Source organism: Streptomyces sp. NPDC028314, from assembly GCF_055565795.1.
Genome location: NZ_JBVHTP010000019.1, coordinates 57,672 through 112,546 on the forward strand (window position 1 = coordinate 57,672; position 54,875 = coordinate 112,546).

Here is a 54,875-nt window from a genome sequence, read left to right on the forward strand (position 1 = left end):
ACCGAGTTCAAGATCGGCAAGGACCGCCGGATGAAGGTGGACCTCGACTCCAAGAAGCTGTCGGTCACCGAGGACGGCCAGGCCGTCAAGACCGTCCCGGTCTCGGCGGGCACCCCGGGCACCCAGAAGGCCTCGTGGTCCGGGACGATGGTGCTGATGGCGAAGGAGGGCACCATCCGGATGGACTCCCGGACGGTGGGCCTGGGCGACTCCTACGACAAGATGGTCGACTACTCGATGCGGCTGACCTGGTCGGGCATGTACGCCCACGCCGCTCCCTGGAACAGCGGCAACTTCGGCCGCGCCAACTCCAGTTCCGGCTGCGTGGGCATGAGCGACTCCAACGCCGCCGAGGTCTACGAGCGGGTGCAGGTCGGCGATCCCTTCGAGGTCGTCGGCAGCGGGTCCAAGGGCAAGGCCGACATCGGCAACGGCTACGGCGAGTGGAACCTGTCCTGGGACGAGTGGAAGGCCAAGAGCGCGCTGACCGGCGCGGCGCAGAACGGCTGACCCCCGTCGACTCCCCTGCTCCGCCCGTGTGTTGAACTTTGGTCAATCGTTACCCGTACGTAACTTACTCACGGGTTACCTTGGGTAAGCCCCTCCCGTTACCGTCGGGTCACTTTGACATCGGCGCACGCGAGGAGCGATTGATGGTCCGCACCACCAGCACCGCAGCGACCGTGGCGGCCCTGCTCGCGGCAGCCGCCCTGGGCCTGGCCCCCCACCAGGCCCAGGCGGCGCCCGCGACCCCCGCACCCGCGGCCGTCTCGGGCGCCGACGCCTCGTCGCAGCTGCGGTTCCACGACATCCCCGGCTCGGGCGGCATCACCCTCAAGGGCAACGTCTTCACCCCGGCGGGAGCGGAGCCCGGCCGGAAGTACCCGCTGATCGTGCTGCCCACCAGCTGGGGCGTGCCGCAGATCGAATACATCGCGCAGGCGAAGAAGCTCGCCGACTCCGGCTACGTCGTGGTCAGTTACACCTCGCGCGGCTTCTGGCTCTCCGGCGGCCAGATCGAGACGGCCGGGCCTGCCGACACCGCCGACGTGTCCGCCGTCATCGACTGGGCGCTCGCCGGGACCCCCGCCGACCCCGAGCACATCGGCCTCGGCGGGGTCTCCTACGGCGCCGGCATCAGCCTGCTGGCCTCGGCCACGGACCCGCGCATCAAGGCCGTGGTCGCGCTCAGCGGCTGGGCCGACCTCATCGAGTCCATCTACTCCGGCCGCACCCAGCACCTCCAGGCCGCCGGGATGCTCGGCGCCGCGGGCTACCTCACCGGCCGCCCGGGCCCCGAACTCCAGCAGCTCCTCGCCGACTTCCTCGGCTCCCGGCTCGACCGGGAGCAGCAGATGATCGACTGGGGCAAGAAGCGCTCTCCCGCCGAGCAGCTGGACCGGATCAACGCGAACGGCGCCGCGATCATGCTCGGCAACGCGTGGGGGGACACCATCTTCCCGCCGAACCAGTACGCGAAGTTCTTCGAGCGGCTGACCGGACCCAAGCGCCTGGAGTTCCGCCCCGGCGACCACGCCACCGCCGAGGGCACCGGCCTGCTGGGACTGCCCAACGACACCTGGACCAACGCCCACCGCTGGTTCGACCGCTACCTCAAGGGCGAGCGCAACGGCGTCGACACCGAGGCCCCGGTGCAGATCAAGTCCCGCAGCGACGAGGGGTACGAGGGCTACGCCGACTGGAAGTCGGTCGGTGCCGGCGGCACCGAGAAGCTGGCCCTCCCCGACAGCGAGCACCTCTTCGCCAATGTCGATTCCGGCGCCAACGGGGGCGTCCTCCTCCTCTCCAGCGCCCTCGACCAGTTCCTCAAGACGCCCCCGACCGCCTCGATCCCCCTCCTCCCCCGCGCCTTCGCCGCCGTGTGGCAGTCGCAGCGCTACGACGAGGCCCGCAGGGTCCGCGGCACGGTCAGGCTGCACACCACCGTCACGCCCACCAGGTCGGACGGCACCTTCGTCGCGTACCTCTACGACGTGGGCCCGCTCGGCATCGGCAAGCTGGTCAGCAACGCCCCGTACACCTTCCGCGGCAAGACCCCGAACCAGGCCTTCGGAGTGGACCTCGACCTCTTCTCCACCGCTTACGACGTTCCCGCCGGGCACCGGCTCGCCCTGGTGATCGACACCGTCGACCCGCTCTACATCGAGCACAACCCCACCGGCGCGCAGCTGACCTTCTCCTCGCCGGGCACCGATCCCTCGTACGTCTCGGTGCCGCTGCGCGAGCAGTGACCGCGGCTGCCGCCGGACGGGTTGGCCCTTCGGAGCTGCCGGGCGGGGGCTATCTGAGCCCGCCCGGCAGCACCGTTCCCGGTTCGGCCGGGGCGATCTCCACCGCCTCGGTCTTCGGACTGCGTCTTTGGCGTCTGGCCGCGAGGGTGGCGCACCAGGACAGCAGCATGCACATCCCGATGTAGATCGGGGAGATGATCATCACGACCGGGATGAACGGCAGATCGTAGTCCAGGTTCGAGGCGATCAGCTTCCCCGCGTGCAGGAACTCCTCGTAGGTGATCAGGAAGCCGAGCGAGGTGTCCTTCAGTGCCACCACGAGCTGGCTGATGATCGTCGGCAGCATCGCCCGGACCGCCTGCGGCGCCAGGACGTACGTCATCACCTGCGTCTTGCGCATGCCCAGGGCGTACGCGGCTTCGCGCTGGCCCTTCTCCACCGCGTTGACGCCCGTACGGAAGACCTCGGCGAGCACCGAGCCGTTGTACAGGGTCAGCCCCGCCACCAGGGCGGGCAGCGGCTGGACCTTCAGCGCCACGAAGATGAAGAAGATCATGACCAGCACCGGCATGGCCCGGAAGAACTCCACGCACAGCGTGGCCAGCCAGCGCAGCGGCCGGTGGACGGAGAGCCGGCCGGCGGCGAGCACCGCGCCGAGCACGAGCGAGAGGACCGAGGCGTACGCGAAGGCCTTCAGGGTGTTCCCGAGGCCCCTGAGCAGCAGTTCCTGGATGCCCTTGTACTCGAACGGGCGCCACTTGGCCGCGGTGAACTGGTGGGTGTCGAAGAGCAGGTAGAGCAGCCAGGCCAGCAGTCCGAGGATCACTGCCGTCGAGGCGATCCCGTAGAAGAAGTGCCGGCGCCGGGCCCGGGGCCCGGGGAGGTCGTAGAGGGCGGTGGACTGCAAGTCCCCGTGGAGCGCGTGTGCGGTCATCGGGCGACTCCGTAGCGCTTTTCGAGCACGTTGAAGAGCGCGCTGATGGACAGGGTGATGATCAGGTAGCCGACGGCGATCCAGACGAAGGTCCAGACGATGCTGTAGCCGAGCTCGTTGAGGGTCTTGTACGTGCCCAGCAGCTCGTTGACGCTGAAGGCCCCGGCGATCGCCGAGTTCTTGGCGAGGGCGATCAGCGTGGAGCCGATGGGCGGGATGACGGAGCGGAAGGCCTGCGGCAGCACCACCGTGCCGAGCGTCTGGCTGAAGGACATGCCCAGGCTCCGGGCCGCCTCGCCCTGCCCCTTGGGCACGGTGTTGATGCCCGAGCGCAGCACCTCGCAGATGAAGGCGGAGGTGTAGCAGCCGAGCGCCAGGACGGCGAAGAGCTGGAAGGGCAGGACCAGGCCGAAGCGGGGCAGGCCCAGCAGTACGGCGAAGAAGAGCAGGGTGAGCGGGGTGTTGCGCAGCACGGTGACCCAGACCGTGCCGAACACCCGGAAGGAGCCGACGGGGGCGACCCGGAAGGAGGCCATCAGGAAGCCCAGGACCAGGGCGAGGAGGGAGGCGTAGACGGTGAGCTCCACGGTCCCGAGGAAGCCCTTGCCGTAGGTCGAGAAGTTCGCGGTGAGTACGTCCATGGCGGTGCGCTCTCCCCTCAGTTCGCCGGGTAGCGGTCGATGGGCGGCGGCGTCGGGGCGGGCACGCCGGACAGGCCGAGCGTGGCCTCGTAGGCCTTCTTCCAGTTGCCGTTCTTCTCGTTCGCCTCCAGCGCGTCGTCGAGCGCGAAGCGCAGGGCGTTGTCGCTGCGCGGCACTCCGATGCCGTAGGGCTCCTTGGAGAAGGGCTTGCCGACGACCTTCAGCTCCTCGGGGACCTTGGCCGCGTAGCCGAGGAGGATCGAGTCGTCGGTGGAGACGGCGTCGACCTGGAAGGTGAGCAGGTTGTCCACGCAGACCGAGTAGGTGTCGTAGGCGACCAGCACGGCCTCGGGGAACTCCTTCTGGAGGCGCTGGTACGGGGTGGAGCCGGCGGCCGAGCAGACCTTCTTCCCGGCGAGGTCCTCGGGGCCTTTGATGTCCTTCTCGTCCTTGCGTACGAGCAGGGACTGGCCGGCCATGAAGTAGGGGCCGGCGAAGCCCACCTGCTTCTTGCGGTTGTCGTTGATCGTGTAGGTGCCGACGTAGTAGTCGATCTGGCCGTTCTGCAGCGCCGTCTCGCGGTTGGCGGAGGCGATCGTCTTGAACTCGATCGTCTTGGGGTCGAAGCCGAGCGAGGCGGACATCATCTTGGCGATCTCGATGTCGAAGCCGGAGTAGGTGCCGCGGGCGGGGTCCTTCTCCCCCATGTACGGCTGGTCCTCCTTGGCGCCGACGACGAGGTGGCCGCGCTTCTTGGCCTTGGTCCAGGTGCGCGAGTCGGGCAGGGTGAACCCGGTGGCGACCTTGTAGGTGGGCAGGTCCTCCGGCTGGGGCCCCTTGACCGGGGGGCTGCCGGACTTGCCGCAGCCGGTCGCGGCGGCGAGCAGGGCGAGGGCCAGGACGTACGCGGGCAGACGGGAACGGCGCGAGAGCTTCACAGGCTGGCCCCTCAGTGCTTGAGGATCTTGGAGAGGAAGTCCCGGGCCCGGTCGCTCTCGGGAGCGGTGAAGAACTCCTCCGGCGTGCGGTCCTCGATGATCTTCCCGTCGGCCATGAACACCACGCGGTTGGCGGCGGAGCGGGCGAAGCCCATCTCATGGGTGACCACGACCATGGTCATGCCCTCGGCGGCCAGCTGCTGCATGACCTCCAGCACCTCGTTGATCATCTCCGGGTCGAGCGCGGAGGTGGGCTCGTCGAAGAGGAGTGCCTTCGGGCTCATGGCCAGGGCGCGGGCGATGGCCACCCGCTGCTGCTGTCCGCCGGAGAGCTGGGCGGGGTACTTCTCGGCCTGGTCGGCGAGACCGACCCGCTCCAGCAGTACGCGGGAGCGCTTGTCGGCCTCGTCCTTCTTGCGCTTCCTGACCTTGGTCTGCGCGAGCGAGACGTTGGCGAGGACGGTCTTGTGCGCGAAGAGGTTGAAGGACTGGAAGACCATGCCGACCTCGGCGCGCAGTTCGGCGAGTTCCTTGCCCTCGTCGGGCAGCGGCTTCCCGTCCAGGAGGATCGTGCCCGACTCGATGGTCTCCAGCCGGTTGACGGCCCGGCACAGGGTCGATTTCCCGGATCCGGAGGGGCCGATGATCACCACCACCTCCCCGCGGCCGACGGTGAGGTTGATGTCTTGCAGGACGTGCAGGTTCCCGAAGTGCTTGTTGACGTCCCGCAGCTCGATCAACGGATCGACGGCCATACGCTGCCCTGCCCACTTGTCGGTGTGTCGAGGTCAGCGCAAACTATCCAGCCCCGGAAGGGCACTTCCCCTCGACACGCCTAAATGCGACATAAAGGGACTGGAGATCAGCCCTCCGAGGCTTCGGCGTACGCCTGGGACAGCTCCGGCGAGCCGGTCATCGCCCACGACACCCCCGACTCGACCACGTTCAGCTCCCGGCCCGAGGCGAGCCGGATCACCGGCTGGCCGTTCGGCCACACCTGCCAGCCGGCTCCCGGCATGGTCCGGATGATCACGGTCCCGAGGTAGAAGCCGGCGTCGTTGCCCAGCCACGGCACGGCCACGGGGTCCCGCCGCCAGCGCGGCATCAGCTGGTCGAGCGCCTCCAAGGAAGCCGGGCTCTCGTCGAGTTCGAGCCCGGCCGACCGCGCCTGGACGCGCAGCATCTCGCATTCCGAGAACATCTCCGCGACACCTTCGGGATCATCCGCGAGGGCGGCGGCGAGTCCCGCACCCTGTTCCGTTTCGTGCCGGTTCAGCCAGTTGGCCAGGAAAGGGATGTTCATACGGACCAGCCTGGCACCAAGGTCCCCGGCTGGCCACAGGGCGCGCAGAGATCAAACCTCCAGGTCGACGACGACCGGGGCGTGGTCGGACGCGCCCTTGCCCTTGCGCTCCTCGCGGTCGACGTACGCGTCGGTGACGGCCTTGACGAAGGGGGCGTTCCCGTACACGAGGTCGATGCGCATGCCCTTGTTCTTCGGGAAGGCGAGCATCCGGTAGTCCCAGAACGTGTACGGACGGTCGTACTTGAGCGCGCGGGGGAAGACATCGGACAGCCCGGCCTCGCGCAGCGCCTCCAGGGCGGCCCGCTCGGCGGGAGTGACGTGGGTCAGGCCCGCGAAGACCGCCGGGTCGTACACGTCCTCGTCGGTCGGCGCCACGTTGAAGTCGCCGAGCACCGCGAACGGGCGCGGGCCCGCCGCGTCTTCGGCCACGGCCGCGCCCAGGGCGCGGAACCAGTCCAGCTTGTAGCCGTAGTGGTCGTGCTCGACCTCGCGGCCGTTCGGCACGTAGACCGACCAGACGCGCACCCCGCCGCAGGTGGCGGAGATGGCGCGGGGCTCCTGGACGCCCTCGTAGTCGGGCCCGCCGGGCAGGCCCGTCACCACGTCTTCGAGGCCGACCCTGGAGATCAGGGCCACGCCGTTCCACCGGCCGGTGGCATTGACCGCGGCCTCGTAGCCGAGCTCGCGGAGCTCCGCGAACGGGAACTGCTCCGCGGAGCACTTGGTCTCCTGGATGCAGACGACATCCGTGCCGGAGGACTCCAGCCAGGCCAGCAGGCGCGGCAGCCGGGCGGTGATCGAATTGACGTTGTACGTGGCGATACGCATGCCGTCCAACCTACCGCCCGGCACCGACAGTCACAGCTGCGTGCAGTCCCCGGCGGAGAGCCGGCCGTGGTCGGTGCCGCCCAGGGCGTCCAGGGCGCGGTCGTAGATCGGCCGGGCCAGGTCCGAGAGGTAGACGTCGTGGATGTCGATGGCCCGGCGCGGCTTGACCTCGCGGAGGTAGTCGATCACCTCGGAGACCTTGTTCCAGGGCGCGTGGACCGGGACCATCAGGGTCTCCACGGGCGCGTCGGGCACGGTCAGGGCGTCCCCGGGGTGGAAGAGCGAACCGTCCACCAGGAAGCCCACGTTGGTGATCCGCGGCATGTCGGGGTGGATCACGGCGTGCAGTTCGCCGTGCACCTGGACCTCGAACCCGGCCGCAGCGAAGGCGTCGCCGTGTCCCACGGTGTGCACCCGGCCGGGATAGGCGGGGGCGAGCTTCTCTGCGACGCTGCGCAGGGTCCACAGCCCGGCCGCCGGATTCGCGTCGAGGGCGGCGCGCAGCCGGCCCTCGTCGAAGTGGTCGGGGTGTTCGTGCGTGACCAGCAGGGCGTCCGCCCCGAGGCCCGCGTCGGGTTCGCTGAAGGCGCCCGGGTCGATGACGAGCACGCGCCCGTCCTTCTCCAGCTGGACGCAGGAGTGCAGCCGCTTGGTGAGCTTCATGATCCCAGGCTAGGGCTTGCCCTACGGAATCGCCGTGGATACCACGTACACCTTGGGGTTCTCGGGGTTGGTCAGGTCGACCGTGATGTCCCGGGTGGGGCGCGGATCCTTGGCGTCCAGGGTGATCCCGTACCAGGTGTGCTTCGGGCTCCAGCTCCAGCCCGCGACCTGGGCGTCGTGCGGGGAGATCGACACGCCCCGGGTCAGCGCCTCCCTGCTGGTGCCGGCGTCGGCGAGGAAGGCGTCCAGCTCCTGCGGGGTGAGCGCGAACTGGGTGAACAGCCGGCTGGTGTGCCAGTTGTTGGTCTCCAGGTAGCCGACGTACGAGGCCTTCATGGGGATCGGCACCTCGTAGACGCTGCGCTGCACCTTGGAGGGCCAGGCCGTGCGCACCTTGGCCGCGCCGACCTTGGCGGCCTTGTCGCGGCCGCTCTGGCGGCTCTGCTGGGCGGACACCGCGAGGTAGCCCGCCGGGACCCCGACGAGCAGCAGGATGATGATCGCGGTGATCCAGCGGCGCCGGACCACGTGCTTGCGGTCCTCGGCCGGGGGCGGCGCTCCGCCGTCCTCGTCGGGGGCGGGGGCCTGGTGGGGCAGGGTGGGCGGGGTCACTGCTGGTCCTGGTCCTGGTCCTTGGAGCCGCCGAGGTCACGGCGGCCCAGCTGCGCGTAGCGCTCGTACCGCTCGACGCGCCGCCGGGTGGCCCGGCGGAAGCGGCGGGCGACGAGCCGGGCGAGGTCGGCGGCGCCGACCATGCCGGCCTCCGGGCCGAGCTGGGCCTTGGCGATACGGGCCTCGGGGCGGTAGCCGCGGCCGGTGAGGTGGCGCCGGAAGGCGTCCCGGGCGGGGCCGATGAGCAGGTCGTCGGCGGCGCTGACACCGCCGCCGATGACGAAGCAGGAGGGGTCGAGGGCGGCGGCGAGGTTGGCGATGCCGACCCCGAGCCACTGGCCGATGTCCTGGAGGAGCTCGACGCACATGGCGTCGCCCTCGCGGGCCAGCTCGGTGATGAGCGGCCCGGTGATCTCCGAGACGTTGCCGCCGACCCGGGCAATGATGTTGTACGCGACCGGGGAGTCGGCGGCGGCGAGCTCGCGGGCCTCGCGGACGAGGGCGTTGCCGGAGCTGTACTGCTCCCAGCAGCCGCGGTTGCCGCAGGGGCAGCGGTGGCCGCCGGGGACGACCTGCATGTGGCCGAACTCGCCCGCCACCCCGTAGCGGCCGCGCTTGACCTGGCCGCCTTCGAGGATGGCGCCGCCGATGCCGGTGCCCAGCGTGATCATGACCAGGTGGTCCTCGCCGCGCCCGGCGCCGAAGCGCCACTCGGCCCAGGCGGCGGTGTTGGCATCGTTGTCGACCATGACCGGGACCGCGAGCCGGGACTGGAGGGCGTCGCGCAGCGGCTCGTCGCGCCAGGCGAGGTGGGGCGCGAAGAGCACCCGGGAGCGGTCCGCGTCGACCCAGCCGGCGGCGCCGATGCCCACCGCGTGCACGTCGTGCCGGTCGGAGAGGTCCAGCACCAGCTCGACGATGGTGTCCTCGACGACCTTGGGGCTCTTGGACTTGTCGGGGGTCTCGGCGCGGATCTTCTCCAGGATGACCCCGTCGGCGTCCACCACCCCGGCCATGACCTTGGTGCCGCCGATGTCGATGCCGACGGTGGGGACGCGCGGGGCGGTCAGCAGCGACCGGCGCTCACGGGTCCCGACGGTCCGCAGGACGGTGCCCCGCGCCGACCCGCGGTGGGCGAGCGAGAAGTCCCGGTACGTGCTCATCGAGTCGTGTCGTCCCTCGTGGTCCGGGTGGTGCGGGAAGCCGGGTCGGCTGCGCCGGATGCGCCGGATGCGCCGTCCGGACCTGATTCTGCCACCCGCTCCAGTTCGTGGCTCAGCTCGTCCAGCTCGGAGCCGCCCGCCATCTGCCGGGTGAGCTCGTCCAGGGTGATCGACTCCCGGGTGTGGCTGCCCGCCATGGTGCCGCGCTTGAGGAGCACGAAACGGTTCCCGACCAGGTAGGCGTGGTGCGGGTTGTGGGTGATCAGGACCACCCCGAGGCCCGCGTCGCGGGCCGCGGCCACGTACTTGAGGACCACGCCGGACTGCTTGACGCCGAGGGCCGCCGTGGGCTCGTCCAGTACGAGGACCTTCGCACCGAAGTAGACGGCCCGGGCGATGGCCACGCACTGCCGCTCGCCGCCGGACAGGGTGCCGATGGGCTGGTCGACGTCCCGCAGGTCGATGCCCATGCGGAGCAGCTCGGCGCGGGTGGTCTCGCGCATGAACTCCACGTCGAGGCGGCGGAAGGGGCCGCGGCCCCTGGTGGGCTCGGAGCCGAGGAAGAAGTTCCGCCAGACCGGCATGAGCGGGACGACGGCGAGGTCCTGGTAGACGGTGGCGATGCCGTGGTCCAGGGCCGCGCGCGGGTTGGCGAGGACGGTCTCCTCCCCCTCGATCTCGAAGCTGCCGGCGTCGTGCCGGTGCAGCCCAGCGATGATCTTGATGAGGGTGGACTTGCCCGCGCCGTTGTCGCCGAGGACACAGGTGATCTCGCCGGCCGAGACCTCCAGGGAGACCCCCTGGAGGGCGCGGATGTTGCCGTAGAACTTGCTGACGTCGGTCAGCTTCACGAGCGCCGTCGGGGCGTCGGTCACGGTCTTGGTCATCACTTCGCCTCCGCCCGCTTGCGGACCCATGCGTTGAGCAGCGTGGCGAGCAGCAGCATCGCGCCGAGGAAGAACTTGAACCAGTCCGGGTTCCACTGGGCGTACACGATGCCGTTGCTGGTCATGCCGAAGATGAAGGCGCCGACCGCCGAGCCGATGGCGGAGCCGTAGCCGCCGGTCATCAGGCAGCCGCCGATGACGGCCGCGATGATGTACAGGAACTCGTTGCCGACGCCCTCGCCCGACTGGACCACGTCGAACGAGAAGAGGATGTGCTGGCCGGAGATCCAGGCGCACAGCGCGACGCCCATGTACAGGCCGATACGGGTCTTCACGACGGGCACGCCGGTCGCGCGGGCCGCGTCCGCCCCGCCGCCGACCGCGAAGATCCAGTTCCCGGCGCGGGTGCGCAGCAGGATCCAGGTGGCGACGGCGACCAGGACCAGCCACCACAGGATGGTGACCTTCAGGGTGACCGAGCCGATGTTCCACTGCGAGGCGAAGAGCGCCCGGGCGGAGTCGAAGCCCTCCATGTCGGCGATGGTCTTGGTCGAGACCGAACCGCTGATCAGCTTGGTGAACCCGAGGTTCAGGCCGGTCAGCATCAGGAAGGTGCCCAGCGTGATGATGAAGCTGGGCAGCTTCGTGCGGGTCAGCATGAACCCGTTGAAGAAGCCGACGGCCAGGGTGACCAGCAGTGACACGAGCACGCCGACCCAGACGTTGGCGGTCATCTGGTAGCTGAACATCGAGCTGATCAGCGCCGAGGTGGTGACCATGACGCCGGCGGACAGGTCGAACTCCCCGCCGATCATCAGCAGGGCGACGGGGACCGCCATGATCCCGATGGTGGAGGCCGAGTACAGGACCGTGCTCAGGCTGGAGGCCCGCAGGAAGCTGTCGGCCGCGAAGGAGAAGAAGACGAAGACGGCGGCGGCGCCGACGACCGCGCCCAGCTCGGGGCGGGCCAGCAGGCGGCGCAGCAGCGAGGTGGGCGCCAGCCGCTCGTCGGCGGTCGCATGGGCGGCTGTGCTCATCGGGTGCCCCGCTTGATGAACTCCTCCAGCTTGGCCGCTTCGGCGCCGGTGACGATCTGCGGTCCGGTGAGGACCGGGCGGCCGCCGCCGAGCACGTCCGCGTTGTAGCGGTTCAGCCAGAGCAGGTCGACGGCCTCGTACCCCTGGAGGTAGGGCTGCTGGTCGACGGCGAAGCCGAGTGCGCCGGACTTGAGGTCGCGGGCCACGGACTCGTTGAGGTCGAAGGTGTCCACCTCGGCCTTGCTGCCCGCCGCGTCCTTCGCCTTCACGGCGGTGGGGGCGAAGGGCGCGCCCAGGGTGAGGATCGCGTCCACCGAGGGGTCGGCCTGGAGCTTCGCCTGGATGGCCGCCTGGACGGAGGGCATGTTGGTGCCCTCGACGTACAGGTTCTCCATGGTGCCGCCGAACGTCTTCTTCGCCCCGGCGCAGCGCTGTTCGTGGCCGACGTTGCCCTGCTCGTGCAGGACGCAGACCGCCTTCTTCCTGCCCCGCTCGGTGAGCTCGGTGCCGACCGCCTCGCCGGCGATCTGCTCGTCCTGGCCGATGTGGGTCAGGGCCCCGTACTCGGCGGACTGGGCGGATCCGGAGTTGACGGTCACCACCGGGATGCCGGCCTTGACGGCCTTGGCGATGACGTCCTTGAGGGCCTCGGGCTTGGCGAGGCTGACGATCAGCCCGTCGACCTTCTGGTCGATGGCGTTCTGCACGAACTGGGCCTGCTGCTGCGCCTGGTCGTCGTGGGCGTAGACGAAGTTGATGTTGTCCTTGGCCGCCGCCTCCTTCGCCCCCTTCTGCACGATGTCCCAGAAGGTGTCGCCGTCGCCCGCGTGGGTGACCATCGCGAAGGTCCATTTCGGCGTCGACACGGCGGGCCGGCCCGCCTCGGCGGCCTTCGCCCGCTCCTCGGCCCGCTTGCCGCCCGTACTGCTGCACCCTGCGAGGGAGGCTCCCAGTACTGCCGCGAGCACGGCGCCCACGACGCGTACTCCTGTCCGAACCCTAGCCACGTCGCCGTGCCTTTCCCTTGTCGTGCGTGTCGTCGTGCGTGTCGTGATGTCGAAGCGGTACCGGGTCAGAGCAGTACGGATGTCAAAGCGGTCCATTCCGGTTCCAGCCGCCCAGTATCCGCCACAGTGGACCATGGGAGCCCATCGGGGCATCGCCGGGCAGATTGACAGGTCCCCCATACGGGGTCACGTTGAGTGCATGCGCATCGGGCTCATCGGAACCGGCCGGATCGGGTCCTTCCACGCGGCCGCCCTGGCCCGTCACCCGGACGCCGGCTCGCTGCTGCTGGCCGACGCCGACCCCGCGCGGGCGGCGCGGCTCGCCGACCGGCTGGGGGCCACCGCGGCGCCCACCGTGGAGCAGGTCTTCACCTGGGGCGTGGACGCGGTGATCGTGTCCTGCTCCACCGACGCCCACGCGGAGCTGGTCGTACGGGCCGTCCGCGGCGGCCTGCCGGTGTTCTGCGAGAAGCCGGTGGCCCCGGACCTGGCCCGCACCCTCGCCGTGCTGCGCGAGGTGGCGGCGGCGGGCGGGGTGCTCCAGCTGGGGTTCATGCGCCGCTTCGACGCGGGCTACACCACGGCCAGGGAGCTGGTCCGCTCGGGCGCCCTCGGGCGCCTGCACACCGTACGGACGACGACGGCCGATCCGGCCCCGCCGGACGCGGCCTACCTGGCGACCTCGGGGGGACTGTTCCGGGACTGCCTGGTGCACGACTTCGACATGGTCCGCTGGGTCACCGGGCGCGAGGTGGCCGAGGTGTACGCGGCCGGATCGGACGCGGGCCCGCCGCGGTTCCGGGAGGGGGGCGACGTGGACACGGCGGCGGCCGTCCTCGTACTGGACGACGGGACCCTGGTCAGCAGTACCGGCACGCGCTGCAACGGGGCCGGGTACGACGTACGGATGGAGCTGGCCGGGGAGCTGGACCAGGTCTCCACCGGGCTGGACGACCGTACGCCGATCGCCTCCACCGAGCCGCACGGCCCGCCCCCCGCGACCAAGCCCTGGGCGGGGTTCCTGGAGCGGTTCGCCCCCGCGTACGAGGCCGAGCTGGCCGCCTTCGTACGGCTGGTGCGGGGCGAGGGCCCGAACCCCTGCGACGGCCGGGAGGCGCTCGCCGCGTTCCGGGTCGCGGAGGCGTGCGAGCTGTCCCGGCGGGAGCGGCGCCGGGTGCGGATGGAGGAGCTCCCGGATCTGTAGGCCGCCTCCGCGGGAGCCTCTGCGGGAGCCCCCGCCGGATCCTCCGCGGGGCCCCTCGCCGGAGCCCTCGCCCGAGCCCTCGTCCAGGCCTTCGGCGGTCGCACTGAGCTCCGGAAGCGGCATGCCGTCACCCTAGACCGGCGCTTCACCTCCGGCGGAGCGGCTTTCGGCCATTCGTTCAGGCGGCGGCGCGCCGGCCCCAGGCGGTGCCCGTCAGGACCAGTGCGGCCCCCGCGAAACCGGCGGCGCCGAGGCGTTCGCCGCCGATGGCGATGCCCGCGGCGGCCGCCCACAGGGGTTCGGTGCCCAGCAGCAGGCTCACGCGGGAGGGCGAGGTCCGGCGGACGGCCCACATCTGCACGAAGAAGGCGAACAGGGTGCAGAAGACGGACAGGAAGGCCAGTCCGGCCCATTGCGCGGGCCCGAATCCGGCGGCGGCCGCCCAGGGGCTCGCGCCGGTGCCGGGCAGGAGGGCCAGTACGGCGAAGACCGCGACCGCGCTGCCGAGCTGGACGGTGGTGAGCGAGAGCGAGTCGGCGTCCTGGACGGCCTTGATCCGGGCCATCAGCAGCACGTGCACCGTGCGGGCGAGGGCCGCGCCGAGGATGAGCAGGTCACCGGTGCCCGGGACGGTGAACCCGGCGCCCTGGGTGAGCAGCACCACCCCGGTGACGGACAGCGCGGCGGCGCCGAGGAAGGCGGCCGAGGGCCGGACGCGCCGTACGGCGGCCTCGGCGAGCGGGGTGAAGATCATGGTCAGGCTGATGATCAGGCCGGCGTTGGTGGCGGAGGTGTGCACCACCCCGTACGTCTCCAGCAGGAAGATCCCGCCGAGTACGAGCCCCAGCGCTCCGGCGCCGCGCAGCTGGGCGGGGCTCAGCGCGCGCAGGCGCCGCCACCCGGCGAGGACCAGGACGGGCAGCACCAGCGCGAAGCGCAGCACGAGGACCGCGATGACGGTGTGCGTGGTGGTGATGCCCTTGGCGGCGAGGTAGCTGCCGCCCCAGACGACGGCGACGAGCAGGACCGGCAGGTCCGCGAGCCAGGCCCGACGGGGCGCGGTGAGGGGGGCGGGGGCTGCGATGGTGGACACCGGTTCTCCAACGGCGGAAAGCGGGTGGAGACTTCGGCGGCTCGCACGGGGGCGGGCTCACGCTACCGGAGCATGATCACAGCGGTCGAGCACTTTATCGCGGCCGCGCGCCCCGCCCCCGCCCCCGTGGCCCGGCGCCCCGGATGAGCCCGGGTGAGCCCCGGTCAGCCCCCGTCAGGCGCCCACGGTGCCGAAGGTCGCGCGGCCCGTGGGGCGGTAGGTGTGGATCGCCGTGCCCCGCTCGGTGGTCCGGGAGGAGACCAGGTCGAAGGAGGTGGGCAGGCCCCCGGTCGAGAACAGCCGGCGCCCCGTTCCCAGGAAGACGGGGAAGACCAGCAGGTTCAGCTCCTCGACCAGGTCCCGTGCCAGCAGCCACTGGGCGAGGGCTCCGCTGCCGTGCACCTGGAGCTCCCCGTCCAGGGCGTCCTTGACCTGCATGATCTCGGACTGGAGGTGCTCCCCGTCGAGCACGGTGGTCCCGGCCCAGGAGGGCTCCTTGAGGGTGGTCGAGGCCACGTACTTCGGCAGTGCGTTCAGCCGGCTCGCGATCGGGTCCGCCGGGTCGGTGTGCTGCGGCCAGTACCCCGCGAAGATGTCGTACGTACGGCGCCCGAGCAGGAACGCACCCGTCCGGCCGAAGACCTCCGTCATGAACTGCCCCATGCCCTGGTCGGCGTACGGCGCGAGCCAGCCGCCGTACTGGAACCCTCCGGTGGCGTCCTCCTCCGGCCCGCCGGGGGCCTGCATCACTCCGTCGAGGGTCAGGAAGGTGGTGAGGGTCAGCTTGCCCATGGCTCTGCGCTCCTTGTTCCGGTTCCGGATGCGTGCCGGCGTACCTGCGCCCGCACCGCTTCAGACTCCCCGGCCTCCCGGAAGTCATCGGTGCGGCGCGCACGAACGCGATGTCCGATTCCCGCCAGCGCCCGAGCCCCGCGCCCCGTTTCCTTGAACCCGCAACGACCTATCGGACGACAACGGGAGGAAACCCATGGACGGCACAGTGGCCCTGGTCACGGGCGGCAGCCGCGGCATCGGGGCGGCCACCGCCCTGCGGCTCGCGGAGGACGGCATCGACGTCGCCCTCACCTACGTCAGCGACGCGCGGGCCGCGGCCTCGGTGGTCGGCAAGATCGAGGCGCTCGGCCGGCGGGCGGTGGCCGTACGGGCCGACGCGGGGGACGCGGCCGAGGCTGCCGGGGCGGTGGAGGAGACGGTACGGGCCCTCGGGCGGCTCGACGTACTGGTGAACAACGCCGGCGTGGGCGTGCTCGGCCCGATGGGGGAACTCGGGCTCACGGACGTGGACCGGGTACTCGACGTCAACGTCCGGGGGGTCTTCCTGGCCTCCCGGGCGGCGGCCGGCCTGATGGGTCCCGGCGGGCGGATCATCACCATCGGCAGCTGCATGACCCAGCGGGTCCCGGGCCCGGGCGGAACCCTGTACGCGATGAGCAAGGCCGCGCTGGCCGGCCTGAACAAGGCGCTGGCCCGGGAGCTCGGCGACCGCGGGATCACGGCGAACCTCGTCCACCCGGGGCCGGTGGACACCGACATGAACCCGGCCGACGGCCCCTACGCCGAACCGCAGGCGCAGGCGACCGCCCTCGGCCGCTTCGGCACCGCGCAGGAGGTGGCCGCCACGGTGTCGTTCCTCGCGGGACCGGACGCGGCCTACGTCACGGGCGCCGAGTTCTCGGTGGACGGCGGGTACGCGGCCTGACCGGCGGGCCGCGGCGGCCCGTCAGACGAGCCAGCGGCCGTCCTGCATCAGGTCGCGCCCCGCGAGCTCGTCCACCTCGCGCCAGGCCTGGATCCACACCGGTGCGATCCGGAAGTACGGGTACGGGGTCTTCAGGCCGCTCGGGTCGAAGCCGCAGTGGGCCGCGAAGGCCTCGGTCTCGCCCGGCGCGAGCTCGGCGGCCTCCAGCCGGGTCGCGACGCCCTCCACGAGCACCACGTCGCGGGTGGCTCCGAAGGCCAGCCGCACCCGGCCGTTCGCGGTGAGGTTGCGCCCGGTGGGCAGGGTGCGCCCGGTCGACACGAGGAAGGACTCGCCGTCCCACAGGAAGGAGAGGGGCACGAGGCAGGGGACGCCCTCGGCGTCGGCGGTGGCGACCCAGACGTCGACGTCCTTCTCGAAGCGGGCCAGCGTGTCCTCGCGGCGCTGCTCCTTCGTGCGCGGCGCTTCGGCTGCCATCTTCCGTCCCCCTGACCGTCGCGGCGCCGGCGCCTCTCGCCGGTCTGCCGTGCCCGCAGGGTATCCGGGCCGCGAACGCCGCAGGGGCGCACCCCAAGAGGTGCGCCCCTGCGGGCTGTTGAACGCGCGCCCCGGGGGTGTCGGCCCCCGGGACGGTCGGTGTGCGGAGCCGGTGGCCTCAGCCGCCCAGCTCCTGGTGGCGGGCGGCGTGCGCGGCGGCGCCGGCCTCGGTCAGCGAACCGAACAGGCGCAGGCGGGAGAAGCCGCCGTCCGGGAAGATGTCGATGCGCACGTGCGTGCCGACGGCCGGGGTGTCCAGCACGAAGCGGTGGTTGGTGTCGGGCTGCAGGCGGGTGCGCGGCAGGAACTCCGTCCACTCGCCCTCCTCGCCGGACTTGATGGACAGCGAGGCCCAGCCGGCCGAGTTGCCCTTGAGGTAGGCGGTGTCGATCTCGACGGCGCGGATCTCGGAGTCGGCGACCAGCTGGTAGCGGATCCAGTCGTTGCCGTTGTCGCGGCGGCGGGCGGTCTCCCAGCCGTCGTCCATCTTGCGGGAGCGGCCCGGATTGATGGTGTTGGTCGGCGGGGAGTAGAAGCGGTTGGACGCGTCCTGCACCGAGCCGCCGTTCTCCAGCGCGACGACGTCGAAGGTGCCCAGCGTGGCGAGCCACTTCGGGTCCGGTACGACCTCGCCGTACACGCGCAGGCGTGCGATGCCGCCGTCGGGGTGCTGGTTGACGCGCAGGTGCGTGAAGCGCTGCTCGGCGGTGATCTCGAAGCCGTTGGCCGCGTGGCCGCCGACCGGGGTGCGCGGGACCAGGGTGGTCCACTTCACGTCGTCGCCGAGGAGCTCCTCGGGGGTCGGCGCGAGCGCGCCTTCCCAGTTGGTGCCCTCGATGGAGACGGCCTGCGGCATGTTGCCGCGGAAGTGGGCGGTGTCGACGACGATGCCGCGGATCACGCCGGGGGCGCCGAGGCGGACCAGGGCGTAGTCGTGGTCCTCGGGGGTGGGCCAGGGCTGGGTGGCGGAGACGCCACGGCGGCGGCGGGTCTCCCAGCCGTCCATGATCTTGCCCTTGTGGCCGAAGTGCTCGGGGTCGAAGTGCGCGGCCTCGGCGATGAGCAGGTTCTCGCGCTGGGCGAAGAACTCGTCGTTGGCGAAGGTGACACCGGCGCCCAGCTCACGGGCGGCGAGGTTCGCGTACTGGGTGAACGGGAAGTCCGCGGTGCGGTAGTCCGCGTACGGGTCGCCGCCTCCGTACGGGTTCGCGTTACCGGTGAATGCAGGAATCGCCACTGTCAGTTCTGCCTTTCGAGGAGGAGGCCCGTGGGCTCGGTGGGGGTGCCGTGGTCGGCGATCTGCGTGCCGCGCAGCCAGGTGGACTTCACGACGCCGTGCAGGGTCTTGCCCGCGTACGCCGTGATCCGGTTGCGGTGGTGCAGTTCCGCGGGGTCCACGGTGAAGGTCTCTTCGGGTGCGAGGACCGCGAAGTCGGCGTCGCGGCCGGCCTCGATCGCGCCCTTCTGCGCCAGGCCGGCGAGGGCGGCCGGGGCGGTGGACATCCAGCGCACGACCTCCTCCAGGGAGCGTCCGCGCTCGCGCGCCTCGGTCCAGATCGCGGGCAGGCCCAGCTGAAGGGAGGAGATGCCGCCCCACGCGGTGGCGAAGTCGCCGGTCTTGAGGTCCGCGGTGGAGGGCGAGTGGTCGGAGACGATGCAGTCGATCGTCCCGTCGGCGAGCGCGTCCCACAGCAGGTCCTGGTTGGCGGCCTCGCGGATGGGCGGGCAGCACTTGAACTCGGTGGCGCCGTCCGGGACTTCCTCGGCGGTGAGGGTGAGGAAGTGCGGGCAGGACTCGACGGTGATCTGTACGCCCTCGGCCTTGGCGGCGGCGATCAGCGGCAGGGCGTCGGAGGAGGACAAGTGCAGCACGTGGACGCGGGCGTTCAGCCGCTTCGCCTGGTCGATGAGGTTCTGGATCGCGGTGTTCTCGGCGTCCTTGGGGCGGGAGGCGAGGAAGTCCGCGTACTTGGGGCCCGGGTTCTGCGGGGCCGACTCCAGGTGGTGCGGGTCCTCGGCGTGCACGATCATCAGGCCGCCGAAGCCGGTGATCTCCGCGAGGGAGGTGGCCAGCCGCTCCTGGTCGAGCTCGGGGAACTCCTCCACGCCCGAGGGCGACAGGAAGCACTTGAAGCCGTAGACGCCGGCGTCGTGCAGCGGGCGCAGGTCCTTGACGTTGTCGGGGAGGGCGCCGCCCCAGAAGCCGACGTCCACGTGCGCCTTGGTGCGGGCGACCTCCTGCTTGACGCGGAGGTTGTCGACCGTGGTCGTGGGCGGCAGGGAGTTCAGCGGCATGTCGAGGATCGTGGTGATGCCTCCGGCCGCGGCGGCGCGGGTGGCCGTCCAGAAGCCTTCCCACTCGGTGCGGCCCGGGTCGTTCACGTGGACGTGGGTGTCGACCAGGCCGGGGAGCAGGACGTCGTCGCCGAAGTCCTCCAGCCGGGCTCCGGCCGGTACCTCGGCCTCGTACGCCAGCACGGCCGCGATCTTCCCGCCGGCGACGGCCACCGAGGCGGCGCGCGTCCCCTCGGGCGTGATGACACGCGTCGAGCGCAGTACCAGTTCCACAGCCGCGTCGGCCACCGGAACCTCCCCATCTACTTCCACAGAGCGAAATTCAACGTTCTGTTGACGGAGTCTTCACGCCGATCCGGGGCCAGTCAAGAGTGCCCGGACGGACCACCCACCCGCTTCGACCGCAATTGGAGGTTTCCACAGGATGGAATTAAGATTTCACTATCCAGAATGTAGCTACCACCACCGGAGGGCGGCCGGTAACTTTCCGAGGACGTCCGCCACCAGGACAAACCCCCTCTGACCGGCGGGGACGGCACTGCCCCGGCTCTAGGGCCGACGCCGACCGACCGGTAGGCTGCTTCCTTGCCTGCCAGCACCGAAAGGACCGCGCCGTGCCGACGTCCAGCGCCAGCACCACCGACGCTTCCGCCAAGCCCACCGCCGCCAGCGGTGGCGTCCAGTCCCTTGAGCGCGCCTTCGATCTGCTCGAACGCATGGCCGACGCCGGGGGCGAAGTCGGCCTCAGCGAGCTCTCCACCGCCAGCGGCCTTCCGCTGCCGACCATCCACCGCCTCATGCGCACCCTCGTGGCGTGCGGCTACGTCCGGCAGCAGCCCAACCGACGGTACTCCCTCGGCCCCCGGCTGATCCGCCTCGGCGAGTCCGCCTCGCGCCTGCTGGGCACCTGGGCCCGCCCCTACCTCGCCCGCCTGGTCGAGGAGACCGGCGAGACCGCGAACATGGCCCTGCTCGACGGGGACGAGATCGTCTACGTCGCCCAGGTGCCCTCCAAGCACTCCATGCGCATGTTCACCGAGGTCGGCCGCCGGGTGCTGCCGCACTCCACGGGCGTGGGCAAGGCACTGCTCGCGTACACCCCCGCCGACGAGGTCCGCGCCCTGCTGGCGCGCACCGGGATGCCGGCCGCGACCGAGAAGACCATCACCACGCCCGAGGGCTTCCTGGACGCCCTGGAGCAGGTCCGCAAGTCGGGATACGCGGTCGACGACAACGAGCAGGAAATAGGAGTCCGCTGCCTGGCCGTGTCGGTGCCGAACTCGCCCACCGCCGCCGCGATCTCCATCTCGGGCCCGGCGGGGCGCGTCACGGAGGCGGTGGCCGAGTCCTTCGTGCCGATCCTGCAGGGTGTGGCCGCCGAGCTGTCGGTCGCCCTCGCCAACCAGAACCCCGCCTGAGCGCACCAGGCCCTGCGAAGGCCCCCGCCGCCCCTCTCGGAGAGGGGTGGCGGGGGCCTTCGTACGCGAGGGCCTCAGGCGGCCGGGACCGGGTCCGGGCTCTGCGTGAGGCGGCCGTCGGTCATCGTCGCCGTACGGTCCATCCGGTCCAGGTGGGCGTGGTCGTGGGTGACCAGCACCGTGGCGGTGGACCGCTCGCGGGTGAGGGTGACCAGGAGGTCCAGGACGGCGGCTCCGCGGTCGTGGTCCAGCGCGCTGGTGGGTTCGTCGACCAGCAGCACGGCGGGCTCGTTCATCAGCGCCCGGGCGATGTTGACGCGCTGGCGCTGCCCGCCGGACAGCTGGTGCGGGCGCCGGTCGGCCTTGTCGGCCAGCCCCACCGCGTCCAGCAGCTCCAAGGCCCGGCGGCGCAGCGGCCGGGAGGGCCGGCCGGAGAGGTGGGCCATCACCTGGAGCTGCTCGGCGGCGGTCAGCGAGGCCAGCAGGTTGGGCTGCTGGAAGACGATGCCGATCTTCTCGCGGCGCAGGGCCGACTTCTGCGCGGCGTTGAGCCGGGCGGTGTCCTGGCCCGCCACGACCACCCGGCCGGAATCCGGGGTGACGAGCGTGGCGGCGACCGCGAGGAGGCTGGACTTGCCGGAGCCCGAGGGGCCGATGACGGCCGTCAGGGTGCCCGCGGGCACCTCCAGGCCGACCGCGTCCAGGGCGGTGAGCCGGCCGTCGCCGTCGGGGTAGGTGAGCGTGACGTCGTGCACAAGCAGGGTCATCGGGCGCTCCCGAGGGCGGTCAGCGGGTCTACGGCGGTGATCCGCCGGATGGACAGGGCGGCGCCCAGCGCGCCGAGCGCGATCATGATCGCGGCGGGCACCAGCACGGTGGGTGCGTCGAGCACGAAGGGCACGTCGCCGCCGCTGATCAGTACTCCGGCGCCGGCCGCGAGGGCCGTGCCGAGCCCGGTGCCGACGGCGAGCATGACCACGGCCTGGCCGAGGGCGTCCTTGAGGAGGTACGGGGTGGACGCGCCCAGGGCCTTCAGGACGGCGATGTCACCGCTGCGCTGGATGGTCCACACCGTGAAGAAGGCCCCTATGACCAGGGCGGAGATGGCGAAGAGGAAGCCGCGCATCAGCTGGAGCGAGCCGTTCTCGGAGGTGTAGGAGCCGATCGCGCTCAGCGCCTCGTCGACGCTCCGGGTCCTCGTGGCCGCGGCCTCGTCCCCGGCGCGGGTGGCCGCTCCGGGCGCGTCCAGGGCGATCACGGTGGCCAGGGTGTCGGTGGAGGTTCCCGGGTTGCCGATGCGCTGCCAGTCGGCCAGGTCCGCCCAGACGACCGGGGTGTGGCTGAAGGCCGCGGTGCCGGAGACCGCGGCGACGGTCAGCTCCAGCGGGCCGATCCTGAGCTTGGCGCCGGCGCCGAGTCCGCCGAGCTCCTGGGCGGCCTTCTCGGTCAGGACCACCCGGCCCTGGGTGAGCCCGGAGCCGCGGGGGGCGAGCCGGCCGGCCGATTCGACGCCGAAGACGGACACGGCGGCGGTGCGCTCACCCGAGACGGCGTTGGTGGTGCGGATGCCGACCGGCTCCGCCGACCTCACCCCGGGCCGAGTCCGCCAGGCCAGCCAGGCCTTCTCGGGGACCTGGGAGTTGGTGAAGGACACCTTCTGGTCCCCGGCGGGCGCGGCGAAGGACAGGTGCGAGGCGGGCAGTCCCGTGATGGCCGAGATGTTCTCCCTGGCCAGCCCGGAGGTCAGTCCGGACAGCAGGCCGACCAGCAGCGTGATCAGCAGTACGACCGAGCCCATGAGGGCGAAGCGGCCCTTGGCGAACCGTAGATCTCTCCATGCGACGAACATGTCCCCCACCCTGGTGTTCCGCGTGGGCACAAGGCATCGCGCCACAGTAGGGATCCTCGTATCGAAGGACCCATCGGGACATCAAACTTTTGGTTGACCGGGGGTGGTGGATCCGCACTTACGCTGGTCAGGCCATGGCTGCTCCTCGATCCCGCCCCCTGACCCCCGTCTCCCGCGTCCTGCGGCTCTGCCTGCACGCGCTGCTGTTCGGGCTGCTCGCGCTGGCCGCCGCACGCGCCGTCACCGACTCCGCGCCCCGGGCCGGGTGGGTGGTCGCCGCGTGCGCGCTGCTCGGCACCGTGTACGCGGCAGGCGTACGGGCACCCGTGGTGCACCGCTCGCCGCGGGCCGGGGCGTTGTGGCTGGCCGGGCTGGGCGCGGCCTGGGCCGCGCTGCTGGTGGTCTCCCCCGACGGGCTGTGGATCGCCTTCCCGCTGTACTTCCTGGAGCTGCACCTGCTGCGGCTGCGCTGGGGGATCGCGGCCGTCGCCGTGACGGCCTGCGCGGCGATCGGCGGGTTCCTGGCGCACAGCGGCTCGGTGTCCCCCGGGGCCTTCCTCGGGCCGCTGCTGGGCGGGGCCGTCGCGGTGGCCACGGTGCTCGGCTACCAGGCGCTGTACGGGGAGAGCGAACGCCGCCGGGAGCTGATCGAGGAGCTCATCGCCACCCGCGCCGAGCTGGCCGCGGCCGAGCGGGGCGCGGGGATCCTGGCCGAGCGCGAGCGGCTGGCCCGGGAGATCCACGACACCCTGGCCCAGGGCCTGTCCTCGATCCAGCTGCTGCTGAGGGCCGCGGAGCGCTCGCTCCCGCCGGACGCGCCGGCCCTGGAGCACATCGGCCGCGCCCGTGAGGCGGCCCAGGACAATCTTGCCGAGGCACGTCGTTTCGTACGGGCCCTCACGCCCCCGGACCTGGAGCACGGGTCCCTGGCCGCCGCGCTGGAACGGCTCTGCTCGGCCGCGCCCGGTCCGCGCGTGCGCTTCTGCCTGAGCGGCTCTCCCCGGGTCCTGCCCACCCCGTACGAGGTGGCCCTGCTGCGGATCGCGCAGTCGGCGCTGGCCAACGTGGTGCGGCACGCCGGGGCCGGGCGCGCCGAGATCACCCTGACCTTCATGGACACCTCGGTCACCCTGGACGTCGTCGACGACGGCCTGGGCTTCGACCCCTCCTCGGCGCCTTCGGGCGAGGGCGGTTTCGGGCTCCCGGCGATGCGCTCGCGGGCCCGGACGCTGGGCGGGCTGTTCACCGTGGAGTCCGCCCCGGGCCAGGGCACCGCCGTGGCCGTCACCCTGCCGTTGCCCGCGGAGGCGCTCTCATGACGATCCGGCTGCTGCTGGCCGACGACCACCCGGTGGTACGGGCCGGGCTGCGCGCGGTGCTGGACACCGAGCCGGACTTCGCGGTGGTCGCGGAGGCGGCCACCGCCGAGCGGGCGGTGGAGCTGGCGGCGTCGGCGGAGGTGGACGTGGTGCTGATGGACCTCCAGTTCGGGCCCGGGATGCACGGCTCGGCGGCCACCGCGCTGATCACGGCGCGCCCGTCCGCCCCCCGGGTCCTGGTCCTGACCACGTACGACACGGACGCGGACATCCTGGCGGCGGTGGAGGCGGGGGCCTCGGGCTACCTGCTCAAGGACGCCCCGCCGGAGGAGCTCGCGGCGGCCGTGCGCACCGCGGCGGCGGGCCAGTCGGCGCTGGCCCCGGCGGTGGCGCTGCGGCTGATGGACCGGATGCGGATGCCGGCGGAGGCCCTCACCAAACGGGAGCTGGAGGTCCTCCAGCTGGTCGCCGACGGACTGTCGAACCAGCAGATCTCGAAGCAGCTCTTCCTCAGCCAGGCCACGGTCAAGTCCCACCTGGTCCACATCTACGCCAAGCTCGGCGTCGACTCCCGCACGGCCGCGGTGGCCGCGGCCGCCACCCGTCGGCTGATCCGCACGCCGTAGCCGGTGTCCGCGTAGCGCCTCCTACGCCACCCAGCGCGGAGCGCCGCCTACGCCACCCAGTGCGGGCGTTCCACCGCGGGAGGCAGCGGCACCCCGTCGTGGAAGGCGGCGGCGAGGCGGCGGACGCCCTCGGCCAGGCGGTCGGCGGACAGCGTGTACGGGATCCGCAGGCGGTGCTCGAAGGTCCCCGGGTCCACCCCGAAGCGGGCCCCGCGCCCGATGTGGACCCCGGCGGCCGCGGCCCGTTCCGCGAGCGCCGAGCTGACCGGTTCGCCGAGGTCCACCCAGAGGGAGAGGCCGCCCGGGGGCACCTGCCAGGACCACTCCGGGGTGTACCGCTGGAGCGCGGCCACCAGGGCCTCGCGCTGGATCCGCAGCTGCGCGAGGCGCGCGGGCAGGGCCCGGTCCATGTCCGCCATCAGCGGGAGGGCGACCAGCTGGTCGAGTACCGAGCCGGTCATGTCCGCGGAGACCCGTACGGCGGTCAGCTCGGTGATCATCTTGGCGGTGGCCCGGATCCAGCCCACCCGCAGCCCGCCCCAGTGCGTCTTGCTGAGCGAGCCGATCGTGATCACGTGCTCCGCGCCGCCCCGCTGGGCGAGCGAGGCCAGGGGCGCCGGCGCGGGAACGTCCAGCGCGATGTCGGCGATGGTCTCGTCGACCACCAGCCAGGATCCGGTGGCCCGGGTCGCCGCGAGCAGCCGCAGCCGCTGCTCCGGAGGCATCAGCGCGCCCGTCGGGTTCTGGAAGTCGGGGATCACGTACGCCATCCTCGGCACCGTCTGGCGCAGCGTGGACTCGGCGATCTCCATGTCCCAGCCCGCGTCGGAGACGGCGAGGGACGCGGTGCGCAGCCGGGCGTGCCGCAGCGCGTCGAGGGCGTTGGCGTAGGTGGGGTTCTCGGTCACGACGCGGTCGCCGGGCCGGCAGAGCAGGCTGACGACCAGTGCGAAGGCCTGCTGGGCCCCGGCCGTGACCAGGATCTGCTCGGGGCGCGTGGGCAGTCCGCGCCGGGTGAACCGCTCGGCGACGGCGGTGCGCAGGTCGGGCAGGCCGAAAGGGTGGTAGCCGGGGTTGCGGGCGATCCGGGGCAGCCGGGGAGCGGCCCAGGCGAAGGCCTCGGCAAGGCTGCCCTCCGGGGCGCCCATGGCGGCGATGGCCAGGTCGATGCCCTCGTCGCCGTCGGCGCGCGCCCCGGTCCCGACGAGGGCGGGCGAGCCGACCGGCTGGTGGCCGTCGGGCAGTTCGGTCCAGGTGCCGGAGCCGCGCCGGCTGCGGACGTAGCCGCTCTCGCGCAGCAGGTCGTAGGCGCCGGTGACGGTGGCCCTGCTGGCGCCGACCGCCTCGGCGAGTTCGCGTTCGGCGGGGAGCCGTACGTGCAGGGCGATCCGGCCGTCGAGGATCAGGGTGCGGACGGCGTCGGCGAGCGCGCGGTAGCCGGGGCGCGCCAGCACCTCGGCGGGCAGCAGGGCGGCGAGCTGGCGGCTGCCGATGGTTCTGTCCGCCGTATGGACCACTCGCCCGTTTGCCATGCCAACCTCCCCTGATTGGCTCTGCCGACCAGGCCAATCGAGGACCACACTCGCTGTATTGGCCCCCGATTGGCAAGGAGACGCCGAAATGTTGACCGATCGTGACGAACGGGTCCTGGTGGCCGCCGCCGAGCAGCGCATCTCCCGGCCGCTGCCGGTCGGAGCGGCTCTGGCGGCCGTACGCCGACTGCTGAGACGGGACCCGCGCGCCGCCGCCGAGGGGCGAGAATCGCTGTCATGCCAGCCGACACGACACACCCCGCTGCCCCGGTGATCGCGGGCCTCCTCCTCGCGGCCGGCGGCGGCCGGCGCCTGGGCGGCCGCCCCAAGGCCCTGCTCCCCTACCGCGGCCGCCCGCTCGTCGAGAACGCCGTACGGGTGCTGCGCGAGGCCGGCTGCGGCCCGCTGCACGTGGTGCTCGGCGCCTCCGCCGCGGAGGTCCGCGAGCGCGCCGACCTGACGGGCTGCGTGGTCGTGGACAACCCGGACTGGGCCGAGGGCATGGGGTCCTCGCTGCGGGTCGGCCTCACCTCCCTGGGCGGCACGAAGGCCGACGCGGCCCTGGTCTCGCTGGTGGACCAGCCGGGCATCGGGCCGGCCGCGGTGGCCCGGGTGCTGGCTGCGTACCGCTCGCCCGCGAGCCTCGCGGCGGCGGCGTACGACGGCGAGCGCGGCCATCCGGTGCTGTTCGGGGCGGACCGCTGGGCGGACATAGCGGAAACCGCCACGGGGGACCAGGGCGCGCGCGTCCATCTGAAGCGGCACGCGGACGAGCTCACACTGGTGGAGTGCGGGGACGTCGCGCAGGCCTTCGACATCGACACCCCGTCCGACCTGGCACGTCTTGCTTGAGCGCGGCTGGTGCGGGGCCTGAGCGGGGCGTGACCGCGATGGCACTGAGGGCCACGGGAGGGTGGAATCTGTCGACCCGGAGAATCTCGACGTCAACAAACCATTGAACTTCCACCATGAGGAAATTACTATCCACTGGTCAGAAGCGCCCTGAACCACAGACGGCGCCCGCGACCGTATCCCGGAACTCTCCACACCCGACGGCACTGCGTGCCGTCTCGCGCGAGCATTCCCCCGCGGCCGCCAGGCACCGCCGCTGAAGGAGTGACAGATATGTCCGCACCAGCGCCGTCCCCGCTGGCCATCGTCGACGCCGAGCCCCTGCCCCAGCAGGACGAAGTCCTCACCGACGCGGCACTCGCCTTCGTGGCCGAGCTACACCGCCGGTTCGCCCCCCGCCGCGCCGAGCTCCTCGCCCGACGCGCCGAGCGGCGAGCCGAGATCGCCCGGACCTCCACCCTCGACTTCCTCCCGGACACCGCACAGGTCCGCGAGGGCGACTGGAAGGTCGCGCCGGCCCCGGCCGCGCTGAACGACCGCCGCGTGGAGATCACCGGTCCGACGGACCGCAAGATGACCATCAACGCCCTGAACTCGGGCGCCAAGGTCTGGCTCGCCGACTTCGAGGACGCCTCGGCTCCCACCTGGGAGAACGTCGTCCTCGGCCAGCTCAACCTCATCGACGCCTACGAGCGCCGCATCGACTTCACCGACCCGCGCACGGGCAAGGCGTACGCCCTGAAGCCCGCCGACCAGCTCGCCACCGTCGTGATGCGGCCGCGCGGCTGGCACCTGGAGGAGCGCCACCTCCAGTTCGAGGGCGGCCCCGCCTCCGGCTCCCTCGTGGACTTCGGCCTGTACTTCTTCCACAACGCGCAGCGCCTGATCGACCTCGGCAAGGGCCCGTACTTCTACCTGCCGAAGACGGAGTCCCACCTGGAGGCCCGCCTCTGGAACGAGATCTTCGTCTTCGCCCAGGACTACGTCGGCATCCCGCAGGGAACCGTCCGCGCCACCGTCCTGATCGAGACCATCACCGCCGCCTACGAGATGGAAGAGATCCTCTTCGAGCTCAAGGACCACGCGGCGGGCCTCAACGCGGGCCGCTGGGACTACCTCTTCTCCATCGTCAAGAACTTCCGTGACGGCGGCGAGAAGTTCGTCCTCCCGGACCGCAACGCGGTGACGATGACCGCCCCCTTCATGCGGGCGTACACCGAGCTGCTCGTCAAGACCTGCCACAAGCGCGGCGCGCACGCCATCGGCGGCATGGCGGCCTTCATCCCGTCCCGCAAGGACGCCGAGGTCAACAAGGTCGCCTTCGAGAAGGTCAAGGCCGACAAGGACCGCGAGGCGGCCGACGGCTTCGACGGCTCCTGGGTCGCCCACCCGGACCTGGTCCCGATCGCCATGGCCTCCTTCGACGCGGTGCTCGGCGAGAAGCCGAACCAGAAGGACCGGCTGCGCGAGGACGTCTCGGTGGCCCCGGGCGACCTGATCGCGATCGACTCCCTGGACGCGAAGCCCACGTACGAGGGCCTGCGCAACGCCGTCCAGGTCGGCACCCGCTACATCGAGGCCTGGCTGCGCGGACTGGGCGCGGTCGGCATCTTCGGCCTGATGGAGGACGCGGCCACCGCCGAGATCTCGCGCTCGCAGATCTGGCAGTGGATCAACGCCGGTGTGGTCTTCGAGCACGAGGGCGAGCCGGTCAAGGCCACCGCCGAGCTGACCCGCAAGATCGCCGCCGAGGAACTGGCCGCGATCCGCGCCGAGATCGGCGAGGAGGCCTTCGCGGCCGGCAAGTGGCAGCAGGCCAACGACCTCCTGCTGCACGTCTCCCTCGACGCCGACTACGCGGACTTCCTCACCCTCCCCGCGTACGACCAGCTCGTGGGCTGAACACCTCGCGCCTCACCCGTCTTCGGCTGAAACGCACAGCAGCCGAGCACAGCAGCTCCGCCCCCGCCGCCCCCAAGGCGCCGGGGGCGGAGCTGTTTTCACCCTGTCACGCGCCGCACGAGTCCGGCTCGCGAACGGCTTCAGCCGACCGGCGTACGGCTCGAGCCGGCCTGGCGTACCGAACGAATGGTCGGCCGTTACGCCATCGTAATCTGCGTGTACCTAGCGGTAACATCCGGCCGCGTGTCACCTTTCCGATGCCACCGGCGCCGGCGGTACCCCCACTTACCCAGCCACGCACCGAAGTTGTTCCCGGCTTCGGCGTGGCCGACCGCAGGAGTTCCGCAGTGATCGGATTCCGCAACGTCAGCAAGGGCCGGTCCCGCAGTCGCGTGCGACGACTGACCGGGGCCGGATTGGTACTGCCGCTCGCCGTCAGCGCACTGCTGGCCGGCGGGGCGGGCACCTCCGCGGCGAGCCCCGGCACGGGGCCCACCGCCGTGGTTTCCATGGGCGACAGCTACATCTCCGGCGAAGCCGGCCGGTGGAAGGGCAACAGCCTGACCAACAGCGGCAGCCGGGTCGGCACCGACCGGGCCTGGGTCAGCGGCAGTTCGTACGACCCCGCCAAGGTCTACGGAACGACCGCGGGCGGCTGCCACCGGTCGGACTCGGCCGAGGTGCGCAGCGCCGGGGCGATCGCCGACGTGGCCGTGAACCTGGCCTGCTCGGGGGCGGTCTCGGACAACGTGTTCCGGGCCTCCAACGGCGGGGTGTCCTACAAGGGCGAGGCCCCGCAGGCCGATCAGCTCGCCGCGGTGGCCGCAGCCAACAACGTCAAGGTGATCGCGCTGTCCATCGGCGGGAACGACCTCGGCTTCGCCGACATCATCAAGGACTGCGCGTTCGACTTCATCCTCTGGAACTCGTACTGCTACGACGACCAGCAGGAGGGGGTCGACGAGAAGATGGACGGGGTGATGGCCAAGGTCGGCAAGTCCGTCGACGAGATCCGGGCCGTGATGCGCGGAGCCGGGTACGCCGACTCCTCGTACCGCATCGTGCTCCAGTCGTACCCGTCGCCCATCCCCAGGGGCGCGGAGAACCGGTACACCCAGAGCGACTGGAGCCGCCTCAACTCGGGCGGCTGTCCCTTCTGGAACCGGGACTCGGACTGGGCCCGGGACTCCCTCGTGCCGCAGATCTCCAACCGGCTCAAGGGAGTTGCCGCCGCCAAGGGCGTGCAGTTCATGGACCTGCGGGACATGATGCAGGGGCGCGAGGTGTGTGCGAAGGCCAGCAAGCAGGTGACCTCCGCGACGCCGGCGTCCGCGAAGACGAGCGAGTGGGCGCGCTGGATCGACAGCAGCGAGACGCAGGGCCTGATCCAGGAGTCCATGCACCCGAACCACTTCGGGCAGCTGGCCGCCGGGCGCTGCCTGGCCCTGGTCGTGGCGCAGCCCGCGACCTCCGGGTTCAGCTGCAAGAACACGGCCGGGAGCGACCAGAGCGGGATGTACCTGACGCCCGCTCCGTAGCCCGGTAATGCGGGTGCGAGGACGCGGTACGGGCTGGCATGCTCCGGAGCATGTCAGCCCCTACCGCACGCCCCTCTCTCTACATCTCGGTCGACATCGAGGCCGACGGCCCGATTCCCGGGTCGTACTCCATGATCAGCTTCGGAGCCGCCGTGGCCGGCCGGCAGGACGGCCCTTCGTATACGGCCGCCGACCCGGAGCAGCGGACCTTCTACCGGGAACTGCGCCCCATCAGCGACCGTTTCGAGCCCGCGGCCCTCGCGGTGAGCGGGCTGGACCGGGACCGGCTGCTCCGGGAGGGCGCCGAACCGGCCGTGGCGATGGCCGAGTTCCGCGCCTGGGTGCGGGAGGTGTCGGCCGGGGCCCAGCCGGTGATGTGCGGCTACCCGGCCTCCTTCGACTGGAGCTTCCTGTACTGGTACTTGATCGAGTTCGGCGGGGACAGCCCGTTCGGGCACTCGGGCTGCCTGGACATGAAGACGCTGTACGCCACCAAGGCACGGGTGCCGCTGCGTGCGGCGGTGAAGGGGCGGATGCCCCGCGAACTGCTGTCGCAGCGGCAGCACACACACCACGCGCTCGATGACGCCGTCGAGCAGGCGGATTTGATGAGCAATCTGATGCTGTGGGACCCGGACGGCGGCCGGTAGGCCCTCGTCCGGGTCTCGCGGGTCAGGCCGCCGGCTGTTCGCCGGCCCCCTGGAGCGGGTGCAGGGCGGCCAAGGCCTCCGTGAAGGCCTCGCGGCAGCGCAGCCAGTCCGGGTCCGGGGCGCCCGTCCCGAGGGCCAGCAGCTTCGGCAGCAGGTCCCCCGAGAAGGCCCGGGCGGCCTCGGCCGGGAGCAGGGACGGCAGGTTGTCGATGGCGATCACGTCGAGCGGCCACGGCCCGCCGCGCAGCCGGCGGGACGGGGAGGCCCAGTCGGTCAGCCGGTCGTAGACGGGCAGCAGATGCAGCGCCGAGCCGGTGTCACAGGTGATGTCGGCGATCACCGACAGCCGCCGCCCGCCGGGGCCCGGCTCGCGGTCCAGGTCGGCCGGGGTCAGGAAGGGCGCTACGGGCCGGGTGGTGAGTACGGCGTTGACCAGGATGTCGTACCGGAGCAGGGCGGTCCGGTCCAGCCGGGCGGTGTCGGCGCGGTCCCACCGGGTGACCCGCACCCCAGCGGTGGCGAGGGCGTCGCAGGCGCCGCGCCCGCTGCGCCCGTAGCCCCCGATCACGACGGACCGCAGTTGCAGGCCGTCGGGCGCGGGGACGGTCCGCGAAGCCCGTAATCGCCGGTCGAGCTCGGCCCGGGGCAGCGGCACCAGCGGGGCTTCCAGCAGGCCCCGCGCCTGTAGTACGGCCAGCGCCGCACCCGCATAGCCCGCCCAGTACCCGAAGGCGGCGAGCCTGCGGCCCTGGGCGTCGGCCAGGTACTCCAGGTCGAGCAGGGTCCCGCCGCCCGCGGCGAACCGCTCCAGCAGCGCGGGGGCCTCCGCCTGGCCCTTGTACGCGTGCCCGAAGTACACGTGCCTGTGGTGCAAACGCTCGGGTGTGGAGGGGAGTTCCTTGAGGCCGAGGATGTAGGCGGACCCGGGCGCGGCCCCCGCCGCCCAGGATCCGGCGGGCGCGGCACGGCAGCCGGCGTCCAGGTACTCGTCGAGCGGGAAGACCCGGTGGCCGGACTCCTCCACGGTGATCCGCACCCCCTGCCGGACGAGCTGTCCGGCGTCCTGTGGGGTGAGTGGCGCCCTGCGTTCGGTGGGCCGGGTCTCGTTGCGCATCCACAACTGCGGCGACTCTGCCATCGGCGGTACCACCTGTCTGCTCAGGACGCCTTCGAGGGCGTCCGCGTGCAACATGTGACCGGGCCTCAGGATCAGTTCACCGGTGCCGTTCGGCAAGGAGCACGGCAGGAGAAGTTGGGGCTCGCAGCTCAAGTGGCGGCGCGCGCGACGGAAAGCGTGCGCCCTCCGTGCACGCCGACGCGAAATCCTCCGGGCCGGGCGGAACGGGCGGGGCGGGGCGGGCGGGGCGGCTCCGGCTCCGGCGGACCGGGCGGGGCCGCACCGCGCCGCGCAGACGGGCGCGCGGCGGTGCGCACGCCACACCCGCAGTGGGTGGCGTACGCACCGCCGCGCGCCGGCCGGTGTCCCGGCCTCAGTGCACGAACGCCGGTTCCGGCGCGGCCTCCCCGGCCGCCTCCTTCTTGGCGCCGAGGTGGTTGAAGGCCAGGTTGAGCAGGATCGCCACGACGCAGCCGGTGCTGATGCCGGAGTCGAGGACGACCAGCAGGTCCTTCGGGAAGGCGTGGTAGAAGCCCGGCGCCGCGATCGGGATCAGGCCGATGCCGACGGAGGCGGCCACGATCAGGGCGTTCTCGCCCTTCTCCATGGCGGCGCCCGCCAGGGTCTGGATGCCGCTGGCCGCGACCGAGCCGAAGAGCACGATGCCGGCGCCGCCGAGCACGGGCAGCGGGACCACGCCGATGACGGAGGCCGCCATCGGGCACAGGCCGAGCAGGATCAGGATGCCGCCGCCGGCGGCGACCACGAAGCGGCTGCGGACCTTCGTCATGGCGACGAGTCCGATGTTCTGTGCGAAGGCGCTGCACATGAAACCGTTGAACAGCGGGCTGAGCGCGCTGCCGAGGGTGTCGGCGCGCAGGCCGCCCTCGATGGTCTTGGCGTCCGCCGGACGGCCCACGATCTTGCCGAGGGCCAGGATGTCGGCGGTGGACTCCGTCATGCAGACGAGCATCACGATGCACATCGAGATGATGGCCGCGACCTGGAACTGCGGGGCGCCGAAGTGGAACGGGGTCGGGAAGCCGACGACGTCCGCGTCGCGGACGGCGTCGAAGTTCGTCATGTTCAGCGGGATCGCGATGAGCGTGCCCGCGACCAGGCCGAGCAGGATGGATATCTGCTGGAGGAAGCCGCGCAGGAACTTTCGCATCAGCAGGACGATCGCCAGGGTGAGGGCGGCCATCCCGATGTTCTGCATCGAGCCGTAGTCGGTGGCGGTGCGGTTCCCGCCCTGCGACCAGTTGAACGCCACCGGGAGCAGCGAGACGCCGATCAGGGTGATGACCGTACCGGTGACGACGGGCGGGAAGAAGCGGACGAGCTTGCCGAAGTACGGGGCGGCGAGGAAGCCGACGAGACCGGCGACGATGATCGCGCCGAAGATGACGGGGATGGCGTTGTCCCCCTCCCCCTTGCCGATGGCGATCATCGGGGTCACACCGGCGAAGGAGACGCCGTTGACGAAGGGGAGTTTGGCGCCGATCTTCCAGACTCCGAGGGTCTGGAGGAGGGTGGCGAGGCCTGCGGTGAAGAGCGAGGCGCCCATCAGGAAGGCGGTCTCGGTGGCGGAGAGACCGACGGCCGGGCCGACGATCATGGGTGGGGCGACGACACCTGCGTACATGGCGGCCACGTGTTGGAGACCGCTCGTGAACATTTTCAGCGGAGGCAAGGTCTCGTCGACCGGGTGCTTCTCCTCCGGTACTGCGACTGCATCTTTGCGAAACCTGGGCGTAGAGGCCACGGCTTCCTCCGGTCGGTTAAACACGTCGGCAGGGACGTGGATGTCAGGGAGGTGGTGCGAAAGCTGTGCTAGTCGAGCCGTTGTTCAGTTGTGGAATGTGCTGCCCCAAGGGGTTACGGAAACGATTCGCCCGAGTCGTTCCCGCTCGATCAGGTGGTGCTGAAGAGCTGGCGATGCCGTGGCAGTGACGCGGTGTGATGGATTCGCTCTCCATGAGTTTCACGAGTCACCGCACCCGGGGGCGCCGTCGGATTGTCTCCTCGGGCGCTTCCCGGGCACGGCTGCCGCGGACCCCGCTCGGGTCCGCGGCCGCCGGTCGAGGGCCGTCCCCCCCGACCGGACTCCGTGGGATCAGGCCTGCGCGGAGATCCGCGCGAGGCGCTGGGCCTCTTCACGCGTGGACACGGCGATCGCGTCCTCGTCGGCGAAGAGCAGTCGGCTGTTCTCGACGATCTGCTTGCCGTTGACCAGCGAGAGGGTGACCGGGGCGGCCGCACCGAAGACCAGCGCGGTGACCGGGTCGGCGATGGAGGAGTGCAGGAAGGTGCTCAGGTTCCACATCACCAGGTCGGCGCACTTGCCGGCCTCCAGCGAGCCGATGCTGTCGGCGCGGCCGAGGACCTGGGCGCCACCGTACGTACCGAGGCGCAGGGCCTGGCGCGCGTTCAGCGCACGCTCGCGGTGGACCGGGTTCAGGCGGTTGATCAGCAGCGCGTTGCGCAGCTCGGTGTGCAGCTCACCGGACTCGTTGGAGGCGGTGCCGTCCACGCCGAGGCCGACCGGGACGCCGGCGGCGAGCATGTCCGGGACGCGGGCGATGCCGGCGGCCAGACGGGCGTTGGAGGACGGGCAGTGCGCCACACCGGTCTTGGTGCGGGCGAACGCGGCGATGTCGGAGTCGTTCATGTGGACGCTGTGCGCCATCCACACGTCCTCGCCGAGCCAGCCGGTCGACTCGAAGTAGTCGGTCGGGCCCATGCCGAACAGTTCCTTGCAGAACTGCTCTTCCTCGACGGTCTCGGAGCCGTGCGTGTGCAGGCGCACACCCAGGCGACGGGCCAGCTCGGCGCCCTGCTTCAGCAGCTCGGTGGAGACCGAGAAGGGGGAGCAGGGGGCGACGGCGACCTGGGTCATCGCGTCGAAGGAGTGGTCGTGGTGCTTCTTGACGGTCGCCTCGGTGTCGGCGAGCGCGCCTTCGAGGGTCTCGACGGCGTGGTCCGGCGGCAGGCCGCCGTCCTTCTCGCTGCGGTCCATCGAGCCGCGGGCGAGGGTGAAGCGGACGCCCATCTCGGAGGCGGCGCGGATGATCGAGCCGGAGAGGTCGCCGGAGCCCTTGGGGAAGACGTAGTGGTGGTCCATGGCGGTGGTGACACCGCCCTTGGCCAGCGCGGCGAGGGAGCCCTGCGCGGCCGTGTACGTCATCTGCTCGTCGATGCGCGCCCAGGTCGGGTACAGCGCGACGAGCCAGTTGAAGAGGTTGTGGTCGGTGGCCAGACCACGGGTGATCCACTGGTAGAAGTGGTGGTGGGTGTTGACCAGACCCGGGGTGACGAGGTGACCCGTGCCATCGATGCGGCGGACCACATTGTCGAGGTTCTCGGGGGCCTTGCCCGCGCCGAGCGACTCGATCTTGTTGCCGGCGACGACCACGTAGCCCGAGGCGTACTCGGTGTCATTCGCGTCGACGGTCGCAATCGCACAGTTCTCGATGACGATGCGCTCGACGGCGCTGTCATGGGCTGCCGATGCTGCCATGGGACTTCCTCGTGCTTTCAGTGGCGGTGCGGGCACGGCAAAACCCAGGGGATTTGAGTGCCGGAGCCGGGGGCCTTGACAGCTGACAGTACTGCCGCCCCGTGTGTTGCGTCCGGGTGCCGATTCAGGAAGTTGAAGACGTGTCTCGCGGTCCCGGGGCCACTGCGGAGCCCCGGGACGCGCGTGGCGCATCAGAGGTTGGTCATGTCCACGGGGATACGGGCGTCAACGCCGTCGCGGAGGACCGTCGCCTCGATCAGACCGTACGGACGGTCCGCGGCGAAGTACACCTCGTTGTCGTTCTTGAGGCCGAAGGGCTCCAGGTCGACGAGGAAGTGGTGCTTGTTCGGGAGCGAGAAGCGGACCTCGTCGATCTCCGAACGGTGGTTGATGATGCGCGAGCCCATCTGGTACAGGGTCTGCTGCAGCGACAGGGAGTAGGTCTCCGCGAAGGCCTGAAGCATGTGCTTCCTGGTCTCGGCGTAGGACTTCTCCCAGTTGGGCATCCGCTGCTCGTCGTCCGACCAGTTGAAGCGCCAGCGAGCCGACACCTGGGTGGCCAGGATCCGGTCGTAGGCCTCCTTGAGCGTCGTGTACTTGTCCTTCACGTAACCCCAGAACTCGGAGTTCGTGGAGTTCATGACGACCAGGTCCTTGAGGCCGGAGATGACCTCCCAGTTCTGACCGTCGTACGTGATCTGGGTGACCCGGGTCTCCTGGCCCTCGCGGACGAAGGAGTGGTTCACCTCGTCGGCGCCGATGAACTTGGAGTTCGCGTCCGAGGTGGCGATCCGGGACCAGGAGTACTCCTCGATCCGGATGCGCGCCTTCTGGATCGGCTCCTGGCTGTTGACGAACCAGCGCGCCAGGTGGATGCCGAACTGCTCGGCGGACTCGATGCCGTACTCCTTGGCGAACGCGTACACCGTGTTCTTGGTGGTGTCCGTCGGAAGGACGTTGGCGTTCGAGCCGGAGTAGTGGACGTCGTCCATGTCGCCGGAGAGGGCGACCGAGACGTTCAGGTCCTTGATGTGGTGCGTGTCGCCGTCCCGCGTGATCTTGACGACGCGGTTCTCTGCTTTGCCGTACTGGTTCTGGCCCAGAATCGTGGCCATGACTAGCTCCCTCGGTAAACGGAGTAGCCGAACGGGTTGAGCAGCAGCGGTACGTGGTAATGCTCGCCCGGGTTCACCGCAAAGGTGATGGTGACCTCGGGGAAGAACGCACCGCTGTCCCTTACGCGGGGGGCGTCCTGCTGCGCCTCGGCTTGCTTCTTGGAGAAGTACGTCTCGGTCTCGAAATCGAGACGCACGTGGGTGGTGCCCTCCGGCAGGGCCGGCAGGTCCTTGCAGCGCCCGTCCGCATCCGTGGCGGAGCCGCCCAGGGCCGCCCACTCACCGTCGAGGCCCGTACGGGCCGACAGGGAGATGGCGACGCCCTCGGCGGGCTTGCCGATGCTGGTGTCCAGGATGTGCGTGGACACCGACGCGGTGGTCTCGGTGCTCATGCTCACTCTCCTTCTACGAGTCGGGTCAGGCGGATCTTGTTGATCTTGACGAGCTCACCGCGAGCGATCTCTCGCTCCTGCTCCGGCGAGTTGCCGATCCGGACCTTGACCGCGTCCCGCATGAACTCACCGGTCGCACCGGTGGCACAGATGAGGAAGACGTGGCCGAACTTCTCCTGGTACGCCAGGTTCAGTTCGAGGAGTTCGTTCTTGAGCTCCTCCGAGGCACCGGCCATGCCACGCTGCTCGCGGGCGGAGGTCGGGTCTCCCGGCTTCGGCCGGCCGATCGGCGCGTGGCCCCCCATCGCCTCGCCCAGGTCCTCGGCGGTGAGCTCCGCCATGGCGGACTCGTTGGCCGAAAACAGGGCTTCGATGCCGGCGAAGGGGCGCTGGGCGAGCAGCTTGCTCCCCCATGCCGAGCTGGCGCACACCTCGTGCAGCTCGGCCGTGGCCTCGCTGTCGTCCAAGGCGTTGAACCGGGTGAGACCCGGGGTCGGACTCGAAGTCACGGTAGGCCTCCGTGGCCTGTTGTTGCTTTTTGACGGGCTGCGCATAGCTAACGCCCTCGACAACACGGCGTCAACACTTTGTTGAAACTTCCCGTACACAAAAGCCGCCGCCCGGGTGAATTGGGCGGCGGCTCGTCACTTTGGGTCAGGATGCGTTCACGCTTGGCTGTTCTTGGCGGGGCCTTTGGGAGGGTTGGCATCCCTGTTCAAGTAGTTGTAGACGGTGAAGCGGCTTACCCCCAGGGCGCCCGCGACCGTTTCCACGCCGTGCCGCACGGAGAAGGCCCCGCGCGCCTCCAGTATGCGCACCACGTCCTGCTTCGACTTCCGGTCGAGCTGCGCCAACGGTACGCCGTGCCGGCGCTCCAGCGCCGCCAGGATGTGGTCCAGCGAGTCGGAGAGCTGGGGCAGGCGCACGGCCAGCAGCTCCTGGCCCTCCCAGGCGAGCACGACGTCGTCGGGCTGCGCCAGGGAGGGATCCATCAGCTCGCCGCCCATCGCGTCCACCAGCGGCTTGACCGCGGCGACGAACGGGTGGTCGCGGGGCTCGGTCACGGGGTCTCCTCCCGGATCACGTTGACCTGGAGCGAGACGCGCGTGGCTCCGGCCTCCAGCGAGTCGCGCAGGAGCGCGGCCACGGCGGTCAGCACCTCGTCCGCCTCCCCTTCGGCGGTATTGCCGAAGGGACCGACGTCCACCGCGTCCAGCCGGGCCTCGTGGATGACCTCGCGAGCGGCCACGGCATGGGCAGGGGCCTCTTCGAGATCGAAGGGCTCGGTCGTGAACTCCACTCTCAATCGCACGCGGGTCAAGCTACCCCGCACTCGGGACTTTCCGGGAGTCCGCACTTGACAGCCGCGCGAACCTCGATGCAGTCTTCCATCAAGCAGAAACTAACTTCCGCAATACGGAAGGAGCGCACACCCCTCATGGGATACACGGACCAGCGCTTCGATGTAAACCTTTCGATCCTCTTCACGGAACTCCCGCTCCTGGAGCGTCCCGCGGCTGCCGCCGCGGCGGGCTTCACGGCGGTCGAGCTGTGGTGGCCCTGGATCGAGACCCCCACTCCCGCCCAGGCGGAGCTGGACGCCCTCAAGAAGGCTCTCGAGGACGCCGGCACCCAGCTGGTGGGTCTGAACTTCTACGCCGGCCAGCTGCCGGGTCCGGACCGCGGTGCGGTCTCGGTCCCCGGTGAGGAGTCGGAGCGCTTCAACGCCAACATCAACGTGGCCGCCGACTTCGCGGCCTCGGTCGGCTGCAAGGCGCTGAACGCCCTCTACGGCAACCGCGTCGACGGCGTCGACCCGGCCGTCCAGGACGAGCTGGCCCTCAAGAACCTGGTCGTGGCCGCTCAGGCCGCCGACCGGGTGGGTGCGATCCTCCTGATCGAGACCCTCAACAAGCCCGAGTCGCCGCTCTACCCGCTGGTGAGCGCCCCGGCCGGCATCGAGGTGGTGGACAAGGTGAACGAGGCCACCGGCCTCGGGAACGCCAAGTTCCTGCTCGACCTGTACCACCTGGCGATGAACGATGAGGACCTCTCCGAGGTCATCGAAAAGTACGCCGCCAAAACCGGTCACGTCCAGATCGCGGACAAGCCCGGACGCGGTGCCCCTGGCACCGGCGAGCTGCCCCTCGAGGAGCTGCTCGACCAGCTGAAGAAGGCCGGATACGAGGGCTACGTAGGCCTGGAGTACAAGGCCGCCGATGCTGCCGCCTCCTTCGCATGGCTGCCGGCCGAGGCCCGCGCCGCGAAGTAGGCGGACAAAGTCCAGGCGATCAGCCAGGCACGTCACGAACTTTTCGTACAAAGCATTAAGAGAAGGACCCTCATCATGAGCACCCTCCCCAAGATTGCCTGGATCGGTCTCGGAATCATGGGCTCCCCCATGGCCGAGAACCTCCTGAAGGCCGGTTACTCGGTCACCGGCTTCACCCTGGAGCAGGACAAGCTGGACCGCCTGGCCGCCGCCGGCGGCTCCGCGGCCGGCTCGATCGCCGAGGCCGTCAAGGACGCCGACGTCATCATCACGATGGTGCCCGCCTCCCCGCAGGTCGAGGCCATCTCCTACGGTGAGAACGGCATCCTCGAGAACGCGAAGTCCGGCGCGCTGATCATCGACATGTCGTCGATCACCCCGCAGACCTCGATCGACCTCGCGAAGAACGCCGCCGAGAAGGGCATCCGCGTCATCGACGCCCCGGTGTCCGGCGGCGAGGCCGGCGCCATCGAGGCCGTCCTGTCGATCATGGTGGGTGGCGAGCAGGCCGACTTCGACGAGGCCCTGCCGGTCCTCGAGGCCCTCGGCAAGACCATCGTCCTGTGCGGTCCGCACGGCTCCGGCCAGACGGTGAAGGCCGCCAACCAGCTGATCGTCGCGGTGAACATCCAGGCGTGCGCCGAGGCCGTCGTCTTCCTCGAGAAGTCGGGCGTGAACCTCCAGGCCGCCCTGGACGTCCTCAACGGCGGTCTGGCCGGCTCCACGGTCCTGACCCGCAAGAAGGACAACTTCCTGAACCGCGACTTCAAGCCCGGTTTCCGGATCGACCTGCACCACAAGGACATGGGCATCGTCACCGACGCCGCCCGCAACGTCGGTGCGGCCCTCCCGGTCGGCGCGGTCGTCGCCCAGCTCGTCGCCTCGCTGCGCGCCCAGGGTGACGGCGGCCTGGACCACTCCGCCCTGCTCCGCGCGGTCGAGCGCCTCTCCGGCGCCCAGATCTGAGCCCGCGGCCCGCTCGCCGGGCCGCACCCCTCCCCGTCCACGGGGACCTGAGTTTCCGGATGGTGCCGGTGCTGACACCTGTCCTGTCGCGCCCAAGCGCCGGCACCGTCCGGATCACCTCTCCACATTCTTTCTTTCAACAAACTGTTGACGACGCGTTCACGCCGAAATTAGGCTGTTCCGCATGACGGAAGACGATTTCCGTCAGCAGTTCCCCGTACGGAAGGTCACCATGTCGAAGCGCACGCTGACGACCGAGTCTGGCGCCCCGGTCGCCGACAACCAGAACTCCGCTACCGCCGGCGTCGGTGGCCCCCTCCTGGTCCAGGACCAGCAGCTCCTCGAGAAGCTCGCCCGGTTCAACCGCGAGCGCATCCCGGAGCGCGTGGTGCACGCCCGCGGCTCCGCCGCGTACGGCCACTTCGAGGTGACCGACGACGTCACCGCGTACACCAGCGCCGCGTTCCTGAACACGGTCGGCAAGAAGACCGAGACCTTCCTGCGGTTCTCCACCGTCGCCGACTCGCTGGGCGGCGCGGACGCCGTCCGCGACCCGCGCGGCTTCGCGCTCAAGTTCTACACCGAAGAGGGCAACTACGACCTCGTCGGCAACAACACCCCGGTGTTCTTCATCAAGGACCCGATCAAGTTCCCCGACTTCATCCACTCCCAGAAGCGCGACCCCTTCACGGGCAAGCAGGAGCCGGACAACGTCTGGGACTTCTGGGCGCACGCCCCCGAGGCGACGCACCAGATCACCTGGCTGATGGGTGACCGCGGCATCCCGGCGTCGTACCGTCACATGAACGGCTACGGCTCCCACACGTACCAGTGGACCAACGAGTCCGGCGAGGCCTTCTTCGTCAAGTACCACTTCAAGACGAACCAGGGCATCCGCAGCCTGTCGGGCGAGCAGGCCGCCGAGCTCGTCGGCAAGGACGCCAACTCGCACCAGACCGACCTGCTCCAGGCGATCGAGCGCGGTGTGAACCCGAGCTGGACCCTCTACGTCCAGATCATGCCCGCCGCCGAGGCCGCGGACTACCGCTTCAACCCGTTCGACCTCACCAAGGTGTGGCCGCACAGCGACTACCCGCTGCAGCGCGTGGGCCGTCTGGTCCTCGACCGCAACCCGGACAACGTCTTCGCCGAGGTCGAGCAGTCCGCCTTCTCCCCGAACAACTTCGTCCCGGGCATCACCGCCTCGCCGGACAAGATGCTCCAGGGCCGTCTGTTCGCGTACGCCGACGCCCAGCGCTACCGCCTCGGTGTGAACCACACCCTGCTGCCGGTCAACGCCCCGAAGGCGACGAAGGCCGAGAACTACGGCCGCGACGGCGTCATGGCGCTGCGCAACGGCTCGCGCCACGACAAGAACTACGAGCCCAACTCGTACCAGGGTCCGGCCGAGACCGGTCTGGCGCTCGGCGCCCCGAAGGCCGTCTCCGGCTACACGGGCACCCACGAGGCCCCGGCCCACACCAAGGACGACGACTTCTTCCAGGCCGGTGAGCTCTACCGCCTGATGTCGGAGGCCGAGAAGCAGCGCCTGGTGGCGAACATCGCCGGCGGCCTGTCTCAGGTCACCCTCGAGGACGTCATCGAGAAGAACCTGGCTCACTTCCACGCCGCCGACGCCGACTACGGCAAGCGCGTCGAGGAGGCCGTCCGCGCCCTGCGCGACGCCTGAGCCGCATAGCTGTACCGGGGGCCTGACGGGAGGTCAGGCCCCGGGTGCTGAGCCCGCACCGCGGACCCGGATGAGGGGTGGTACGCGGTGAGGGCAGGACGAGGACCGTGGCGGGCGTGCGAGCCAGTGCGGTGGTAATGGGTTCCGAGGCCCGTCTCTTGACCTGAGGGAGACGATGCCGGAGTTCTCGTCGCCGACCGCCACGGTCCCAGCCACTCCATACCCACAGGGGCCACGCACAGAGTCCCCTGTACGTACGGAGAACCCTCCTCCCCCGCAGACTCCGCCCGGCGGTGCGAACGTCCTGTCGCGCCAGCCTCGCTCCGTCGGGCGGTCACACTCAAAGCGCCGAGTCACGGACGGTCCCGTGACTCGGCGCTTTGTCATGCCCGGGCATGTCCGGTCCGCCCGCCCCCGGTGCCGGGGAGCCGCTCAGCCGGCCGGGCCCGGGCGGCGTCGGGCGGCGATGCCCTCGGGGTCCCAGCCGGGCCGGGGGACCGAGTCCAGCAGCAGGCGGGTGTACTCGTGCGCCGGGCAGGACAGCAGCGCGGGCGTGGGGCCCTGTTCCACGATCCGGCCCGAGCGCATGACGACCAGGGAGTCGGTCACCGCCCGTACGACGCCCAGGTCATGGGTGATGAACAGGTACGCGATCCCCGTGCGGGCGCGGATCTCCGCCAGCAGGTTCAGGATCTGGGCCTGTACGGAGACGTCCAGCGCGGCCACCGCCTCGTCCAGCACCAGCACCGCCGGCTCCACCGCCAGCGCCCGGGCGATCGCGACCCGCTGGCGCTGGCCCCCCGAGAGCTCGCGCGGGCGGGCCTCCGCCTCCCGGCCGCCCAGGCCGACCTGGTCGAGGAGTTCCGCCACCCGGGGGCGCGGGTCGCGGTCCGGGAAGTGCAGCCGCAGGGACTCCCGCAGCACCTCGCCGGCCGGAACCCTGGGGTCCAGGGACAGCAGGGGGTCCTGGAAGACGAGTTGCACCTCGCGGGCCCGGTGCAGGCGGGCGGCGCGGCCGCGCACCGAGGGGGCGCGCACGTGTCCCCGTACGAGCACCTCTCCCGCGTCGGCGCGCTCCAGGCCGGTCACGATCCGGGCCGTGGTGGTCTTGCCCGAGCCGGACTCGCCGACGATGCCGAGCGAGCCGCCCGCCGGGACGGTGAAGGAGACCCCGTCCACCGCGCGCAGGGCGCCGTACGCACGGGACAGACCGCGGACTTCGAGCACCGGCGTCATGACAGCTCCTCCGAGTGGTGGCAGGCGACCCCTCGGTGCGCCGCCGGGACCTGCGCGGTGCAGAGCTCGGTGGCGTGGGCGCAGCGCGGGGCGAAGGCGCAGCCGGTGACGGCCTCGCGGAGGTCCGGCGGCCGGCCCGCGATCGCGGCGAGCGGTCCGGGCGGGGCATCGAGGCGTGGAGTGGCGGCGAGCAGGGCCCGGGTGTAGGGGTGGCGGGGGTGTTCGAAGAGGGCAGCCGCGGGGCCGGTCTCCACGATGCGGCCCGCGTACATGACGTAGACCCGGTCGCTGATGGCCGCGGCGAGTTCGAGGTCGTGGGTGACGAAGAGGAGTCCGCAGCCCTCGCGTTCGCGCAGCCGGGCGAGGAGGGCGACGGTCTCGGCCTGGGTGGTGGTGTCGAGGGCGGTGGTGGGTTCGTCGGCGAGGAGCAGCCGGGGCCCGGGCAGCAGCGCGGCGGCGATCATGACGCGTTGCAGCATGCCGCCGGAGAGCTCGTGCGGGTACTGGCGCAGGACGCGTGCGGGCAGGCCGACGGCGTCGAGGAGTTCGCCGAGGCGGCCCTCGGGAACCTCGGCCCCGGCGTACCGCTCCCCCTCACCGAGGAAGTCGCCCAGGCGGCGCAGCGGGTTCATCGCGGACCGCGGGTCCTGGAAGATCATCGAGGCGGTGCGGGCGCGGAGGCCGCGCAGGCCGGCCCGGGTCATGGTCAGTACGTCCTGGCCGGCGACGCGCACCGCCCCGGTGGTCTTAGCGCCGGAGGGCAGCAGCCCGAGTGCCGAGCGGGAGGTGAGGGACTTGCCGGAGCCGGACTCCCCCACCAGGGCGACGGTCTCCCCGGCGTCGACGGTGAGGTCCACCCCGGCGAGGACGGGGCGCGGGAACCCGGGCAGCGTCAGGTGCAGCTCTTCGACCTCGAGTACGGGGCTCATGCGGTTCTCCCCGAGACCCGGTCGGCGAAGCGCTCGCCGACGAGGTTGAAGGCGACGACGGTGAGGATCACCGCGAGGCAGGGGGCGAGCGCGGAGAGCGGCGCCCCGTCGAGGATGGCGGACTGGCCGTCGTTGATCATGGCTCCCCAGTCGGGGGTGAGGGGCGGGACGCCGAGGCCGAGGAAGGACAGGGCGGCCAGGTCGAGGAGTGCGTAGCCGAAGTTGACGGTGGACTGGGCGAGGACGACGGGCGCGATGTTCGGTACGAGGTGCCGTACGCAGATCCACGCCCCGGAGAAGCCCTGGACCCGGTACGCCGCCAGGTACGGCTTGCCGGCCTCGGAGAGCGCGAGGCTGCGGGCGAGCCGGCTGACGAACGGCGTGTACGCGAGGGAGAGCGCGACCATCGGGGCGATCAGGCCGCGCCCGTAGAGGGACACGAGCAGCATGGCGAGCAGCAACCCGGGGAACGCGAGCAGCAGTTCGCTGGTACGGGAGAGGACCGCGTCGGCCCAGCCGCCGCGCCAGGCCGCGGTGACGCCGATGACCAGGCCGAGCAGGGTGGACAGGACGACCACGCCGAGCGGCCCGAGCAGCGAGGTGCGGGCGCCGGTGATCAGGCGGGAGAGGGTGTCGCGGCCGCTGATGTCCCCGCCGAGCAGCAGATCGGGCGAGGGGTCGGCGAGCGAGGCGCCGAAGTCGACGGCGTTCGGGTCGTGCGGGGCGAGCCAGGGCGCGGCGAGCGCGACCAGGACGACGAGGCCGGCGAATCCGAGGCAGATCCGGTACAGCCGGTCGCCGCCGCCTCCGCGCGGTTTCGTCCGCTCGGCCGTGGGGCGGAGCAGGAGTGCGGTCATTCGGAGCTCCTGGTGCCGAGCCGGACCCGGGGGTCGATGAGCGGGTGGACGAGGTCGACGGCGAGGTTGACCAGGACGAACAGCGCGATGGTGAGCAGGGAGATCGCCTGGACCACCGGGAAGTCCTTGACCGTCACGGACTTGGCGAGGAACTCGCCGAGTCCGCCGAGGCCGAAGGCGGACTCCACGAGGATCGTGCAGACCATCAGCCCGGAGAGGGCCAGCCCGGCCTGGGTGAGGACGGTGCCCAGCGCGCCGCGCAGCACGTGGCGGCGTACGACGGTGCGCTCCGGCACGCCTCGGCTGCGGGCGACGGTGACGTGGTCCTGGGCGAACTGCTCCAGCAGGGCGGTCCGGGTGACCCGGGCGAGCACCCCGGTGAAGGGCAGGGCCAGCGCCACGGCCGGCAGGGCCAGGTGGTGGAGGGTGTCGAGGAAGCCCTCGCCGCTGCCGAGTACGGGGAACCAGCCGAGCCGCACGGAGAACAGCGACAGGAGCAGGATCGCTGCGATGAAGGAGGGGGTGGCGACGGCGACCGAGGTGGTGATGAGGACGGCCCGGTCGGTGCGGGGGCCGCGGACGGCGCCCAGCAGGCCGAGCAGAAGTCCGCCGGCGATGACGAGGAAGGCTGACATTCCGATCAGGGTGAGGGTGACGGGCACCCGGGCGGCGACCAGGCCGAGGACGTCGCTGCGGTACTGCACGGAGATGCCCAGGTCGCCGGTGACGGCGCCGCCCAGCCACTTGCCGTACTGGACGAGGAAGGGGTCGTCGAGGTGGTAGTGGGCCCGGATCGCGGCCAGCGCCTCGGGGTTGGCGCCGCGGCCGCCGAGGAGGAAGGCCTCGGGCTTGCCCGGAGCCAGGCGGACGGAAGCGTGGACGAGGAAGGAGGCCACGAGCAGGGTGGCGAGGAGTTCGCCGAGTCTTCGCAGCAGGAAGCGGACCGGGCCGGCGGGGCGGGTGGGGGCGGACCGGGGCCGGCGGCGGGTGCGGGGAAGGGTCGGGGTCGGGCTCGGGTTCGGGTTCGGGCTCGGGTTCGGGTTCGGGCTCGGGCTCGGGTTCGCGTTCATCACGGAGCCCCCACTTCGGCGGCCCACGGGGCGTACATGTAGGAGATGCCGGTCGGCGCTCCGGTGATCCTCTTGTTCAGGAAGACGGTGCCCGGGTATTCGGCCACCGGGAGGCACACGGCCTCGTCGGCGGCGGCCTTCGCGAGGCGGGCGGTGAGCACCCCGCGCGCGGCCGGGTCGTACTCGGCGCTCGCCCGGTCGACGAGGGCGTCGTACTCCGGTGAGCTGTAGCCCCCGTAGTTCTCGAACTGGCCGGTGCGGAAGTTGCCGTACATGCTCAGCGGGTCGGTGACCGAGAGGTAGTAGGTGTAGGGGAAGAGGTCGAACCCCTGGCGCGCCTCGGGGTCCGAGAAGAGCGCGGTGAACGCGTCGGGTGCGACGGTACGGATCTCCACGTCGAGGCCGATCCGGCGGCCGGCGTCCTGGACGGCGGTGGCGAGGAGGGCGACGTCGGGGCCGAGCGGGCTGGAGGCCACGGTGACCTTCTTGCCGCGCGCCCCGGCTTCGTCGACGAGGCGCTTCGCCTCGGCCAGGTTCCGCTCCACGGGCGGCAGCGCCGCCAGTTGCTCCGCGACGGGCCCCTCCGGGATGCCGCGCCAGGTCTCCTTGACCACCAGGGAGCTGGTCGGCGTGGCGGCGCCGCGCATGGCGCCCTTCGCGAACCCCTCGCGGTCCAGGGCCAGCATCAGGGCGCGGCGTACGCGCACGTCGGCGAGGGTCCCGCCGAGGTCGGACACGGCGAGGTTGACGGTGGTCAGGCTCTGGCCCTGGTAGAGGCGGCCGTTGTCGGCGGCGCGGAAGCGGGAGAGGGACTCCGGCGGGACGGCGAAGGAACCGTCGGCCTCGCCGGTGAGGAGTGCGTTGGTCCGGGCGGCGGAGTCCGGCAGGAAGACGAAGGTGACGTGTCCGGCCTTGGCCCGCTTGCCCCAGTAGCCGTCGAAGCGGTCCAGGCGCAGGGACGCGCCCTGTGCCCACTCCCCCAGGCTGAACGGGCCGGTGCAGTCGAGGCCGCCGTCGGCGGTGCCGAACTCCCGGCCCTGCTCGCGCAGGGTGGCGGCGTTGGTGACCGTGCCGGCGGAGTTGGCCATGGCCTGCGGGAACAGCGCGTCGGGCGTCTTGAGGCGGACGGTGACCTGGAGGGGGCCGGTCTTCTCGACGGACTCGACGTTCTTGAAGTCCTCGGCCCAGTAGGAGCCGAGCTCGGGGTCGAGGTGGCGGTTCAGGCTGGCCACGGCGTCGTCGGCGGTGAGGGTGGCGCCGGAGTGGAAGTGCACGTCCGGGCGGAGGTCGTAGACCCAGGTGGTGGGGTCGGGGTTGGAGGCCCGTTCCGCGAGGCCGGGTTCCAGGGTGAGCGCGGGGGTCCAGCGCATCAGGGATTCGCAGACGTTGGCGAGGACGGTGTTCTGCGGGTAGTCGAAGGCGTAGAGGTAGTCGAGGACGGGTGGCTCGGCGTAGAGCGCCCAGGTGAAGCCGTCGATGTCCCCGCGGGCGGGGGGCGTTGCGGCGGAGAGGCGCATCTCGGTGGTGCCGGTGCCACCGGCCGGGGCCGCGCAGCCGGCGCCCGTGAAGATCAGGGCGAGGACTGCGGCGGCGGGACCGGCCAGGCGGTGCCGTGAGGGGATCGGCATGCACGCTCCTTGGCGGAGTTCGGCGCGGGAGGGCTGGGGGCGGCGGGGCCGGGGGTTCGGCGCTGCGGGGCCGGGGGTTCGGCGCTGCGGGGCGGCCGGGCCGGGGGTTCGGCGTCGGCCGGGCCGGGCCGGGTCAGCGGGCCGGCGCGGGGAGGGGCTCGGTGAGTTGCCCGTACAGCTCGGGGCGGCGGGTCTGCATCAGGCCGAACTCCAGCCAGTCGCGGCGCTGGTCGAGGTCGAGGTCGGCGACCAGGACGGCGGGGCGGTCGCGGGGGGCGCGCAGCATGACCCGCCCGTAGGGGTCGGAGATGAAGGAGGACCCGTAGAAGGTGGAACGGCCCTCGGTGCCGATGCGGTTGGGCACGATCATGAAGAGGGCGTTGGCGAGCCCGTTCGCGCTGATCGCGTGCTCCCACAGGGGGCGGGTGTCGAAGTCCGGCAGGTCCACCTCGGAGCCGATGGCGGTGGGGTGTACGAGGATCTCGGCTCCGTGCAGGCCGTAGGCGCGGGCGAGTTCGGGGAACCACTCGTCCCAGCAGGTGGGGAAGCCGAACCGGGCCCCTTCGTGGGCGACCACCGGGAAACCGCTGTCGCCGGGGCGGAAGCAGAGGTCCTCGCGGTAGCCGGGGAAGGCCGGGATGTGGTTCTTGCGGGTACGGGCGATCAGTTTGCCGTCCGGGTCCACGCAGATGGCGGTGTTGTAGCCGAGGCCGCCGTCCTCGGCGCGCTCGTAGAGGGAGGCGTGCACCGTGATGCCGAGGTCGGTGGCGAGTTCGGCGGCCAGGTGGGCGGTGGGGCCGCTCTCCAGGTCCTCCAGGTGGCGGGCGGCGCCTTGGCCCATGGGGTCGTCGGTGTTGCAGAAGTACGGGCTGCGGGTGAGCTCGGGCAGGCAGACCACCTTGGCGCCCTCGGCGGCGGCCAGCCGCACGCCCTCGCGCAGGCGCTCGTCGTGCTCGTTCTCGTCGGCGTACCAGCGCATCTGGACCAGGCCGACGCGCAGCGGGTCGCGCTCGGCGGGCTCCATCCGGGCCGGGGAGCCGAGCGGGGAGCCGTAGGAGGTGAGGAGCTCGTACGTGGTGCCGGGGGTGCTCATGCGTTCAGTTCCTTCGGGAGCTGCTGGGTGATGCAGTGGACGCCGCCACCGCCGTACGCGAGGACGGGCGCGGGTACCCCGACCACCTTGCGGCCGGGCAGGGCGGCGGCGATGACCGCGAGGGCCGCTTCGTCCTCGGGGGCCCCTGCGACGGGCACCACGCAACCGCCGTTGGCGAGGTAGAAGTTGAGGTAGCCGATCTCGATCGGGGTGCCGTCGACCTCGCCGTGCGCGGTCTGCGGGACGGTGACGACCTCCAGCGCGCGACCGCGGGCGTCGGTGGAGGCCTCCAGGACGGCGAGGTTGGCGCGCATCCGGGCGTAGTCGGGGTGCGCGGGGTCCGCGGGGAGGGAGACGACCACCGTGGCGGGGGCGACGTAGGCTGCCACGCCGTCCACGTGTCCGTCGGTCTCGGTGTCCTCCAGGCCCCCGTACGGGAGCCAGATGATCTTCTCGATGCCGAGGCGGCGCTTGATCTCGTCCTCGATCTCGGTCCGGGTCATGCGCGGGTTGCGGTTGGGGTGCAGCAGGCACTGCTCGGTGGTGATGAGGGTGCCCTCGCCGTCGACGGTGATCGCGCCGCCTTCGAGGATCATCGAGGAGTGCACGCGCGGGACGCCGAGCCGGTCGAGGAGGAGCGATCCGAGCTTGTCGTCGGCGGTCCAGGGGTGGTGCTTCTCGCCCCAGGCGTTGAAGCGGAAGTCGATGCCGACCCGGCCGCCGCGCTCGTCGTGGGCGAAAATCGGGCCGGAGTCGCGGAGCCAGGAGTCGTCGATGGGCAGCTCGATCACCTCGATGCCGGCCTCGTCCCCGCACGCGGCGCGGGCCTCCTCCGCCAGGCCGGGAGCGGCGATCATGACGACCGGCTCGAAGGCGGCGATGGCGCGGGCCACCGCCGCGTACTCGCGCTTGGCCGCCTCGAAGGCCGTTCCCCACAGGGCGGGGCGCGTGGGCCAGGCCATCAGGCACGCCTCGTGTTCGGCCCATTCGGCGGGCATGCGCGGGTACGTCGGACTCAGCGGACTCTGCGGACTCTGCGGACTCTGCGGACTCATCGGGAAGCTCCCTTGGTGCGGTTGGGCTGGGTGCGGCCGGCGGGGCTGATGGGACTGGTGCGACTGGTGGGGTCTTTTCGTCACGACGCGAGGCATCCTGACTGAATTTTCAGTCAGGCCGTGAGCGACTGAAAATCCAGTCAGGACCTTCGGTGGGAGCTATCGTGGGACCTGACTGAAAGGTCAGTCAAGAGGTATCGATCGAAAGGTGCGGTCAAGAGTGGCCGATCGACAGGCGTTGATCTTGGAAGCAGCCGTACGGGTCATCGCGCGCAACGGCGTCAGAGGCCTGCGCGTCGAGGAGCTGGCGGCCGAGGCCGGAGTGTCCACCGCGCTGATCTACTACCACTTCAAGGACCGGGCCGGTCTGATCCGGCGGACCCTCGCCTTCATCAGCGACCGCGCCACCGGCTACACCGACGAGGCCCTGAAGGACACCGAGGACAGCCGCGGCGTCCTGCTCCAGCTCCTGCTGAGCGAGCTCCAGGACACCACCCGGGTTCGTGAGAACAGCATCGCCTGGGGCGAGCTGCGGGCCAGCGCCATCTTCGACACGGACCTGCGCGAGACGCTGGCCGAGTCCACCCGCAGCTGGAACCAGGACACCGCCGAGTCGATCATGGATGCGCAGGTCGCGGGCCTGGCCGACCTCCGGGCTGTCCCGCTCGACGCCGCGGAGCGGCTGACCGCACTGGTGGAGGGCCTCAGCGAGCGCTGGCTGAGCGGTTCGCTGACCCTGGAGCGCGCCCGCGAGCTGCTCGCCGGCGCGGTCGACGCGGAACTCGGCCCGCACCCCGAGGAGTAGGCACGACCGCGGCGGGCACCCCCGGAACACACACGAGGCCGCCACAACGCGACGGCCCCCGTACCTCCTGAGGAGGTACGGGGGCCGTCGCTTACTGCCGGCACTGCCGGGGGCCGGCCGCCTGCCGCGTCAGCGGCGGGGCGGTCAGACGGACAGCGGGCGGATCGCGGTCGGGGCGTGGCCCGGCTCGGTCGCGAGCTCCTCGAACTCGGTGACGTCGCTCATGTCGACCGTCTTGCTCATCGAGATGTTCGTGACGCGCTCCAGGATGGCCTCGACGACCACCGGGACGCTGAACTCGGCGGCGAGCTTCTTGGCCTCCTCGAGGGCGGCACCCAGCTCGTTCGGGTCGGTGACGCGGATCGCCTTGCAGCCCAGGCCCTCGACGACCTTGACGTGGTCGACACCGTAGACACCCAGCTCGGGGGCGTTGATGTTCTCGAACTCGAGGTTGACCTCGAAGTTGATGCCCAGGCCGCCCTGCGCCTGACGGATCAGACCCAGGTAGGCGTTGTTCACCAGGACGTGGACGTACGGGATCTTGTGCTGCGCGCCGACCGCCAGCTCCTCCAGCATGAACTGGAAGTCGTAGTCACCGGACAGGGCGACGACGGGGGTCTGCGGGTCGGCGGTGGCGACACCCAGCGCGGCCGGGATGGTCCAGCCGAGCGGGCCGGCCTGGCCGCAGTTGATCCAGTGGCGCGGCTTGAAGACGTGCAGCATCTGCGCGCCGGCGATCTGGGAGAGGCCGATGGTGGTGACGTAGCGGGTCTCCGGACCGAACGCCTTGTTCATCTCCTCGTAGACGCGCTGCGGCTTCATCGGGATGTTGTCGAAGTGCGTACGGCGCTGCAGCGTGCTCTTGCGCTCCAGGTGCGAGGCGACCCAGGCGCTGAAGTCGGGCAGCTTGCCCTCGGCCTTGAGCTCCTTGGCGACCTCGATGAAGATCTCCAGCGCTGCCTTGGCGTCGGAGGCGATGCCGAGGTCCGGGGCGAAGATCTTGCCGATCTGGGTGGGCTCGATGTCCACGTGGACGAACTTGCGGTCCCCGAGGTAGGCGTCCAGGTTGTAACCGGTGTGACGGTTGGCCCAGCGGTTGCCGATGCCCAGGACGAAGTCCGACTCGAGGAACGTCGCGTTGCCGTAGCGGTGCGAGGTCTGCACGCCGACCATGCCGGCGGCCAGCTCGTGGTCGTCCGGGATGACGCCCCAGCCCATGAGGGTGGAGATGACCGGGACGCCGGTCAGCTCGGCGAACTCGACCAGCAGGTCGGAGGCGTCGGCGTTGATGATGCCGCCACCGGCGACGATCAGCGGACGCTCGGACTCCAGCAGGAACTGGATGGCCCTCTCGGCCTGCTTGCGGGTCGCGGCCGGCTTGTGCACGGGCAGCGGCTCGTACAGGTCCGGGTCGAACTCGATCTCGGTCAGCTGGACGTCGATCGGCAGGTCGATGAGGACCGGGCCGGGACGGCCGGAGCGCATCAGGTAGAAGGCCTCCTGGAACACGCCCGGGACCTGCGCGGCCTCCAGGACGGTGGTCGCCTTCTTGGTGACCGGCTTGGCGATCGAGGCGATGTCGACGGCCTGGAAGTCTTCCTTGTGCAGCTTCGAGACCGGAGCCTGACCGGTGATGCACAGGATCGGGATCGAGTCCGCGATCGCCGAGTACAGACCGGTGATCATGTCGGTGCCGGCGGGGCCGGAGGTGCCGATGCAGACGCCGATGTTGCCCGGGGTCGTACGGGTGTAGCCCTCGGCCATGTGCGAGGCGCCCTCGACGTGGCGGGCCAGCGTGTGGTTGATGCCACCGACGTTCTTGAGCTCGCGGTAGAACGGGTTGATCGCAGCGCCCGGCACGCCGAACGCTTGCGAAACGCCCTCGCGCTTGAGGATCTCCACTGCAGCGGCGGCGGCTGTCATACGAGGCATCGAGTTCTCCTGCGGGTCTGACGGTCAGGCTTTTCCGTAATCCGGAAGTTTTGTTCTGCTATACGGAACAAGCTAAGCGGCGTCTCCGCGCACGTCAAGGCGGTGGGGCACCCCGGAACCCACCAAAAGCCGCGTCTCGCTCCGTGACTTGTACGAATGGCCAGGACGCGACGGAAATTCGAGGGCGCCCTCGCCCCCGCGGTCGCAGGTGGTGGACCATGGACGCACGCACAGCGACGGAGGGGTCCAGGTCTATGGCTGAAGCGGTACCGGTGCGCTGTCCGGCGTGCCGGCGCGAGAACGGGTACACCGCCCCGGTGTTCCCGTGCGCCTGCGGGAGCCCGGTCACGCCGCCGCTGGACCTGGCGGCGCCGCCCCTGCCGCTGACGCACCGCACCTGGTCGGACAGCTGGGTCGCGGTGCGGTGCGGGTCCTGCGGGCGGGAGAGCGAGTGGCCGCACCCGGAGGTGGGGTGCGGCTCGTGCGGGACGGTGGTGCTGGTTCCGGTGCACCCGATGGAACCGCCCGGTCCGGTGGCGCCCGAGGGCGGCCCCGCCGCACGCGGCGCGGCGGGGGCGCGGGGCGACGTACGGCCCGACGCGCGCGGCAGGGGCCGGGACCCGCGGGCCGACCGGCCCTGGGCGGATTCCCCGACGGCCGGGGGCCGGCGCCCGGGCGGTCCGCCCGCGGGCGACGCCGGGGGTTCGCCGGGCGGCGCGCGGCCGCCGTTCCACCCGGTGACCATCCGTACGGCCCGGGACGCGGTGGCCACGGCCGCGCTGTACCTGCGCTGGCTCGGCTTCCAGGACGTACGGCAGCCCGACGGACTGCCGATCCCCTCGGCCGCGGTGGACCTGCGGGCTCCGGGGGTGGTGGCGCAGGTGGACCCGACGACGGCGCCGGCCGGGCTGCGGGCGGTGGAGTGCGTCTGGCTGACCGGACTGACAGCCTCCGCGACCAGCGTCTACTTCTCCCTGGCCGGGTACACCGCGGAGGCCCGCAGCCGCGCGGACGATCTGGGGATACCGCTGTTCATCATGGACCTGACGGGCATGCCGCAGCCGGTCAACGACCCGGCGGACGAACTGGTCGGGGCGGGGGCGTAGGGGTGGGGGCGTAGGGGTGGGGCGTGGGGGCGGCGGCCGGGGCGGGGGCGTAGGAGCGCTCCTCGGCGCACCCTCTAGGCTCGGAGGCGTTACCCGCCCTTCCCTGCCGAGGAGAGCCCGATGAGCCTGTACGACATTCCGCTGACCACCCTGGACGACGAGCCCACCAGCCTCGCGGCGCACAAGGGCAAGGCGATCCTGCTGGTCAACACCGCCTCGCAGTGCGGGCTCACCCCGCAGTACTCGGGCCTCGCCCGGCTGCAGTTCAAGTACGAGGAGAAGGGGTTCACGGTGATCGGCGTGCCGTGCAACCAGTTCGGCGGCCAGGAGCCCGGCACCGCGGACGACATCCAGACCTTCTGCGCGGCCGGTTTCGGGGTCACCTTCCCGATGCTGGAGAAGTCCGAGGTCAACGGCGAGAACCGGCACCCGCTCTACCAGGAGCTCGTGAAGACCCCGGACGCCGAGGGCGAGGCGGGGGACATCCAGTGGAACTTCGAGAAGTTCCTGATCTCCCCCGCCGGCGAGGTCGTCGCCCGCTTCCGGCCGCGCACCGAGCCCGAGGCCCCCGAGGTCGTCGCGGCGATCGAGGCGCAGCTGCCCGCGTAACGCGGCTCCGCACGGCCCCGCGGCCCGGCCGGCTCGCTCAGCCCAGGTCGGCTTCGTCGTACTCCGCCGTGGAGCCGGCCACGGTGAGCTCCCGCAGCTCCACCCGGCGGATCTTGCCGGACACGGTCTTCGGGAGCTCGCCGAACTCGATGCGGCGGATCCTCTTGTACGGGGAGAGGACCGCCCGGGAGTGCGCGAACAGTGCCCGGGCCGTCTCCTCCCCGGGCTCCCAGCCGGCGGCGAGCGTCACGTACGCCTTCGGCACGGCCAGCCGCAGCGGGTCCGGGGCCGGGACGACGGCGGCCTCGGCGACGGCCTCGTGCTCCAGCAGGGCGCTCTCCAGCTCGAAGGGGCTGATCTTGTAGTCGGAGGCCTTGAAGACGTCGTCGGCCCGGCCCACGTAGGTCAGGTAGCCGTCGGCGTCGCGCGCGGCGATGTCGCCGGTGCGGTAGAGCCCGTCCGCCATGGCCTCGGCGGTGCGCTCCGGGTCGTCGCGGTAGCCGGTCATCACGCCGGCGGGGCGGGTGCGCAGGTCCACGCAGACCTCGCCCTCCTCGGCGGACTCCTTGCCGGTGACGGAGTCCAGGAGCACGATCTCGTAGCCGGGCGCCGGGCGGCCCATGGAGCCGGGCTTGACGGGCACGCCGGGGAAGTTGCCCACCTGGAGGGTGGTCTCGGTC

The 54,875-nt window shown here is 71.2% G+C and carries 55 protein-coding genes (2 of these 55 cut by a window edge); 18 read left to right on the forward strand and 37 right to left on the reverse strand.

Features of this window, described 5'->3' with window-relative positions; genetic code table 11:
- Together ACZ4TG_RS33580 and ACZ4TG_RS33585 are read left to right on the forward strand one after the other, a co-directional pair.
- Nucleotides 1–510, forward strand: the 3' end of a protein-coding gene (locus tag ACZ4TG_RS33580) for a L,D-transpeptidase (protein ID WP_468170502.1). Its footprint begins 732 nt before the window's first position; the window shows 510 of its 1,242 coding nt (coding positions 733–1,242); its start codon lies off the left edge, out of view; its stop codon occupies nt 508–510.
- A 143-nt stretch (nt 511–653) separates the two neighbouring features.
- On the forward strand, nt 654–2,252 hold the full coding sequence (locus tag ACZ4TG_RS33585) for a CocE/NonD family hydrolase (protein WP_468170505.1): 1,599 nt from the start codon (nt 654–656) through the stop codon (nt 2,250–2,252).
- Between the two features lie 49 nt (nt 2,253–2,301).
- Here ACZ4TG_RS33585 and ACZ4TG_RS33590 read toward each other — a convergent pair whose 3' ends face one another.
- The 12 genes from ACZ4TG_RS33590 to ACZ4TG_RS33645 form a co-directional block, all read right to left on the reverse strand.
- Nucleotides 2,302–3,186 carry an amino acid ABC transporter permease gene (locus tag ACZ4TG_RS33590; RefSeq protein ID WP_468170508.1) on the reverse strand — a complete coding sequence of 295 codons (885 nt, stop codon included), beginning with the start codon at nt 3,184–3,186 and terminating at the stop codon, nt 2,302–2,304.
- A complete protein-coding gene (locus ACZ4TG_RS33595; protein ID WP_468170511.1) occupies nt 3,183–3,827 on the reverse strand; it encodes an amino acid ABC transporter permease in 645 nt (214 codons plus the stop codon). The genes ACZ4TG_RS33590 and ACZ4TG_RS33595 overlap by 4 nt, the downstream gene beginning before the upstream one ends.
- Nucleotides 3,828–3,844: 17 nt before the next feature.
- Entirely contained in the window at nt 3,845–4,765 is a 921-nt protein-coding gene (locus ACZ4TG_RS33600) for a glutamate ABC transporter substrate-binding protein (RefSeq protein ID WP_468170514.1), read from the reverse strand.
- An 11-nt stretch (nt 4,766–4,776) separates the two neighbouring features.
- Nucleotides 4,777–5,520: an amino acid ABC transporter ATP-binding protein gene (locus ACZ4TG_RS33605; RefSeq protein WP_468170517.1), complete on the reverse strand. Its 744-nt coding sequence runs from the start codon at nt 5,518–5,520 to the stop codon at nt 4,777–4,779.
- Between the two features lie 107 nt (nt 5,521–5,627).
- Nucleotides 5,628–6,068, reverse strand: a complete 441-nt coding sequence (locus tag ACZ4TG_RS33610; RefSeq protein WP_468170520.1) for a DUF6278 family protein — start codon at nt 6,066–6,068, stop codon at nt 5,628–5,630.
- Between the two features lie 51 nt (nt 6,069–6,119).
- Nucleotides 6,120–6,899, reverse strand: coding sequence for an exodeoxyribonuclease III (locus ACZ4TG_RS33615; protein ID WP_468170523.1), 780 nt, complete (start codon nt 6,897–6,899; stop codon nt 6,120–6,122).
- A 30-nt stretch (nt 6,900–6,929) separates the two neighbouring features.
- A complete protein-coding gene (locus tag ACZ4TG_RS33620; protein ID WP_468170526.1) occupies nt 6,930–7,562 on the reverse strand; it encodes an MBL fold metallo-hydrolase in 633 nt (210 codons plus the stop codon).
- A gap of 21 nt (nt 7,563–7,583) precedes the next feature.
- On the reverse strand, nt 7,584–8,174 hold the full coding sequence (locus ACZ4TG_RS33625) for a hypothetical protein (RefSeq protein WP_468170529.1): 591 nt from the start codon (nt 8,172–8,174) through the stop codon (nt 7,584–7,586).
- Nucleotides 8,171–9,337: an ROK family glucokinase gene (locus ACZ4TG_RS33630; protein ID WP_468170532.1), complete on the reverse strand. Its 1,167-nt coding sequence runs from the start codon at nt 9,335–9,337 to the stop codon at nt 8,171–8,173. Before ACZ4TG_RS33630 ends, ACZ4TG_RS33625 begins: the two co-directional genes overlap by 4 nt.
- On the reverse strand, nt 9,334–10,224 hold the full coding sequence (locus ACZ4TG_RS33635; RefSeq protein WP_468170535.1) for an ATP-binding cassette domain-containing protein: 891 nt from the start codon (nt 10,222–10,224) through the stop codon (nt 9,334–9,336). The genes ACZ4TG_RS33630 and ACZ4TG_RS33635 overlap by 4 nt, the downstream gene beginning before the upstream one ends.
- Nucleotides 10,224–11,261 (reverse strand): ABC transporter permease, encoded by a 1,038-nt coding sequence (locus ACZ4TG_RS33640; protein ID WP_468170538.1) that lies wholly within the window; start codon nt 11,259–11,261, stop codon nt 10,224–10,226. Before ACZ4TG_RS33640 ends, ACZ4TG_RS33635 begins: the two co-directional genes overlap by 1 nt.
- Nucleotides 11,258–12,268 carry a sugar ABC transporter substrate-binding protein gene (locus ACZ4TG_RS33645; protein ID WP_468170541.1) on the reverse strand — a complete coding sequence of 337 codons (1,011 nt, stop codon included), beginning with the start codon at nt 12,266–12,268 and terminating at the stop codon, nt 11,258–11,260. Before ACZ4TG_RS33645 ends, ACZ4TG_RS33640 begins: the two co-directional genes overlap by 4 nt.
- Nucleotides 12,269–12,467: 199 nt before the next feature.
- Here ACZ4TG_RS33645 and ACZ4TG_RS33650 point away from each other — a divergent pair, with 199 nt between their 5' ends.
- The gene (locus ACZ4TG_RS33650) at nt 12,468–13,472 is read left to right on the forward strand and encodes a Gfo/Idh/MocA family protein (RefSeq protein ID WP_468170544.1); all 1,005 of its coding nucleotides are present in this window, start codon (nt 12,468–12,470) and stop codon (nt 13,470–13,472) included.
- Nucleotides 13,473–13,650: 178 nt separating this feature from the next.
- Here the strand turns inward: ACZ4TG_RS33650 and ACZ4TG_RS33655 are convergent, their stop codons facing one another.
- Together ACZ4TG_RS33655 and ACZ4TG_RS33660 are read right to left on the reverse strand one after the other, a co-directional pair.
- Nucleotides 13,651–14,565: a DMT family transporter gene (locus tag ACZ4TG_RS33655; protein WP_468170547.1), complete on the reverse strand. Its 915-nt coding sequence runs from the start codon at nt 14,563–14,565 to the stop codon at nt 13,651–13,653.
- 174 nt (nt 14,566–14,739) lie between these two features.
- The gene (locus tag ACZ4TG_RS33660; protein ID WP_468170550.1) at nt 14,740–15,357 is read right to left on the reverse strand and encodes a dihydrofolate reductase family protein; all 618 of its coding nucleotides are present in this window, start codon (nt 15,355–15,357) and stop codon (nt 14,740–14,742) included.
- Nucleotides 15,358–15,553: 196 nt separating this feature from the next.
- Here ACZ4TG_RS33660 and ACZ4TG_RS33665 point away from each other — a divergent pair, with 196 nt between their 5' ends.
- Nucleotides 15,554–16,285: an SDR family oxidoreductase gene (locus tag ACZ4TG_RS33665; protein WP_468170553.1), complete on the forward strand. Its 732-nt coding sequence runs from the start codon at nt 15,554–15,556 to the stop codon at nt 16,283–16,285.
- Between the two features lie 21 nt (nt 16,286–16,306).
- On the opposite strand, the gene ACZ4TG_RS33670 is transcribed toward ACZ4TG_RS33665, so the two are convergent.
- From ACZ4TG_RS33670 to allB, 3 genes are all read right to left on the reverse strand, one after another.
- Nucleotides 16,307–16,762 (reverse strand): pyridoxamine 5'-phosphate oxidase family protein, encoded by a 456-nt coding sequence (locus ACZ4TG_RS33670; protein WP_468170556.1) that lies wholly within the window; start codon nt 16,760–16,762, stop codon nt 16,307–16,309.
- 178 nt (nt 16,763–16,940) lie between these two features.
- Nucleotides 16,941–18,059, reverse strand: a complete 1,119-nt coding sequence (alc, locus tag ACZ4TG_RS33675) for an allantoicase (RefSeq protein ID WP_468170559.1) — start codon at nt 18,057–18,059, stop codon at nt 16,941–16,943.
- A 2-nt stretch (nt 18,060–18,061) separates the two neighbouring features.
- Nucleotides 18,062–19,405 (reverse strand): allantoinase AllB, encoded by a 1,344-nt coding sequence (allB, locus tag ACZ4TG_RS33680; RefSeq protein WP_468170562.1) that lies wholly within the window; start codon nt 19,403–19,405, stop codon nt 18,062–18,064.
- 326 nt (nt 19,406–19,731) lie between these two features.
- Between allB and ACZ4TG_RS33685 the strand changes: the two genes are divergently transcribed.
- Nucleotides 19,732–20,535 (forward strand): IclR family transcriptional regulator, encoded by an 804-nt coding sequence (locus ACZ4TG_RS33685; protein ID WP_468170565.1) that lies wholly within the window; start codon nt 19,732–19,734, stop codon nt 20,533–20,535.
- 74 nt (nt 20,536–20,609) lie between these two features.
- On the opposite strand, the gene ACZ4TG_RS33690 is transcribed toward ACZ4TG_RS33685, so the two are convergent.
- Both ACZ4TG_RS33690 and ACZ4TG_RS33695 read right to left on the reverse strand, forming a co-directional pair.
- The gene (locus ACZ4TG_RS33690; RefSeq protein WP_468170568.1) at nt 20,610–21,302 is read right to left on the reverse strand and encodes an ABC transporter ATP-binding protein; all 693 of its coding nucleotides are present in this window, start codon (nt 21,300–21,302) and stop codon (nt 20,610–20,612) included.
- Nucleotides 21,299–22,384 (reverse strand): ABC transporter permease, encoded by a 1,086-nt coding sequence (locus tag ACZ4TG_RS33695; protein WP_468170571.1) that lies wholly within the window; start codon nt 22,382–22,384, stop codon nt 21,299–21,301. Before ACZ4TG_RS33695 ends, ACZ4TG_RS33690 begins: the two co-directional genes overlap by 4 nt.
- A gap of 134 nt (nt 22,385–22,518) precedes the next feature.
- Here ACZ4TG_RS33695 and ACZ4TG_RS33700 point away from each other — a divergent pair, with 134 nt between their 5' ends.
- Nucleotides 22,519–23,703 (forward strand): sensor histidine kinase, encoded by a 1,185-nt coding sequence (locus ACZ4TG_RS33700; protein ID WP_468170574.1) that lies wholly within the window; start codon nt 22,519–22,521, stop codon nt 23,701–23,703.
- Complete coding sequence (locus tag ACZ4TG_RS33705) at nt 23,700–24,329, forward strand: response regulator (RefSeq protein ID WP_468170577.1); 630 nt, start codon at nt 23,700–23,702, stop codon at nt 24,327–24,329. Before ACZ4TG_RS33700 ends, ACZ4TG_RS33705 begins: the two co-directional genes overlap by 4 nt.
- Before the next feature lie 47 nt (nt 24,330–24,376).
- Here the strand turns inward: ACZ4TG_RS33705 and yczR are convergent, their stop codons facing one another.
- Entirely contained in the window at nt 24,377–25,861 is a 1,485-nt protein-coding gene (gene yczR / locus ACZ4TG_RS33710) for a MocR-like transcription factor YczR (protein ID WP_468170580.1), read from the reverse strand.
- Between the two features lie 88 nt (nt 25,862–25,949).
- Here yczR and ACZ4TG_RS33715 point away from each other — a divergent pair, with 88 nt between their 5' ends.
- From ACZ4TG_RS33715 to ACZ4TG_RS33735, 5 genes are all read left to right on the forward strand, one after another.
- Nucleotides 25,950–26,135, forward strand: a complete 186-nt coding sequence (locus ACZ4TG_RS33715) for a hypothetical protein (protein ID WP_468170582.1) — start codon at nt 25,950–25,952, stop codon at nt 26,133–26,135.
- Nucleotides 26,099–26,713, forward strand: a complete 615-nt coding sequence (locus tag ACZ4TG_RS33720) for a nucleotidyltransferase family protein (protein WP_468170585.1) — start codon at nt 26,099–26,101, stop codon at nt 26,711–26,713. Before ACZ4TG_RS33715 ends, ACZ4TG_RS33720 begins: the two co-directional genes overlap by 37 nt.
- 273 nt (nt 26,714–26,986) lie before the next feature.
- The gene (aceB, locus tag ACZ4TG_RS33725; protein WP_468170588.1) at nt 26,987–28,615 is read left to right on the forward strand and encodes a malate synthase A; all 1,629 of its coding nucleotides are present in this window, start codon (nt 26,987–26,989) and stop codon (nt 28,613–28,615) included.
- A 257-nt stretch (nt 28,616–28,872) separates the two neighbouring features.
- Nucleotides 28,873–30,153 (forward strand): GDSL-type esterase/lipase family protein, encoded by a 1,281-nt coding sequence (locus ACZ4TG_RS33730; protein ID WP_468170591.1) that lies wholly within the window; start codon nt 28,873–28,875, stop codon nt 30,151–30,153.
- Nucleotides 30,154–30,203: 50 nt separating this feature from the next.
- Nucleotides 30,204–30,803, forward strand: coding sequence for a 3'-5' exonuclease (locus ACZ4TG_RS33735; protein ID WP_468170594.1), 600 nt, complete (start codon nt 30,204–30,206; stop codon nt 30,801–30,803).
- A gap of 22 nt (nt 30,804–30,825) precedes the next feature.
- Here the strand turns inward: ACZ4TG_RS33735 and ACZ4TG_RS33740 are convergent, their stop codons facing one another.
- From ACZ4TG_RS33740 to ACZ4TG_RS33775, 8 genes are all read right to left on the reverse strand, one after another.
- Nucleotides 30,826–31,941, reverse strand: coding sequence for a saccharopine dehydrogenase (locus tag ACZ4TG_RS33740; protein ID WP_468170597.1), 1,116 nt, complete (start codon nt 31,939–31,941; stop codon nt 30,826–30,828).
- A gap of 352 nt (nt 31,942–32,293) precedes the next feature.
- Nucleotides 32,294–33,685: a nucleobase:cation symporter-2 family protein gene (locus tag ACZ4TG_RS33745; RefSeq protein WP_468170600.1), complete on the reverse strand. Its 1,392-nt coding sequence runs from the start codon at nt 33,683–33,685 to the stop codon at nt 32,294–32,296.
- Between the two features lie 351 nt (nt 33,686–34,036).
- The gene (locus ACZ4TG_RS33750) at nt 34,037–35,440 is read right to left on the reverse strand and encodes an 8-oxoguanine deaminase (RefSeq protein ID WP_468170603.1); all 1,404 of its coding nucleotides are present in this window, start codon (nt 35,438–35,440) and stop codon (nt 34,037–34,039) included.
- A gap of 191 nt (nt 35,441–35,631) precedes the next feature.
- A complete protein-coding gene (pucL, locus tag ACZ4TG_RS33755; protein ID WP_468170606.1) occupies nt 35,632–36,555 on the reverse strand; it encodes a factor-independent urate hydroxylase in 924 nt (307 codons plus the stop codon).
- Nucleotides 36,556–36,557: 2 nt separating this feature from the next.
- Entirely contained in the window at nt 36,558–36,947 is a 390-nt protein-coding gene (gene uraH / locus ACZ4TG_RS33760) for a hydroxyisourate hydrolase (RefSeq protein ID WP_030715205.1), read from the reverse strand.
- 2 nt (nt 36,948–36,949) lie between these two features.
- Nucleotides 36,950–37,456 (reverse strand): 2-oxo-4-hydroxy-4-carboxy-5-ureidoimidazoline decarboxylase, encoded by a 507-nt coding sequence (gene uraD, locus ACZ4TG_RS33765; protein ID WP_468170609.1) that lies wholly within the window; start codon nt 37,454–37,456, stop codon nt 36,950–36,952.
- Nucleotides 37,457–37,612: 156 nt separating this feature from the next.
- Nucleotides 37,613–38,011 (reverse strand): helix-turn-helix domain-containing protein, encoded by a 399-nt coding sequence (locus ACZ4TG_RS33770; protein ID WP_468170612.1) that lies wholly within the window; start codon nt 38,009–38,011, stop codon nt 37,613–37,615.
- Nucleotides 38,008–38,259, reverse strand: coding sequence for a thiamine-binding protein (locus tag ACZ4TG_RS33775; protein WP_468170615.1), 252 nt, complete (start codon nt 38,257–38,259; stop codon nt 38,008–38,010). The genes ACZ4TG_RS33770 and ACZ4TG_RS33775 overlap by 4 nt, the downstream gene beginning before the upstream one ends.
- Nucleotides 38,260–38,385: 126 nt before the next feature.
- Here ACZ4TG_RS33775 and ACZ4TG_RS33780 point away from each other — a divergent pair, with 126 nt between their 5' ends.
- The 3 genes from ACZ4TG_RS33780 to ACZ4TG_RS33790 all read left to right on the forward strand — a co-directional run bounded on the left by ACZ4TG_RS33780 (nt 38,386) and on the right by ACZ4TG_RS33790 (nt 41,875).
- A complete protein-coding gene (locus ACZ4TG_RS33780; RefSeq protein ID WP_468170618.1) occupies nt 38,386–39,219 on the forward strand; it encodes a TIM barrel protein in 834 nt (277 codons plus the stop codon).
- 75 nt (nt 39,220–39,294) lie between these two features.
- The gene (locus ACZ4TG_RS33785) at nt 39,295–40,185 is read left to right on the forward strand and encodes a 2-hydroxy-3-oxopropionate reductase (protein WP_468170621.1); all 891 of its coding nucleotides are present in this window, start codon (nt 39,295–39,297) and stop codon (nt 40,183–40,185) included.
- A gap of 232 nt (nt 40,186–40,417) precedes the next feature.
- On the forward strand, nt 40,418–41,875 hold the full coding sequence (locus ACZ4TG_RS33790; RefSeq protein WP_468170731.1) for a catalase: 1,458 nt from the start codon (nt 40,418–40,420) through the stop codon (nt 41,873–41,875).
- A 432-nt stretch (nt 41,876–42,307) separates the two neighbouring features.
- Here the strand turns inward: ACZ4TG_RS33790 and ACZ4TG_RS33795 are convergent, their stop codons facing one another.
- The 7 genes from ACZ4TG_RS33795 to ACZ4TG_RS33825 form a co-directional block, all read right to left on the reverse strand.
- Nucleotides 42,308–43,111, reverse strand: a complete 804-nt coding sequence (locus ACZ4TG_RS33795; RefSeq protein ID WP_468170624.1) for an ABC transporter ATP-binding protein — start codon at nt 43,109–43,111, stop codon at nt 42,308–42,310.
- Complete coding sequence (locus ACZ4TG_RS33800) at nt 43,108–44,040, reverse strand: ABC transporter ATP-binding protein (RefSeq protein ID WP_468170627.1); 933 nt, start codon at nt 44,038–44,040, stop codon at nt 43,108–43,110. The genes ACZ4TG_RS33795 and ACZ4TG_RS33800 overlap by 4 nt, the downstream gene beginning before the upstream one ends.
- Nucleotides 44,037–44,897: an ABC transporter permease gene (locus ACZ4TG_RS33805; RefSeq protein WP_468170630.1), complete on the reverse strand. Its 861-nt coding sequence runs from the start codon at nt 44,895–44,897 to the stop codon at nt 44,037–44,039. The genes ACZ4TG_RS33800 and ACZ4TG_RS33805 overlap by 4 nt, the downstream gene beginning before the upstream one ends.
- Nucleotides 44,894–45,967, reverse strand: coding sequence for an ABC transporter permease (locus ACZ4TG_RS33810; RefSeq protein WP_468170633.1), 1,074 nt, complete (start codon nt 45,965–45,967; stop codon nt 44,894–44,896). Before ACZ4TG_RS33810 ends, ACZ4TG_RS33805 begins: the two co-directional genes overlap by 4 nt.
- Entirely contained in the window at nt 45,967–47,595 is a 1,629-nt protein-coding gene (locus ACZ4TG_RS33815; protein WP_468170636.1) for an ABC transporter substrate-binding protein, read from the reverse strand. Before ACZ4TG_RS33815 ends, ACZ4TG_RS33810 begins: the two co-directional genes overlap by 1 nt.
- Nucleotides 47,596–47,728: 133 nt before the next feature.
- Entirely contained in the window at nt 47,729–48,688 is a 960-nt protein-coding gene (locus ACZ4TG_RS33820) for a nitrilase-related carbon-nitrogen hydrolase (protein WP_468170639.1), read from the reverse strand.
- On the reverse strand, nt 48,685–49,743 hold the full coding sequence (locus ACZ4TG_RS33825) for an agmatine deiminase family protein (protein ID WP_468170642.1): 1,059 nt from the start codon (nt 49,741–49,743) through the stop codon (nt 48,685–48,687). The genes ACZ4TG_RS33820 and ACZ4TG_RS33825 overlap by 4 nt, the downstream gene beginning before the upstream one ends.
- A 220-nt stretch (nt 49,744–49,963) precedes the next feature.
- Between ACZ4TG_RS33825 and ACZ4TG_RS33830 the strand changes: the two genes are divergently transcribed.
- Complete coding sequence (locus ACZ4TG_RS33830; protein WP_468170645.1) at nt 49,964–50,548, forward strand: TetR/AcrR family transcriptional regulator; 585 nt, start codon at nt 49,964–49,966, stop codon at nt 50,546–50,548.
- Nucleotides 50,549–50,692: 144 nt separating this feature from the next.
- Here the strand turns inward: ACZ4TG_RS33830 and gcl are convergent, their stop codons facing one another.
- A complete protein-coding gene (gcl, locus tag ACZ4TG_RS33835) occupies nt 50,693–52,480 on the reverse strand; it encodes a glyoxylate carboligase (protein WP_468170648.1) in 1,788 nt (595 codons plus the stop codon).
- Between the two features lie 254 nt (nt 52,481–52,734).
- On the opposite strand from gcl, the gene ACZ4TG_RS33840 reads away from it, so the two are divergent.
- Together ACZ4TG_RS33840 and ACZ4TG_RS33845 are read left to right on the forward strand one after the other, a co-directional pair.
- Nucleotides 52,735–53,586, forward strand: coding sequence for a hypothetical protein (locus ACZ4TG_RS33840; protein ID WP_468170651.1), 852 nt, complete (start codon nt 52,735–52,737; stop codon nt 53,584–53,586).
- Between the two features lie 120 nt (nt 53,587–53,706).
- Nucleotides 53,707–54,195: a glutathione peroxidase gene (locus ACZ4TG_RS33845; protein ID WP_468170654.1), complete on the forward strand. Its 489-nt coding sequence runs from the start codon at nt 53,707–53,709 to the stop codon at nt 54,193–54,195.
- Nucleotides 54,196–54,232: 37 nt separating this feature from the next.
- On the opposite strand, the gene ACZ4TG_RS33850 is transcribed toward ACZ4TG_RS33845, so the two are convergent.
- Nucleotides 54,233–54,875: the final stretch of an AMP-binding protein gene (locus tag ACZ4TG_RS33850; RefSeq protein WP_468170657.1), read on the reverse strand. 1,043 nt of this gene lie beyond the right edge of the window; 643 of the gene's 1,686 nt are visible here — the last part of the coding sequence; its start codon lies off the right edge, out of view; the stop codon is at nt 54,233–54,235.

Coding starts and splice junctions, on each gene's coding strand:
- ACZ4TG_RS33730 (WP_468170591.1), top strand. CDS start 28,873: ATGCCACCGGCGCCGGCGGTACCCCCACTTACCCAGCCACGCACCGAA.
- ACZ4TG_RS33800 (WP_468170627.1), bottom strand. CDS start 44,040: ATGAGCCCCGTACTCGAGGTCGAAGAGCTGCACCTGACGCTGCCCGGG.
- ACZ4TG_RS33720 (WP_468170585.1), top strand. CDS start 26,099: ATGCCAGCCGACACGACACACCCCGCTGCCCCGGTGATCGCGGGCCTC.
- ACZ4TG_RS33840 (WP_468170651.1), top strand. CDS start 52,735: ATGGCTGAAGCGGTACCGGTGCGCTGTCCGGCGTGCCGGCGCGAGAAC.
- yczR (WP_468170580.1), bottom strand. CDS start 25,861: ATGGCAAACGGGCGAGTGGTCCATACGGCGGACAGAACCATCGGCAGC.
- ACZ4TG_RS33845 (WP_468170654.1), top strand. CDS start 53,707: ATGAGCCTGTACGACATTCCGCTGACCACCCTGGACGACGAGCCCACC.
- ACZ4TG_RS33695 (WP_468170571.1), bottom strand. CDS start 22,384: ATGTTCGTCGCATGGAGAGATCTACGGTTCGCCAAGGGCCGCTTCGCC.
- ACZ4TG_RS33715 (WP_468170582.1), top strand. CDS start 25,950: ATGTTGACCGATCGTGACGAACGGGTCCTGGTGGCCGCCGCCGAGCAG.
- aceB (WP_468170588.1), top strand. CDS start 26,987: ATGTCCGCACCAGCGCCGTCCCCGCTGGCCATCGTCGACGCCGAGCCC.
- ACZ4TG_RS33635 (WP_468170535.1), bottom strand. CDS start 10,224: ATGACCAAGACCGTGACCGACGCCCCGACGGCGCTCGTGAAGCTGACC.
- ACZ4TG_RS33790 (WP_468170731.1), top strand. CDS start 40,418: ATGTCGAAGCGCACGCTGACGACCGAGTCTGGCGCCCCGGTCGCCGAC.
- ACZ4TG_RS33585 (WP_468170505.1), top strand. CDS start 654: ATGGTCCGCACCACCAGCACCGCAGCGACCGTGGCGGCCCTGCTCGCG.
- ACZ4TG_RS33705 (WP_468170577.1), top strand. CDS start 23,700: ATGACGATCCGGCTGCTGCTGGCCGACGACCACCCGGTGGTACGGGCC.
- ACZ4TG_RS33650 (WP_468170544.1), top strand. CDS start 12,468: ATGCGCATCGGGCTCATCGGAACCGGCCGGATCGGGTCCTTCCACGCG.
- ACZ4TG_RS33785 (WP_468170621.1), top strand. CDS start 39,295: ATGAGCACCCTCCCCAAGATTGCCTGGATCGGTCTCGGAATCATGGGC.
- ACZ4TG_RS33795 (WP_468170624.1), bottom strand. CDS start 43,111: ATGACGCCGGTGCTCGAAGTCCGCGGTCTGTCCCGTGCGTACGGCGCC.
- gcl (WP_468170648.1), bottom strand. CDS start 52,480: ATGCCTCGTATGACAGCCGCCGCCGCTGCAGTGGAGATCCTCAAGCGC.
- ACZ4TG_RS33595 (WP_468170511.1), bottom strand. CDS start 3,827: ATGGACGTACTCACCGCGAACTTCTCGACCTACGGCAAGGGCTTCCTC.
- ACZ4TG_RS33735 (WP_468170594.1), top strand. CDS start 30,204: ATGTCAGCCCCTACCGCACGCCCCTCTCTCTACATCTCGGTCGACATC.
- pucL (WP_468170606.1), bottom strand. CDS start 36,555: ATGGCCACGATTCTGGGCCAGAACCAGTACGGCAAAGCAGAGAACCGC.
- ACZ4TG_RS33620 (WP_468170526.1), bottom strand. CDS start 7,562: ATGAAGCTCACCAAGCGGCTGCACTCCTGCGTCCAGCTGGAGAAGGAC.
- ACZ4TG_RS33805 (WP_468170630.1), bottom strand. CDS start 44,897: ATGACCGCACTCCTGCTCCGCCCCACGGCCGAGCGGACGAAACCGCGC.
- ACZ4TG_RS33815 (WP_468170636.1), bottom strand. CDS start 47,595: ATGCCGATCCCCTCACGGCACCGCCTGGCCGGTCCCGCCGCCGCAGTC.
- ACZ4TG_RS33610 (WP_468170520.1), bottom strand. CDS start 6,068: ATGAACATCCCTTTCCTGGCCAACTGGCTGAACCGGCACGAAACGGAA.
- ACZ4TG_RS33670 (WP_468170556.1), bottom strand. CDS start 16,762: ATGGCAGCCGAAGCGCCGCGCACGAAGGAGCAGCGCCGCGAGGACACG.
- ACZ4TG_RS33660 (WP_468170550.1), bottom strand. CDS start 15,357: ATGGGCAAGCTGACCCTCACCACCTTCCTGACCCTCGACGGAGTGATG.
- ACZ4TG_RS33810 (WP_468170633.1), bottom strand. CDS start 45,967: ATGAACGCGAACCCGAGCCCGAGCCCGAACCCGAACCCGAGCCCGAAC.
- ACZ4TG_RS33750 (WP_468170603.1), bottom strand. CDS start 35,440: ATGGCAGCATCGGCAGCCCATGACAGCGCCGTCGAGCGCATCGTCATC.
- uraH (WP_030715205.1), bottom strand. CDS start 36,947: ATGAGCACCGAGACCACCGCGTCGGTGTCCACGCACATCCTGGACACC.
- ACZ4TG_RS33665 (WP_468170553.1), top strand. CDS start 15,554: ATGGACGGCACAGTGGCCCTGGTCACGGGCGGCAGCCGCGGCATCGGG.
- ACZ4TG_RS33690 (WP_468170568.1), bottom strand. CDS start 21,302: ATGACCCTGCTTGTGCACGACGTCACGCTCACCTACCCCGACGGCGAC.
- ACZ4TG_RS33740 (WP_468170597.1), bottom strand. CDS start 31,941: ATGGCAGAGTCGCCGCAGTTGTGGATGCGCAACGAGACCCGGCCCACC.
- ACZ4TG_RS33825 (WP_468170642.1), bottom strand. CDS start 49,743: ATGAGTCCGCAGAGTCCGCAGAGTCCGCAGAGTCCGCTGAGTCCGACG.
- ACZ4TG_RS33605 (WP_468170517.1), bottom strand. CDS start 5,520: ATGGCCGTCGATCCGTTGATCGAGCTGCGGGACGTCAACAAGCACTTC.
- ACZ4TG_RS33780 (WP_468170618.1), top strand. CDS start 38,386: ATGGGATACACGGACCAGCGCTTCGATGTAAACCTTTCGATCCTCTTC.
- ACZ4TG_RS33615 (WP_468170523.1), bottom strand. CDS start 6,899: ATGCGTATCGCCACGTACAACGTCAATTCGATCACCGCCCGGCTGCCG.
- ACZ4TG_RS33590 (WP_468170508.1), bottom strand. CDS start 3,186: ATGACCGCACACGCGCTCCACGGGGACTTGCAGTCCACCGCCCTCTAC.
- ACZ4TG_RS33700 (WP_468170574.1), top strand. CDS start 22,519: ATGGCTGCTCCTCGATCCCGCCCCCTGACCCCCGTCTCCCGCGTCCTG.
- ACZ4TG_RS33640 (WP_468170538.1), bottom strand. CDS start 11,261: ATGAGCACAGCCGCCCATGCGACCGCCGACGAGCGGCTGGCGCCCACC.
- ACZ4TG_RS33820 (WP_468170639.1), bottom strand. CDS start 48,688: ATGAGCACCCCCGGCACCACGTACGAGCTCCTCACCTCCTACGGCTCC.
- ACZ4TG_RS33630 (WP_468170532.1), bottom strand. CDS start 9,337: ATGAGCACGTACCGGGACTTCTCGCTCGCCCACCGCGGGTCGGCGCGG.